Raw genomic sequence first — 57,671 nt, 5'->3', positions numbered from 1 at the left:
ACTCAGATTTATGTTCATAATTTACGTACTGAAAATCTTTAGATTCATAAACAAAATCATTTTTTCTTTTAATTCCTAAAATTCTTACAAGTGTATATAACAAATAAGGAGCAGTATTACCATTAAGGGAAAGCATTTTATCAAAACTAAATTGATAATTAGTAATCCTATTTTGACTTAAATCTGCATACTTAACAGCTCCTAATCCAATAATTCTTGAAGTATTTGCTATAAACTCTTCGGTCTCATAACGATCTTCATCTTCTAATCTTTTCAATAAATCTTCTTTTGCTCTTCTAACTGCTTCATTTAATAAATCTTTTAGGCGTATTGTTTCACCTTCTCTTGTCTTTAGTTTTTTGCCATCAATTCCTTGAACTAACCCAAAAGGGACATGGTCTACTTGACAATTTTCTGGGATCCATTTTGCTTTTTTTGCAACTTGAAAAACTCCAGCAAAATGATTTGCTTGCCCATGATCAGTTACATAAATAATTCTTGAAGCATCATCGCCATTAGGAGGTTTATTGAATCTGTATCTTATAGCAGCAAGATCTGTGGTGGCATAATTAAAACCTCCATCTTTTTTTTGAATAATTAGCGGTAAAGGTTTGCCTTCTTTATTAGTCATCCCATCTAAAAATACACATTTTGCTCCTTGATCTTCTACTAATATTTTTTTTAAATTCAAATCATCAATAACTGATTTTAAGAAGGGATTATAAAAAGATTCACCTCTTTCTTCTATTTTTATTTTTAAATTTTTATAGATTTCATCAAATTCTTTCCTTGATTGATCACATAATAATTTCCAAGCTTTAATCGATTTAATATCTCCACTTTGTAACTTAACTACTTCCTCTCTAGATCTTTTTTGGAATTCAGATTCGTTATCAAATCTTTTTTTTGATTCTTTATAAAATTCAACTAAATCACTTATCTTGATCTTTCCTATTTCTTCTAGATCATTTGAATATAAATCTTTGAGCTGAGTAATAAGCATGCCAAATTGTGTTCCCCAATCACCAACATGATTGAGTCTTAATACTTCATAACCTCTTAACTCGAAAATTCTAGATATTGAGTCACCTATTATTGTTGATCTTAAATGCCCTACATGCATTTCTTTAGCAATATTAGGGCTAGAAAAATCTACAATAACTTTATTGGACAAACCACTATCTAAATCTTTTCTAATTAGAGGTATGCCAGCCCTATTGCATTGAATATTTGACTTAATTTCATTTATTAGAACCTCATCTTTTAATTTTATATTTATAAATCCAGGTCCAGCTATTTCTAGACTCTTACATAATTTTGCTATGCTTTTATTTTTATTTAAAAGGTTAATAAAATCATTAGAAATATCTCTTGGGTTCTTTTTATATATTTTAGATAAACTTAAACAAACATTACATTGATAATCACCAAATTCCTCTTTTGATGATTGTGTAATTAAATTTTTTCTAAGAATTTCGAATTCTCCTTTTTTATCATTTTTTTCAAGACTATCTAAAAGAGATTGTTCAAATTGTTTTGTTAATTCTTTAAAAATGATTAGCATTAATTATTCAATTATTTATCTATATGATTAATTAATATAACGCATACTCAAATCAATCCAATTACTTTTGGTGATTGAAGAACTTGTTGAAATCAAATCAATACCTTTTATTAGATATTTACTAATTTCTTGAGGGTTTATTCCAGAAACTTCTATTATCAAATTTTTATTGACTTCTTTTTTTAAGCTATTAATTGATAAATCTCTTAATTCTTGAACGCTTTTTTTGATTGTTTCAGGACTAAGTTCATCTAATAAGACACTATCCGCTCCTGCTAATACTGCTTCTTTTGCCTGTTCGATATTCTCAGCTTCAATTATGATATGAGTTGTAAAAGGCGAATTTAGGCGAATTTTTTGTACTGCATTCTTAAGATTATCTGTCCATGCAATATGATTTTCTTTGATCATAGCAGCATCGTATAATCCCATTCTATGATTCACCCCACCTCCGCATTTGAATGCATATTTTTCAAATATTCTTAAGCCAGGAGTCGTTTTCCTAGTATCTGCTAATTTTATATTTGTGCCTTCTAATTTATCTGTAAGATTCTTTGTATATGTTGATATTCCAGATAAATGCATTGCTATATTTAAGCTGATCCTTTCACTAGCGAGTAAACTTTTTGAAGGTCCATATATTTCTAAGAGTTTTTGATCTTTAACAAATTTATCTCCATCAGAGATATTAAATTTTGGACTGATTTTTAAATCAATTTTTCTAAAAATTTCTTTTATAATTTCAACCCCACAGAATATACCCTCCTCTTTTGCAATCCAATATGCATTACCATTCTCTTCTGTAATAGAGGGACTTGTAAGATCTCCCCTACCTATATCTTCATCGATCCAATTATCAATGATTTTACTTATTATTGGAGTATTTAAATCCACTAAACTAAGAAATAATTAATTAATAAAAATTAAACTGAAGTTAGAGAATCAACTATATATCACTATGTAATTTAACTCAAATTTATTTACCAATACAAAACTTAGAAAAAATATTATCTAGAAGTTCCTCTGTTAATTCTTGACCAGTTATTTTAGATAAGTTTTGAATTCCATCTCTCAGTTCAATTGATAACAAATCAAATGGCAATTTATTTTCAATTATTTCATCAGTATCATTTAAATTAGATAAGCAAGCAGACAAATTTGTTAGATGTCTTTCGTTTAAAAATATATTGATATTTTCTACTTGTTTTAATCCGCATTTTTTTATAATTGTGTCTATTAATAATCTTTCACCATCATTATTCTTAATACTCATAAGAATTGTGTTTTTTAACTCATTTGAATTAATATTTTTGCAATCAATTAAATCTTTTTTATTGCCCAAAATAGTAATTAATTTTTCTTTGGGAATTTCTTGTATTATTTTTTTGTCTTCTTCATTAAATCCTTCTTCAAGACTATAAATATAAATTATAAAATCTGACTCTTTTATTTTCCCAAAACTTTTTTTAATTCCAATACTTTCAATTTGTTCATGAGTTTCTCTTATGCCAGCAGTATCAATTATTTTCATTGGAATATCATTAATAGTTAAATTAACTTCAATAACATCTCTAGTTGTTCCAGGAATATTAGTTACGATTGCTTTCTCTTTTTTTGCAAGCAAATTTAATAAAGAGCTTTTACCAACATTTGTTTTACCTATAAGCGCAATGGATATTCCATTGTGAATATATGAATTTCTTTTTGCATTTTCTATTAGTAATTCTATTTTTTCTTTTACTTTTTTAATGTTTTTTAGATATTTGGTGTAATCAAAATCTGTGAAGTCTTCTTCAAAATCAACTCTCGCTTCTATTTCGCAAAGTTGATTTATAAGGTCATTTTTAATATCATCAATTTTTTTCTTTATTTCTCCTTGAACCCCGCTAAAGGCTAACTCTGCTGATCTGGTATTGCTTGCATTAATTAATTGATTAATCGACTCGGCTTGAGTAAGGTCTATTTTTCCATTAAGAAAAGCTCTTTGACTAAATTCTCCTGGGTTTGCAAGTCTAACTCTAGAATTACTAGATAATAATATCTTTAAAACTTTATTTACTATGATAATTCCGCCATGGCAATGAAGTTCAACTACATCCTCTCCTGTGAAGCTATTTGGTGATTTCATCACTAAAATTAAAACCTCATCTATAAATTTATTTTGTTTATTTTCCTGAATAAAACCACGAAAAACCCTATGTGATTCCCATGCATATTTAGATTTAGTTTGAACAATCTTTTTGCAAGAATTTATTGCGTCTTTCCCTGATACTCTTATTATCGCAACTCCTCCCTTCCCAATACTTATAGCTGAAGCAATTGCGGCTATCGTATCTTCTGTAGTAACTATCGAATCCATCTCTCGCTTTGTTATGGATAATTAAGTAAGATTATCAAGAATTTAATTTTGAAATTTTCTTTCTGAATGAGATTTAAAAGAGATATTACCTATAAGAAAATTCTATCATTATTTAGGAATCAGAATGGAAGTCCTTTCTTTAATGCTAAAGGTTTAGCTATAGGGGTATTTAGTGGCTGCTTTCCTTTTTTTGGGTTTCAGACTTTAATAGGGGTATTTTTTGCGAAAATAGCTAAGGGAAATATTGTTCTAGCTGCAATTGGTACCTGGATCAGCAACCCTTTTACTTATATTCCACTTTATTATTTTAACTATAAAGTTGGTTCGATTTTTTTAAATAATCCTTCTAATAAAATTCTTGAAAAAAGTTTAGTTATTGATGACTTATGGAAACAAGGTAGAATTTTTTCCCTAAAATTACTCTTAGGTTCATCTTGTGTAGGTATTTTATTAGCTTTGATTTGCGGCAGTATTGTTTTCTTTATCTACAAGATAAAAAGTAAAAGATAGATTGATCTGATTTTAAAATTAACTTTGTCCAACTCTGGCAATATCTAAAACATCTGCCATTGATTTAATTTGTTCAATTGTTTTGTGAAGTTGATTATAACTTTCAAGACCTACACAAAGATTTATAATAGCTGGTTTACCATAAGCAGTTTTAACATTGGCATCGCTAACGTTTATACCTTTATCAGATAACCGCATAAGAATATCTTTAAGAACTCCAACTCTATCAATTACTTCTATTCGTAGCTGAATTGGAAACTTATTATCGCCAGTTTTATTATCTTGATTCCAACCGACAGGTAATCTTCTCTCTATTGGAATTGGTATTACATTTTCACAATCTTCCCTATGTATAGTTATCCCATGGTTGCCGAGCGACACAGTTCCGATAATATCCTCGCCTGGGAGTGGGGAACAGCATTTACCTATTCTGTAATCAAGACCTTCTATCCCGGAAATTGGTGATTTAGCTGCTGTATTAGATTGATTAGTGGATAAATTATTATTACTTTTAAGAGATTTTGCTATTTCAGAGTCAGAATCATTTTTTACATCTTCTGTCTGTAATTTTATTTCTTCTCTTAGTCTGTTTAATACTTGATGCAAAGTTAAACCACCAAAACCAAGAGATGCAAGAAGGTCTTCAGTAGTTTTTAAATTGCATCGATTTGCAACTTTTTTCATGGCTTCACTAGAAAGTAATGCTTCAAAACCGTTTCTACCTACTTCTTTTTCAAGTAAATCTCTACCTCTTTTAATCGTTTCATCACGATGGCTTTTCTTATACCATTGGCGAATTCTATTTTTAGCAGTTGGCGTAACTACAAAGTTCAGCCAATCCAAGCTTGGAGTAGCATTATTACTTGTCAAAATTTCTATGAAGTCACCATTTTGAAGTGCTGTAGATAATGGAGAAAGCTTTTCATTAATTCTTATTCCATTACAGTGATTTCCAACTTCAGAATGAATTCTGTAGGCGAAATCTATCGCGGTAGATCCTTTCCTTAAACCAACAACATCTCCTTTTGGAGTGATTACAAATACTTCTTCATCAAATAAATCTTCTTTAATTGAAGCTAAATAATCATTATGATCCCTTTCATTACCTTCTTGTTGCCATTCTACTAATTGTCTTAGCCAATTAAATCTCTCGGCATTACTTTTAGCAGGAGAACCACCCTCTTTGTATTGCCAATGAGCGGCAATACCATATTCAGCAATTTGATGCATCGAAGTAGTTCTAATTTGAACTTCAATAGGTCGATGTCTTCCAATCACAGAAGTGTGTAAGGACTGATATCCATTGGGTTTTGGTAATCCTATATAGTCTTTAAATCTACCTGGAATTGGTTTGAAAGTATCATGAACAACTGCTAAAGCTCTATAACAACTATCTGAATTGTCCACGATAATTCTTAGGGCAGCAACATCATAAATCTCGTGAAAATGCTTTTGTTGTCTTTCCATTTTGCTCCAGATGCCATAAAGATGTTTTGGCCTTCCTGTTATTTCAAAATTTTTCAAACCTGCTGAAATCAAGTTTTCCTTCATAAGATTCAAAGTTACTTTTAATCTTTTTTCTCTATCACTTCTTTTAACGGCGATTTGATCTTTAAGATCTAGATATTCTTTAGGCTCTAGGAATTTAAAAGCTAAATCTTCTAATTCCCATTTAAATCTGTTTATTCCTAGTCGATTAGCTAATGGTGCATAAATCTCTCTTGTTTCTCTCGCTATTCTTAGTTTTTTCTCATCATTTAGCCATTCAATTGTTCTCATGTTATGAAGTCGATCTGCAAGTTTTACTAAGACAACTCTGATATCGCTGGCCATAGCCAAAAACATTTTCCTAAGATTTTCAGCTTGTGCTTCAGTCCTGTTGTTAAAGTGAATGCCGCCTAATTTTGTTACACCCTCTACAAGTATTTTTACTTCTAATCCAAAATTTGTTTCTATTTCGGATAAATCAATGCCAGTATCTTCAACTACATCATGTAAAAGGCCTGCAGCAATAACAGATGAACTAGCACCTATTTCTTTAAGGAGATTTGCAACAGCAACCGGGTGGATAATGTATGGCTCGCCGCTCGCGCGGAATTGTCCATCATGAGCTTTATAAGCAAGTTTAAAAGCCTTTACTATAAGGTTTTGATTCTCATCATTTTCTTTATTTGATTTTTCAAAATTATGAATATCTTTAAGAAGCCAATCGGGAATGTTTATTTGATAATTCAAAGATTCACTTTCATATTTTTTATTTTCAGGCAAAATAGTTTTGGAAACTTCAATTTCGTTTTTTTCTTTTGAATTTGCAGCTGCCTCGGACATTTTATATTGCTTTAGATGTATTTTATTTAGGTCTAGAAAAATTTGCTATAAATCATGGAAAAAAATAAAGAAAAAATTATTGTAGTTAAAAATCTTACTGTTAAATATGGTCTAAAACAGCAACCTATTATCAAAAATTTTAATTTGGAAATAGATAGTGGAGATCATTTGGCCATAATAGGACCTTCTGGATGTGGAAAGACCACTTTTGCAAAAACATTAGTAAATATATTGCCTGCAAAGGCCACTTCTAAAGGGTATCTATCGATTTCTAATGTAGATCCTAGGAAAATAAACAACAAAGATGCACAATTATTTAGAAGAAAGAATTTTGGATTTATTTATCAAGACTCTATAAAAAAACTTAATCCGCTAATGAGAGTTGGGGATCATTTATATGAATTATTTAAAACACATGATCAAACTAAATCATCTTTAGCTATTAAAAAATTAGTAAGAGAAGTTTTTCAAAAAGTCGGAATTGAAGAAAGTAGACTTGATTCTTTCCCACATCAATTTAGCGGTGGAATGAGACAGAGAGTTTCTATAGCAATGGCACTTGCTTTGAAACCTAAATTATTAATAGCTGATGAACCTACAACAAGCTTAGATACCAAAACAAGTTTTGAAATTATGCAAGAAATAATTCATCTATGTAATGAATTTGATACAACTTTAATTTTAATTAGTCATGATATTAATCTTGCAGCAAAGTGGTGTAAAAAAGTTGCAATAATTGAAAAGGGATCGATTGTTGAAAAAGGGAATATATTAGATATTTTTCAATCACCAAAATCAGATATCGGGAAAAAGTTAGTAAATGCTTCAAAAATAGTATTAGAACCAAATACTAAAAATAATGCTCGAGATCAGGTCGTTCTAGAGGTAAATAACCTAAGACATTGGTATAAATTAAATTCTTCAATTTTCATTAATAAATGGAATAAGGCTTTAAATGAAGTTAGTTTCAAGTTATATGAGAATGAGACTCTTGGAATAGTTGGTTCTTCAGGGAGTGGTAAAAGTACATTATGTAGGGCTTTAATTGGACTTCTTAAAGTAAGAGGTGGTGAAATCAAAATTTATGATAAAAATCATGCATCGAAAAAAAATAAATCTTTTAAAAAGAACAATAAAGTGCAAATTATTTTTCAAGATCCTTTTTCAAGTTTGAATCCGAAAATGACAATTAAAAATATTTTGGAAGATATATTTTTTATTCAAAAAATTTCAGATAAAAGAAAAATCGAAAAAGAAATAAAATTAATGTTAAGAAATTTAAATCTTCCCTTAAATAATGATTTTTTTAATTCTTATCCTAGCCAATTATCTGGTGGTCAATTGCAAAGAATTTCATTAGCCAGAGCGCTATTGTTGAAACCAAAAATTTTGATTTGTGATGAGAGCGTTAATATGTTGGATGCTTCAGTAAAAATAGAGATTCTTGAATTACTTAGAGTCTTGCAAGAAAAAATGAATTTAACGATTATCTTTATTACTCATGATTTGGGCATTGCTAAAAGATTTTGTGATAGGTTGCTAGTTATGAATCACGGAAAGATAGTTGATGAAGGAGAAAGTTCTACAATATTCACTAAAACTCAAAACACGTATACAAAATCGCTTCTAAATTCCTCTTTAAATCTTATTTAACTTTAAGAACACTTAGTAATTTTTGAAAATCTAATGGTAATTCTGATTCAAATATCATTTCTTTACCATTTATTGGATGTATAAGTCCAAGCTTGATGGCGTGTAAAGCTTGGCCATCTAATTTACATGGTAGTTTTTTACATCTTCCATATAATGGATCACCCACAATTGGATGATTAATGTGAGCGCAATGAACTCTTATTTGATGCGTTCGCCCCGTATCTAGTTTGAAACTCATTAATGAGTAATTGCCAAATCTTTCTTCTAATTTCCAATAGGTACAGGCATACCTTCCTGAAGTTTCTTCAACTACTTTATATTTCAATCTATTTAATTTATCTCTGCCAATGTTTCCCACTATTTGGCCTTCTTCAGAATTAGGTGCTCCATGAATTACTGCAATATATTCGCGTGATGCTATTTTTTCTTTAATTTGTTTCTGGAGATTTACTAATGCCTCTTGGCTTTTTGCAACCACCATACATCCGGAGGTATCTTTATCTAATCTGTGAACAATCCCAGGTCTTAGTTTCCCATTAATTCCAGGTAGATCTTTACAGTGAAAAAGTAATCCATTCACTAAAGTTCCAGATTTGTGTCCAGGGGCTGGATGAACAATTAGTCCTGATTGTTTATTAATTACTATGATGTGCTCGTCTTCAAAAAGGATATTTAAATCCATTTTTTCAGGTTTCAAATAAATAAGAGGTTCTGGAGGAGGCATCCATATTTGAACATTGTCGCCATTTTTTAATGGGGTCTTTGCTTTCGCGGTCTTATAGTTTACAAGTACTAAACCTGAATTTATAAAATGTTGAATTCTTGCTCTACTTTGTTCTGGCCTTTTACTTACCAACCATCTGTCTAGCCTCATAGGAAGAGGTAGCTCATAAATAATTTCTATAAGCTCACCTTCTCCAATGCCGAAAGAATTTTGATTATTTAATTCCATAGTGGGACTTCTAAAGCAATTTTACCCAGCATTTGATTTCTATAATCTTCCAATAACTTATGAGACATTCTCCTTTTATCGCCTGAGGTATGTTTTGAAGCTGCTTCGTCGATCCAAGCAGAAGGACTCTTAAAGCCTTTGGTAATATCAACTCCATATCTATTAGATATTTGTTTAACTGAGATATTCGCATTCTTATCTTTGTTGAGAGTGGATATAATTTTGATAAATCCAATTGCGACACTCTCTATTTCATAAGCAGCTTCACCAATATCGTCACACAGTGCAAGATTAAGTGCTGATTTTTGATCTTCTAAATTTGGAGGTATAACACCAGGAGCATCTAGCAGATCTATACCACTTTCTAATTTTATCCATCTTAAATTACGAGTCACGCCTGCTTTCCTAGCGCTATCTACAACTCTTTTTTTTGCAATTCTATTAATTAATGCTGACTTTCCTACGTTTGGAAAACCAAGTGTAAGGGCTCTAATTGGCCTAATTCGCATTCCTCTAGAGAGTCTTCTATCGTCGATTGACGACCTAGAATCTTTGGCTGACTTACAAATTTCTTTAATCCCTATTCCTCTTTTAGCATCACACCAAAGAGGATATTGATCTTTAGCATTAAACCATTTATTCCAACTATTGATTGTATTAGGGGAGATCATGTCTGATCTGTTAATAACAAGAATATGTTTTTTATTATTTATCCATTTATTTAAGTGTGGATGTCCTGTTGACAAAGGAATTCGTGCATCTCTAACTTCTATAACTAAATCTACTTTATTGATAACTTCAGATAATTTCTTTTCTGCTTTTGCGATATGGCCTGGGTACCATTGGATTTTGGGTATGTCCACTTCAATAAATCAAATAAAATTTTGTATTCCTTTTAGTTTTTATAAGTTTCAAAAGTATTTACTTCTAAAGTTTAGTATAAATTTAATGACTAAAAAATTTTTATAATCGTTAATTCTTAAAATTTATTAAGGCATAGGTAACAGTAACTACTTTTTAACCCAATAAGCCCAAATTAACGTTAGGGTCTTGAGATTATAAATATAGCTTGTTTAATGTCAAAATTATCTCTTTCCAGTCTTGATAAGACACATTTAGAAGGAAAAAAAGTTCTTGTAAGAGTAGATTTTAATGTTCCATTAAATGAAGATGGTCAAATAACCGACGATACGCGTATTCGTGCAGCGATCCCAACTATTGAATATCTTATTAATCATTCTGCAAAAGTTATTTTAGCTGCTCATTTTGGTAGACCAAAGGGTCAGGTAAATGAAAAAATGAGATTAACTCCAGTAGCAGCAAGATTAAGTGAATTGTTGGGGCAAAATGTTGCTCTTACTAACAGTTGTATTGGTGATGAAGCAGTTGCACAATCAAATAGCTTATCTAATGGAGATGTTCTTTTACTTGAAAATGTTCGTTTTTTTGGTGAAGAGGAAAAGAACGACCTGGAGTTTGCTAAAAAATTAGCATCACATGCAGATATGTATGTAAATGATGCTTTCGGTGCTGCTCATAGAGCGCATGCTTCAACTCAGGGTGTTACAAATTATTTAAGTCCCTCAGTAGCTGGATTCCTTTTAGAAAAAGAATTGAAATACCTACAAGGAGCTGTAGATTCCCCAAATCGTCCATTGGCAGCAATAGTTGGAGGATCAAAGGTTAGTAGCAAAATAGGAGTACTTGATTCTTTACTAGATAAGTGTGACAAAATCATGATTGGTGGAGGTATGATTTTCACTTTTTATAAAGCTAGAGGTTTAGATGTCGGAAAGAGCCTTGTAGAAGAAGATAAACTCGAGCTTGCTAAAGATTTAGAAGCAAAAGCAAAAGCAAAAGGAGTAGAATTATTATTACCCACTGATGTTGTTTTGGCTGATGAATTTTCTCCTGAAGCCAATAGTAAAATATCTCAAATTGATGCAATTAGTGGGAATTGGATGGGTCTAGATATTGGTCCAGATTCCATTAAAGTTTTTCAGAATGCTCTTGCAGAATGTAAGACAATTATTTGGAATGGTCCAATGGGAGTTTTTGAATTTGATAAATTTGCAGACGGTACAAATGCAATAGCTACGACTCTTGCGGACTTAAGTGCTTTTTCTGAAGTTTGTACAATAATTGGTGGTGGAGATTCAGTTGCAGCAGTTGAAAAAGCAGGATTAGCTGAGAAAATGTCTCATATATCTACTGGAGGTGGGGCTAGTTTGGAACTTTTAGAAGGTAAAACTTTACCAGGTGTGGCTGCGTTAAACGACGCTTAGGCTATATCTCATCAACAATATCAATGCTCTTTGTGAAAGTAATCATTCCCTCAGGATGAGCTATGATTCCTGACCAAATTTGTATCCCTGGTTTTGAAGGGGCTCTTGTTATTTTAAAAATCCCTCCAGACGCCAATGGCTCCAATAATATTTCTTGTTCAAACAATGAATTAACTTGATGAGGTTTTATAGCTCCAGCAATAATCACTTCTTCAAGAGGCTTATTTAGAATTATATCGATATCGTATTTTGAACCAGTAAGAACTCTATCAGGAATTTTAAAACTAATATCTATTTTTTTATTATCGTTTCTTATTGTGGTGAATAAATTTTTGATAATCCCTTCATCTATTTTCCCATTTACGATTGAAAATAAATAATCAAATTTGGATTCGAGTATATATATTTCTCCATTAACTATTTTTTCCCCAAAAACTTTTATTCGCAAAATATCTTCATCTGGAATATTAGATTTTAATCTTTTGATCTTCCATTTGCTGTTAGGGAAATCATTAATAATCTTTGAAAATTGTTTTGGTATATTTTGGCTTTCTTCATTTCTAAAATTTTTTCTAATGAATTCTAAATCTCTTGCATTTAGGGAGTTTTCTAGATTTCTTATAAAATCAACTTTCAAAGTTTGCGTTATTGCTGAATAGGGAATAATAAGATAAACAAATAAGTAGAGAAGAAATCCTATATTTTTGAATAAGTTTAAATTAAACATATTAATCATTGGTTATTTTATTCTACTATTTTAGGTTTTTATGTCTAGAAAAAATAATTTATTAGTTGCAGCAAGTGGTACAGGGGGGCATATTTTCCCAGCCTTAGCAGTTTCTAAAGAGGTGGAAGATGAATGGAATATTCATTGGTTGGGTGTTAGTCAAAGGCTTGATGCAAATTTTATTCCCGAAAAATATAATTTGAGGACTTTGAATATAAAGACACCAAGAAAAAATATTTTTTTGTTTTATCAATATATAAAAATTTTAATGTCAACTTTCCAAATAATTAGGATCTTAAAAGAAAAAAAAATTAACTTGGTTTTTACGACTGGAGGTTATATATCTGCCCCTACTATTGTTGCTTCAAAACTTCTAAGGATACCTATCATTATTCATGAATCAAATGTAATTCCAGGAATGGTCACGAAATATTTTGGTTTTTTATGTAACTATGTTCTTTTAGGATTTAAAGAAACAAATTCTTATTTAAAAAATTGTAAAACTATTTTCACTGGAACACCTTTAAGAGAGCAATTCTATAAATTTAATTTTTTGCCAGAATGGGTTCCAAAAGGAAATGGACCTCTTTTGATTGTTATGGGAGGTAGTCAAGGAGCAAAAGCTATAAATCAAATTCTTTATGAATCTCTAGAGTTTTTAATAAAAAAACAATTTCGGATAGTTCATATTGTTGGCGAATCTAATCTAAAACCTTTTCATGTAAAAAACTCCAAAAATTATATTCAAAAGAAATTTACTAATGAAATAGCAGCTTTAATTCAAAACTGTGATCTTGTAATATCGAGATCTGGTGCAGGAACAATCAATGAATTAATGGAGGCTGAAAAACCTTCAATTTTAATTCCATATCCAGATTCTAAAAATAATCATCAGGAGAAAAATGCAATGATTCTTGCTGAAAGTGGAGGCTCAGTTTTAATCAATCAGAATAAAATTTCTAAAGAAGTTTTTGAAGAAACTCTAGAAAGAATTTTTAAAATAAAATCAAAAAAGGGAAAAAATCATTATGAAATATTAGATCTCATGAAGAAGAATATGGAAAATAATAATAAAATTAAATCTAAAAATGAGATTAAAAAATTTATTAATTATTTTTTAAAGGAATTCTGAATTTCTTTACATAAAAGAGTGTTATTTTTCCTATTCTGCAAACTTATTCTTGCCCACTTTTCGTCAAGAAATCTAAATGAAGTGCATTCTCTAAGCAATATTCCCTTATTTTCTAAGTATTTTATATTTGGCGACAAGGATGTTTTACTTTCTATTAAAAAAAAGTTGGTTGAAGAGTTATGAACTTTAAGGTTCTCTATTTTTGATAATTTTTCAAATACTCTCTTTTTTTCAATATTTATCCAGCTGTGAATCTGTTTTGTCCACTGTTCATAGAATTTCTTATTACTTAGTAGATCAATTCCGGCTTTAATAGAAAATGAATTTAAAGGCCAAGGATCTCTATTTATTTCCCATTGTTTAAGTTTTTTCGATGAGCCAATAACGTAACCTAATCTAAGACCAGGAATATTGAAGATTTTGGTCAAGCTTCTCAAGACTAATAAATTATCAAATCTTTGGGTTAATGGTATTAAAGATTCTTTGTCTCCATTAGGTGTTATCGATAAGAAAGCTTCATCGCAGATAACTAATTTATATTTTTTCACAACTTCCTCCAATGAATTCTTTTCCCATAATTGGCCGGTAGGGTTATGTGGATTTGTTATCCAAATAACATCACCTTTTGGATGAAGCGGAAATGATTGAGGAAAAATATCATTCCAGTTTTTTGGTAATTCGCAATGTATAAAATTGCTATTCCAACAATTTAAAGATCTTTCATAATCAACAAATGATGGAGAAGGAATACAACTTATTCCGAATTTGGATGCTTCATAACCTGCCCAGGTTATTAATTCAGAAGCTCCATTTCCAGGCAATATATTGTCTGGATTTATCCCATGAAATTTGCCGATTATTTCTTTCAGATCACTCAAGTTTCTTTCTGGGTAATATCTAAAGCCAAGATTCTTAATTTCCGCATTTATTGAATCTATTAGTATTTGAGGGGGATCAAAGGGTACTAATGATGCACTTGCATCAATGATTTCGGAGGGTAATAAATTTAATTTTTTCGCAATTGCATATACATTTCCACCGTGCTTCAAGTTTGATCCTTGCATGGCTAACGTTGAGTAATCATGAGGTTCATTATTCATTCTCTAATTTTATTCAACCCATTTTAAATCTGATCCAATTGCATCTTTTATACTAGATAATTGATGGTTATTGAGTTGCTTTATAATTCCCTCAAGTATATCTGGTACTAATTGTGGACCCTTATATATCCATCCTGTATAAAGTTGAATTAATGATGCTCCAGAACAAATTCTTTCCCAAGCTGACTCAGGACTATCTATTCCACCAACGCCAATTAAAATAATCTTTTTATCAATATTATGTATATGTTTTATTATTTGATTTGCTTTTTTTTGGAGAGGCCTTCCACTTAATCCTCCATTCTCTTGAGAGAGTAATAATCCAGTTTGCCTGATCTTTCTATTTTCAAGACCTAATCTATCAATGCTGGTGTTTGTAGCAATTATTCCATCGATGTTTTCCTCGATTATTAATTGGCAAATATCTTCAATATCTTTAAGGCCTAAATCTGGCGCAATTTTTACAAATAATGGTGGACAATTAGGTAAGTTTTTAATTTCTCTAAGAAGTTCTTTTAGAAGAATTGGATCTTGTAATTTTCTTAGTCCTTCAGTATTTGGAGAACTAACGTTTATTGCTGCGTAATCACAATATGGAATTAATAATTTTAGAGAAGTTAAATAATCATCTTTTGCTTGAGATAAACCTGTAATTTTTGACTTCCCGAAATTTATCCCTAAACAAATATTCTCCCTGTTTTTTTTAAACTCAATACCTTGTTCGACAAAGTTTTTAACTAGATTTTCAGCACCATTATTATTGAAACCCATTCTATTTAATGCTGCTTCTTCTTCTGCCAATCTAAATAACCTTGGTTTGGGATTTCCATTCTGAGCAAATTTAGTTACTGTACCAAGCTCAGCAAATCCAAAACCAAAATCTTTCCATATATTTGCGGCATTTCCATTTTTGTCAAAACCCGCAGCTAAACCAATTGGATTACAAAAATTTATTCCACATATGTTCTGAGTTAACCTTTTATCAACTACAGAAAATTCTTCATTTAGATTTTTTAAGATAGAAGATACTATAGGCCAATTATATTTTCTTGAACTGAATGATAGGAGACTAAGAGATAAATTTGTTAAGTATTCTGCATCAATTCCAGAGTCTTTTTTTAATACAGGGGTAATCAAGTTTTTATAAAGATTTTTAAATCCCCCCTTCTGTTCATTCATAAAAAATTAGGCTTCTTTTTTTTCTATTATCCAATATTTTTTATCTTTAGGAATCAATCTCCAATTACGCCATTCAAAAAGTGAATATTGTTTTATCTTTAAGTGGTTTTCTTCACCTAATAAGGTGTCTAGTTCAGGTGAACTTAACAGGTACTTTTTTTCTGCAAATTTTTGAATTAATTCATTGCGGGAAAATAATTCCTGAATTTCTGCAGGTGCATTTTTTTCAAAAAAATCAACTGAGGATTCTACTTTTTTTAAGTTACTTTCTATAGATATACCTTTGCTGTAATTAGTTGCAATTTTATCAACCCTATCATTTTGTTTATCCCCGCTATGACCTTTAACATATTCCATTATTAGGCCATTAATTCTTAATTGATCAATTTTTTGCCATAAATCAAGATTTTGAACTGATTTTCCTGAGCTTGTTTTCCATCCATTTCTCTTCCAATTAATAATCCATTTTGTATAACCCTCTATGACATATTTACTATCAGTTCTTAGTTTAAAGTTCTCTTTTAATTTGTAGGTTTTTAATTTCTCAAGAGTTTTTATAGCCGCAGTGAGTTCCATTCTATTATTAGTAGTATTTTGCTCGGAACCACCTATTTCTAATTCGCTGTTATCGTCAAAAATTATTAAACCGCCCCAACCACCTGGGCCTGGATTACCACTGCAGGCTCCATCTGTTGCGGCTTCAATCGCAATACTATCACTATTCATAATTTTTGAAGCCGATATTAAGGTTATCGGCTTGAAAAAATGTACTCTTACTTAAGTGTAACTTTACCGCCAGCTTCTTCAATCTCTTTCTTTAAAGATTCAGCATCTGCTTTGGCAATTCCTTCTTTTACTGTTTTTGGTGCAGATTCAACAAGTGCTTTTGCATCGCCAAGACCTAGACCAGTTGCATTTCTTACAACCTTAAGTACTTTGATTTTTGCAGCTGCATCAAAGCTTTCGAGAACTACATCAAATTCAGTTTTTTCTTCAGCAGCGCCACCATCTGCGTCACCGCCAGCTGCTCCTGGAGCTGCCATTACTACACCTGCAGAAGCTGCAGCAGATACACCAAAAGCCTCTTCAATTTGCTTTACAAGCTCAGATGCTTCTAAAAGTGATAGAGATTTTAATGATTCAAGAATTTCTTCAGTTTTTGCGGACATTTTCTTAAAAGTTAATTAGGGTTTGAATTTAAGATTCTGATTTTTCAGAATGTTGTTTAAGTGATCTAGCAAGTCCAGAAGGCACTTCATTGATAGAGATCGCAATTTTTGTTGCTACGCCATTTAGAGCGCCAGCAATTTTTGCCATCAATACTTCTTTAGATGGAAGACTTGCAATTTCTTTTATTTCAGAATCGCTAAGAAGTCTGCCTTCAAATAAAGCTCCTTTGGTCTCGGATTTTTTGGTGTCTTTTTGAAAAGATTGGATTGCTTTTACAGCACCACCAACATCTTCTTTAATTAACACAAAAGCATTTGTTCCGGTCAGTAAAGATTCAAGATCGTTCCAATTACTATCTCCATCAATAGCTTTGCGCATTAATGAATTTTTAGTAACTTTGCAGATGCCGTTAGTTGTTTGCAATCTAGATCGCAAATCTGACATCTCTTTGATAGTTAAACCTTTATAGTCAAGAACTACAGCCATTTCCGAGTCGTTTAATAGAGATTTAATCTCAGTAACGATTTGTTGCTTATTCTCTAGTGTTCGGCCCATTGATGTTTTTTGGATCGTAATTTAGGGAGAGCAGGAAATGCGGCAAAGTTCTTTTAAAGAGGCCGCTTTTATTAGATCCAAAAAGAAATAATTTAAGACGAGTCCTCGGTAGGAATTAAAAATTTAGAATAACTAAATCAACCTACTTTCTTTGGCCGTATTATTGCAATTTAAATTATACTACAAAGCGTTAACCTTCAGGTTGGTAATCTTGTACAGCATTTATGTCTACTTGAACTGAAGGCCCCATTGTTGAAGTTACATAAAAAGTTTTCCAATACTTTCCTTTAGCTCCACTTGGTTTATTTTTATCAATTGATTCTTGTAAGGTTTTTAAGTTGTCAAATAGAGCCTCTTTTGTGAAACTTGCTTTTCCAAAGCGGACATGAACGATTCCAGCCTTATCTGCTCTAAATTCGAGCTTACCAGCTTTGAATTCTTTTATTGCATTAGCAATGTCATTAGTTACTGTCCCAGCTTTAGGATTAGGCATTAAACCTCTAGGTCCTAAAACTCTTCCTAATTTTGCAACCTTTGGCATCATATCTGGAGTTGCAATAAGTAGATCAAACTCCATATTTCCTTTGTTGATGCTTTCTACAAGATCTTCTTCGCCAAATAAATCTGCACCAGCAGCCTTAGCTTTCGATACATTCTCACCGCTTGTAATTACTGCAATTTTGATGCTTTGGCCAGTACCATGTGGTAATGCAACAGTGGTCCTTAATTGTTGATCAGTATATTTTGGATCAATACCTAAACGTATATGTGCTTCAATAGTTTCATCAAATTTTGCATTAGCATTTTCCTTGATAATACTAAGAGCTTCAAGTGGTGCGTAAATGCGATCTTCTATCTTTGTTGATAGAGCCGCCATTCTTTTGGATAGTTTTTTCATAATAATATTGGGTGCAAACGGTTATTAACTAACCTCCCCTAAATAGTGAGAAATTTTGTATTGAACTCAATCAGTGATAGAGACGCCCATATTACGAGCAGTACCCTCAATTACTTTCATTGCTGATTCAACACTAGAACAGTTTAGATCAGGAAGCTTAGTTTTGGCTATTTCTTCTAATTGAGCTTTACTTATATTCCCAACAGAGCCTTTTGCGGATTCACCTGATCCTTTCTCTATACCAGCTGCTTTTGTTATTAAGACGGAAGCAGGAGGTGTTTTTGTGATAAAAGTAAAGCTTCTATCTTCAAAAACAGAAATCTCGACTGGAATTACAAAACCTGCTTTATCTTGTGTCCTTGCGTTGTATTCTTTGCAAAATGCCATGATATTGACACCATGTTGTCCTAAAGCTGGCCCTACAGGAGGAGCAGGATTTGCTTTGCCTGCTTGTAGAGCAAGCTTGATAACTGCAACAATTTTTTTTGCCATTAGATTAGAGAATTTAAGCTGAAGTAGAAAATCATAATTTTACTCGATAAACAAGAACAATTAGAAATTAATTTTGTTTATTGATTTGGGAGAATTCTAATTCTACAGGAGTCTCGCGCCCAAATATTGAAAGTAATGCTTTTAATTTATTTCTTTCTCCGGAAACTTCTATAACTTCTCCCTGGAAATCCTTGAATGGACCGCTAGTTACAATGATTCTATCTTTTTCTTCAATATCTAACTTGATTACAGCTTTTTTCTCTGATGCGCGCTTAAAGATTCTATTAACTTCTTGTCTTGATAATGGTCGAGGTTTGATATGACCTCGCGATCTTCCGCTGCCTCTACCGTCTTCAGCACCGACAAAGTTAATTACATTTGGAGTACTTTTAACAGCCATCATTGTATCTTCATCCAAAATCATTCTTACGAGGACATAACCTGGGAAAACTTTTTCTTCAGTAGTTTGTCTGCTTCCATCTTTTTTTAATTTAATTCCTGGAGTTTGGGGAATTTCAATTTCAATGATTCTATTATTAACACCTAAAGTTACTGATCTCTGCTCAAGAGTCGCTTTTACTTTTTTTTCACAGCTTGATGCTACTTGAACTGCATACCATCTTGCGATGCTTGTATTTGCTTTTGAAGAAGCAAGGTTTGTAGTTAATTCATTACTCATTTTTCTGGAAGCTTAATTAAGATCTTTATTAATGGATATTCGGGAGATAATTCAACCAAAAATTTGCGAGGCTGCCCATCCATAGAATCTGCTAACAGAAGCAATGGCTGCAGCAGAAAAAGATACCATAATTATAACTGCTACTGATTCGCTAAAAAGTTGTTGTTTGTTAGGCCACACGACAAGTTTAAGCTCATCGTAGGTAGATCTAAAAAAATTATTCTTTTTTTTAGGCTCTTCAACTTCAGGAGAATCCTTTTTAAGAGGTTCTTTATTAGTAGTAGGACTTGTCACAAAATTTTTTTGAAATTAAGCTTTATGCTTTAGTTTTTATTTTAGCTTATTGATTTACTCCTCAGCTAGGTTTGAAAACGATCTCATCTTTTTTAGCAGGGTTAAGTTTAATTGTTATATTTTTTTTATTTTTGAAGTTATCCTCTAAAAGTTTTGCAGCCAAGGGATTTTCTATTTGTCTTCTAAGTTCCCTGCTAAGTGGCCTAGCACCATATTCAGGTTCGTAAGAATCGTTTGCAATTTTGTTGATAACTTTTTTGTCTATAGCGATATTTATTTTCTGCTCAAGTAGCAGGTTCTTTAAATCTTCTGTTTGTAGAATGATTATTTTTTGAAGTTCATCAATAGATAATGGATCAAACTTTACCACTTCGTCAATTCTATTTAAAAATTCAGGTCTAAAAATTGAAGACAATGCATTACTAATTGAATCATCTAGAGTTTGTTGATCTTTTTCTAACTTTCCCTCACTTTTAGAAATCTTTTGTGAATACTCCAGTATAGATTTACCAGCTAGGTTACTTGTCATAATGATTACCGTATTTTTGAAATCTACGGTCCTTCCTTGAGAGTCCGTTAATCTTCCTTCATCTAAGACTTGCAAAAGGATATTAAATACTTCTGCATGTGCTTTTTCTATCTCATCAAGAAGTATTACTGAATAGGGTTTACGTCTTACAGCTTCAGTTAATTGACCTCCCTCTTCATAACCAACATAACCTGGGGGAGCTCCTAAAAGTCTTGCTACGGCATTTTTCTCCATATATTCACTCATGTCTAATCTTAAAAGTGCGTCTTCTTCATCAAATAAAGCTGTTGCAAGAGATTTTGCTAATTCTGTTTTGCCAACACCTGTAGGACCCATAAATAAAAAAGATCCAATAGGTCTTTTAGGACTTTTCATGCCAACGCGAGCTCTTCTAATTGCAGCAGAAACAGCTTCTATAGCTTTTTCTTGTCCAATAACTTTTTCACTTAGTTCTGTTTCTAGATTGACTAATTTCTTACGTTCATTTGAAACTACTTTAGAAATTGGAATACCTGTGATTTTTGATATAACATCTGCAATATCATCAGGTTCAACTTGATATTTAAAAGGGAAATTTCTATTTTTCTTTATTTTATTAAAGTTCTCTTCAACTTTTTGTATGTCATTCTCTATTTCACTTAACTCTTCTTCAAGCTTTTCTAAATAATCTAGATCATTTTCAATTTCGCGATTTGATTTATCTTTAATTTGTTTGGTTAGCTTATCTTCTTCTTTCATTAAAATAGATAATTCCTCCATTTCTTCACGTAAATTGTTCCAATTTTCCAAAAGAACGTTCAATTTTGCCTCTGATTGTTGTCTATTATTCAATAGTTTTTCTTGAGCTTCGATATTTTCTCCTTGCAAATTATTCAATTTTTCATCAATAGTATTAAGTTTGTTTTCTTGTTGGAGAATGATTTGAGGCATATTATTAGACTCGATTTTCAACTGTGCAGCTGCTTCATCAATTAAATCTATTGCACTATCAGGGAGACATTTATCGCTGATGTATCTATCGGCCAATTTTGCAGAATAGTTTACAGCCTCTTCAGAAATTTTTATGCCATGATGTGATTCATATTTCTTTTTGATCCCTTGTAATATTTTTGCGCTTAATTCTACTGAAGGTTCATTAACAGCTATCTTTTGAAAGCAATTATTTAATGCCTGATCTTTTTCAATAGTTTCACGAAATTTCTCAGGTGTTGTTGTACCGATACATCTAAGTTCTCCTTCAGCTAGTAAAGGTTTTAAGATATTACTGATGTCGGTAGAAGATCTGTCAGAACTTAATATTGAGTGAATTTCATCAATAAATAGAATCATTCCTTGGTTTGGATTATTTAGTTCCTGCATTATTAAGCTTAGTCTTTCCTCTAGTTGACCTCTAAATTTGGTCCCAGAAACTAATGCACCTAAGTCAAGTGAAATAATTTTTAAGTCCTTTAAAGTATCAGGAACTTTTTTGTCTACAATTAATTGAGCAAGTAATTTTGCAATTGAGGTTTTACCAACTCCAGGATTGCCAATAAGTATAGGGTTATTTTTGTTTCTTCTGCAGAGTACCCTCATTAAATTATTGATCTCATTTTCTCTTCCTAAAACGGGATCCAGTAAGCCTTTTTTAGCTGATTCTGTTAAATCTTTTCCATAAATTGAAAGAGCATTTTCATCTTTTCCAACTTGTTTTTTGGTTTCAATTTGAAGTTCACTTTTCGGTAATGGAACAATAGCTTTTTTAAATTTTTCTTCTTTTACAAAAGTCTCGTTAGTCTCGTTGTTTGATTCAAAATTAGATTGATTATTTATTTCAATTACATTCCCATAATTAAAAGAATCTTTTGATTGATTAATATTTGGGTAAAACTTTAATTCTTCCTCTAATTTTTCCATTGAAAGGTTTCCTTCTTCAAAAACATAATTTCCAATTCTTAAATCTCTTCCAAGAGCAATTAGTAAATGAGGGATTTCTATTAATCTCGATCCCCATTGAGTTTTAATCTGATTCGCGTTATCTAATAAAATTTCTAAATCTTCTCCGATAGTAAAAATATCTGACTCATTTGTTGGTGTCTCTTCTAAAAAATCTTCTGTTATATCTAAAACTGTATCTTGGTCGATTGATAATTTTTCAATGAAAGCAAAGAATTCACTTGATGAGAACAATGTATGAATTATGTGTTCAATATTAAATTCGCTATGATCCCATTTTTTTGCGGTTTCTTCCCCTAATAAAAGAAGATTCCAACTAATATCGCTAAATAGTTCAGGACTGGATGTAAGTGTTTCTCTCATAAACTATAAAAACTATAGTTGATTATTAATTAATATTCTAAATAGGATCTGCATTAATAATCATCCAATAATTTTCAAATTGTAAGATGAATTTGAAAATTATTTAGATGAGAGGATTTGCGGGGACTTTAGAATGAAAAAAACGTTAAATAATATCTAAGCTCTTATAAAATTAAAATTATAGTTGGTTAACAAATATATTTCAGATATTAGCCAAATAGTTCAGCTATTAATAGGATTTAAATAGTAATAATTAAATTGTGAAAGAAACTATTGATTTTCTTATTGATACTGTTGAAGCAAGGCAAGTCCTTGATTCAAGAGGTAATCCAACTGTAGAGGCAGAAGTATTTTTGGAATGTGGTGCAAGTGGTAGAGCAATTGTTCCCAGCGGAGCTAGCACTGGTGCTCATGAGGCACATGAATTAAGAGATGGTGGTTCGAAATATATGGGGAAAGGCGTTTTGAATGCTGTTAATAAAATTCATGAAACAATATCGCCGGCTTTATGTGGTTTGTCATCTTTAGATCAAACTGCAGTAGATAAATTAATGATTGAAATTGATGGAACTCCTAATAAGTCTAACCTTGGAGCAAATTCAATCCTTGCAGTAAGTCTTGCAACTGCTAGAGCATCAGCAAATGCTTTAGACATTCCCCTATATAGATATCTTGGAGATCCATTATCCAATCTTCTTCCAGTCCCATTGATGAATGTAATAAATGGTGGTGCTCATGCACCAAATAGTCTTGATTTTCAGGAATTTATGCTTGTTCCACATGGAGTTAATAATTTCAGTGAATCATTAAGAATGGGTACTGAAATTTTTCACTCATTAAAATCATTACTTGATCAAAAAGGTCTATCTACTGCTGTAGGCGATGAGGGTGGATTTGCACCTAATTTGTCATCAAGCGAAGAAGCAGGGGACTTATTATTAGAAGCAATTCAAAAAGCCGGATTTAAGCCTGGTGAGCAGGTATCTTTAGCTTTAGATGCTGCTAGTACTGAATTTTATAGTGATGGTATTTATAAATATGAAGGTAAAAGTTTAAATAGTTCTGAAATGATTTCATATCTTTCAAGATTAGTTTCTAATTATCCAATAGTTTCAATAGAGGACGGTTTAGCTGAGGATGATTGGGAGGGTTGGTCAGAATTAAACAAAGAATTAGGAAATAAAGTTCAGCTTGTAGGTGATGATTTATTCGTTACTAATACAGAAAGATTAAGGAAAGGGATTATGGAAAAATCTGCCAATTCAATCCTAATAAAGGTAAATCAAATTGGAACATTAACTGAAACTTTGGAAGCTATTGAGTTAGCTAAAATGTCTGGTTTCACAAGTGTTATTAGTCATAGAAGTGGTGAGACTGAAGATACAACAATTGCTGATTTATCTGTCGCCACAAGATCGGGTCAGATCAAGACCGGCTCTTTGAGTAGAAGTGAAAGGATTGCAAAATACAATAGGCTTTTAAAAATTGAGGAGGAATTGGGAAATCAAGCAAGATTCGCTGGAGCTTTAGGTTTAGGTCCCAAAAATATATAGTTTTTTTAGCGCTTAAGTTTTTCTAAACGTGAGCCTTTTCTCATACTTAATTGGCATTTTATCCAATCAATACTTATTGGTAGTGCAAAAAAAAGTGGCAACAATGCAAAATTATTTTGTTTATTGGTTACAAGTAAAGCAGATGCAATTGATAAGCTTCCTATAAGAATTGAATGGCCTAAAGTTTTTTGAGCCGTAAACATTTTTTTGAATTGCCTATCAGACTCTCCCATTCTTATTTGCAATTGTAAATCGCCCTGCTCTAATCTTTCTAAACTTTCATCTATTCTTTTGGGAATTCCAACAGCTTTCGATCCTAGTTCACCTACTTGCCTTCCAAATTGGTTAATTAAATCGTTGGGAGTTTGATTATTTGAAGTCATAAGTTCTATTAAATAAGGCTTGGTAACTGATACAAGGTTAAACCCTGGATCAAGCATTCTACCAACTCCTTCAAAAGTTGATAAAGCTCTCATCACAAAGATTAAATCTACTGGCAGTTGAAATGGTGTTTCATAAACAAGTTCGTATAAATCTCCAGATAATTTTTCAATAATATTTGGACTAAATGGTGGAGTTAAGGCTTCTTTAAGCATCAATCTGACTAATCTTCTGACTGGTCCTACATCAATATCTTTTGAAATTAGCCCAGCTTGTTGTAATTGACTAACAAGTGATGAGGCGTCTCTTAAAGCAGCAGCCTTAACCATCCCCCCTAATCTTGTTTGAAGATTATTTGAGATATTGCCCATCATTCCAAAATCATAAAAAATCAATTTACCTTCATTTGAAACTGCTAGATTCCCTGGATGAGGGTCTGCATGAAAAAAACCGTAATTTACTAATTGTTTTAAATAGCTGATGGCACCTATTTCTGCAATTTTAGGTAAATCAATTTCTTGTGATTGTAATTTTTCTAAATCGCTTATTTTTGTTCCTTCTAGATAACTTAAACAAAGGACTTTTTCACTGCTCATATCCCAAATTACTTCAGGAACTTCAACATTTTCATCATCAAGAAATTGCTGTCTAAATCTTGCTGCATATTGTGCTTCACAATTAAAATCAAGCTCCTTCATGAGAACTTTCCTACACTCTTTAGCAATCTCAACCCAGTTTCTACCTCGACTCCAATTCTTATTTTTCTGCAATAATCCTGCTATTTGCTGCATTATGCCCAAATCGATAATAAACAATTCTTTTAAATTGGGTCTTTGAACTTTAAAAACTACTTTCTTACCATCTTTTAAAGTCGCTCTATGAACCTGAGCTAGTGATGCTGATCCAACCGGATCACATATTATTTGATCTATTTCATTAAACTTAGATCCTAGTTCTTCTCTTATAGTTTCTTCAACTTGCGCAAATGAAAAATTAGGAACTTGATCCTGCAATTTAGACAATTCCTGTATCCAGGTATTAGGAATTAAATCAGGTCTCGCTGATAATAATTGTCCAATTTTAATAAATGCTGAACCAAGCTTTATTAATTGATTAGTAAACCACCTAGCTCTTTTAATTTGGACCCTACTTTTTTCATTGTTCTTAGTTTGGAAAATTGTAAATCTAATATTATCTATCCATAAATTTATTAAAAGCGAAATCAGAGTTATCCAAATAAGAAAGGCCCTCTTCAATTTTTTTAAACGATAATGAAGAATGTGATAACTCATTTAATTTGATTATTTATATTTTTATTAAAGAGATCAATTTGCTTATTGATACCTTCAATTTCATTTAAAGCTTTTTTTATTTTGGAATCTTGATAAGTATTTGTAGACTCATTTTCTTGAATATTTTCGGCTTTTTCCATTCTTGAGGCTTCTTCGATTATGGATTCTTTCAAACTATCAAATTCTTTTTTGAGAATTTCTGGAGCATCCTGAGCAATATTTGTTGCTTCTTCAATTTTTTCAACCAATATCTCGTTTAATTTTTCGGTTACTTTCTTAATGGCAGCTTTTAAAAGGTAATCAGAGTTGGTCATGAAAAATATAATGTTTCAACGGCAATTGATTTTTCGATATGACCTAATAATAGATCAATACAGAACATTTCACGTAACTGATCATTTTGATAATTAATTTTTTATGTTTTTCCTATGTAAGTTTGTTTCTATATTAAGCTTTTTTCTCTTTTTTCTTTTAACTTATATCTATATAAAGGTTCAGGTATTTACTTTAAAAATATCTTCTAACCAAGAACTCATCTAATTAACTACTAAAAAAGGAGTTTTTTAAAATTGGAAATCATTGAGTCAGATGTAGTTATTATCGGAGGAGGCCCGGCCGGATGTACTTGCGCACTTTATACATCTCGTTCAAACTTAAAGACAGTAATTTTAGATAAAAATCCATCTGTTGGCGCCTTAGCAATAACTCATCAAATAGCTAATTATCCAGGTGTTCCGGTTGATATAAGTGGAGAGAAATTACTTACTCTAATGAGAGAACAGGCTGTGCAATACGGCACAGATTATAGAAGAGCGCAAGTGTTTGGAATAGACGCTAGTGGAGAATGGAAAATGGTTTATACGCCCGAAGGCACTTTCAAAGCTAAAGCACTTGTACTTGCAAGTGGAGCCATGGGTAGGCCTGCATCATTTAAGGGCGAAGCGGATTTTCTTGGCAAAGGAGTAAGTTATTGTGCTACATGTGATGGGGCTTTTTATAAAAATAGAGAAGTTGCCGTTGTTGGAGTGAACAAGGAGGCAATTGAAGAGGCAACTGTTCTAACTAAATTTGCATCAACTGTGCATTGGATTACATCAAGTGATCCTAAATCAGATAATGAAGAAGCTATGGAATTGATGGATAATTCAAATATAAAACATTGGAGTAGAACAAGATTATTGGAAATATTGGGCGATGATATGGGTGTGAATGGGGTTGTTGTAAAAAATAAGCAAGAAGAAAATCCTATCAATTTAAATTTAGATGGAGTGTTTGTCTACATGAGTGGTTCAAAGCCGATTACTGATTTTTTAGGGGATCAAATTGCTTTAAAAGAAGACGGAGGAGTTATTGTGGATGACTTTATGTCTACAAACTCTGATGGAGTATGGGCTATTGGAGATATAAGAAATACACCATTTAAGCAAGCCGTAGTTGCGGCTTCTGATGGATGTATTGCTGCAATGTCAATTGATAGATACTTAAATAGTCGAAAAAATATAAGAGTAGATTGGATTCATTCTTAAAAATAAATATTGCTTCTTTAATTTAAAGGGGTGTTGCTTCAGAAATATAAGCAACTCCTCCGTAGTAGCTTAAATCGTCCCTGATGTTATCTCTCATTTTATCTATTAATTCTTGCTCACAAAAAACAATTACATGAGCATTTGCTCCTAATCCTGTAAATTCCATATCTTCAGTAACAACTCTTTCAGGCCCTCTGCCTGTGGCGTGTTTCATAACTGTATATCCAGGAACATTAGCTTTTTCTAATGTTTTAATGATTGCATCTAGTTCTCTTTCACTAAATATCAAGTCTAATCTTTTCATTTTTATAGAGGGGACAATGGGATAATGGTATTTACTAAACTCATATATATGGGAATGCCAAGAACTATATTGAATGGGAAAGTTAGACCTAGTGTAGTTGAAATATAATAACTAGATTTAGCTTCTGGAACTGTCATCCTCATCGCTGCAGGAACTGCTAAATAAGAGGCGCTTGCACATAAAACCACAAATAAAAGTGCGTTGCCAGGTCCTAAAGATAAAAATCTTGCAACGAAAACACCAATAAATGCATTAAATAAAGGCATAAAAATAGCAAAGCCAATCAAGAACGAACCCGCATTCTTCAGTCTCGGCAATCTTTGAGCAGCGACTATTCCCATATCTAACAAGAAGAAGCATTCTGCTCCATAGAATAATTGTCCAGTAAAAGGCTCCATTTTTGCAATCCCTGAGGGATTACTGGAAGCAGTAAGAAATCCTACAATTAAGCTTGAGAGCAATAAATAAACTGATCCATTCAAAAGTGATTCGTGTAATATTGCGCTTAGATGCATTTTTCTTGATTTTGGTCTATTTTTGGGAGCTGCAAATTTCACAAGTAATAATCCAACAATTATTGCAGGAGATTCCATTAAAGCTAAGGCGCCAACCATAAACCCATCAAAAGCTATTTTTTGACTTTCCAAAAAACTTTCTGCGGAAATAAATGTAACAGCACTAATTGAACCGTATGCTGCTGCTATTGCGGCTGAATTAAAGACATCAAACTTAAATCTTAAAATTAAAAATCCAATCAGCGGGATTACAAGTGACATCAGTATTGCAGCACTTAAAGTAGGCAATACTTGATCTGTAAAACCACTTTTCTGTATCTCTATACCTCCTTTAAACCCAATAGCTAGTAGCAGATATAAGGAGAAGAGTTTAGGTAATGGAGCTGGTATTTCTAAATCAGATTTAAAGAGTACTGATATTGCTCCAATCAAAAAGAAAAGAACTGGCGGGGCTAATACATTTTGCAGAATTGGATTTATTTCCATAAATTATTAGGCTATTTCATTTAGAGCAGTTTCTAAAGCTTCTTTTCTTGTTTCAATAATGCCTTCAACTCCAAACTTAGCTAATCTATCTTTTACTTTTTCATTAGCACCAGCAACAAATGCTTTTCTGGAATTATTTTTTGCTTCTTGCATCATATCCTCTATTGCCAGAGTCGCAGTAACTCCAAGTCGTGGTACATCAGTGATATCTAATATCAAAACTTTGTAGTTTCTTACAAGCATCATTCTCTCAGATATGCCTTTAGCTGCTCCAAAACTAAGTGGTCCTTTAAGTCTAAATAGCATTACCTCGCCTGAACATCTATCTAGAAGTGCTTTTTCATCAGCAGGCAAAGCATTTTTTCCTTGATCATCTTCTGATAAAGGATTATCCTCATCCATACCTTCTAGTTGAGTTTCGGTTATTGAATCAATAGTGAGCATATTTGCTATGAATACACCGACTAAAACTGCCCAAATTAAATCCCAAAAAACAGTCATTAAAAGTACGCCGTACATTACTACTGATGTTTTTAAAGATAATTTGTGAGCCCTCCTCAAGAATCCCCAATCAATAATATCTAGGCCTACTTTTATAAGAATTCCTGCTAGCAATGCAGTTGGTATTTGCTCAGCTAAAGGTCCTGCACCAACTAAAACTATCAACAATACAACCGAGTGAACCATACCAGAAATGGGAGTTGATCCTCCAGATTTAACATTTATAACTGTTCTCATGGTTGCTCCTGCTCCAGGTAAACCTGAAAACAGACCTGCAACAGCATTTCCTATTCCTTGACCAATAAGTTCTCTATCAGAATTATGTTTTGTTTGAGAGATATTGTCTGCTACTAGAGATGTCAGTAAGGAGTCAATTGCGCCAAGTACTGCTAGGACTAATCCTGCTTTGAAAATAATTGGGAAATATTGATTAAAACTTGGGAAATTTAAAGATGGAACTCCCCTTGGAATTTCTCCAATTCTATCAATAGCTCCATCTCCAAAAATTAATATTGATATTGGGGTAACTATCAATAGGGCCAAGAGAGGAGAAGGAACCCACTGACTTATTTTTCTAGGAGTAAGAAATACTATACCTAGTGTCATTATTGCTACTCCAATAGCAGCACCATTGGGCTGGAAATTTGAAAATACAGTAGTTAAAGATTCGACTACTCCACCTCGAGTGCTAATTCCAAGTAATGGTCCAATCTGAAGCGCAATGATTATTACTCCAATACCAGACATAAATCCTGAAACAACAGAATATGGAACTAAAGTAATGTATTTACCTAGTTTTAGAATCCCGAATAATATTTGCAGTAAGCCGCCAATGACTACCGCTGCCATAACTAAAGGTAAAATTTGTCCTGCAGAAAGATCTCTTGGAACCCCTACTGCTGCTAAGCCTGCTACTACACCTGCAACAGTTACACTCATGGGACCGGTAGGTCCACTAACTTGAGCAGGTGTTCCGCCGAATAATGCTGCTAAAAAACCAACTACTACTGCTCCATATAGTCCATAAATTGCTCCGCCAGGTCCTAACGCAGCATTACCAAAAGCAAGAGCGAGAGGTAAAGCCACTACTGCGGCTGTGATGCCTCCAAGAATATCGCCTCTTACATTTTTCAGATGAAATCCATTAATTATTTTCAAAGATGCTCTCCTTAAAATAAATACTTAACTAGAAGATATTATCTCTTAATGACGTAAATTTGTGAAAAATGAAGATTGTGCAAAATATTTTTGTAACTTTTTTTGCTCTTATTAAATAAATTTTAGTTAATTTTCCTGAACAAAAGTAGTCTCTGATTGATTTATGTGCGAGGCAAGCGATTAATGTATTAGATAAATATTTTTCAATTTAATAATATTCAAATGAATTCGATTATTCGTCCAAGAAGATTAAGAAGAACTGAGGCAATTAGAGAAATGGTTAGAGAAAACCATCTAAAGGCATCGGACTTTATATATCCATTATTTATTCATGAAAAAGATTTTAAAGAGGAAATTTCAGCAATGCCCGGAACTTATAGATGGGATATTAATGGCTTAATAAAGGAGGTTACTAGGGCATGGGAATTGGGAATAAGGTGTGTGGTTCTTTTCCCAAAAATTAACGATAGCTTAAAGACTGAAGATGGAGCAGAATGTTTTAATGAAGACGGTTTAATACCTAAAGCTATTCGAATATTAAAAAAAGAGATTCCAGAAATGGCAATAATGACAGATGTTGCCTTGGACCCATACTCTTGTGATGGTCATGATGGATTAGTTGATGAAACTGGAAAAATATTGAATGATGAAACGATTGAAATTTTAAAAAAACAAGCTTTAACTCAAGCTAGAGCTGGAGCAGATTTTATTGGCCCTAGTGACATGATGGATGGGAGAGTTGGAGCAATTAGGACTGCTCTTGATAGTGAAGGATTTAGTGATGTAGGTATTATTAGTTATACAGCTAAATATTCATCTGCTTATTATGGTCCGTTTAGAACTGCTTTAGATTCGGCTCCTAGAGAAAATAGTAAGAAAATAATTCCAGACAATAAGTCTACATATCAAATGGACCCTGCCAATTCAAAAGAGGCTTTAATTGAATCTGCATTGGATCAGTATGAAGGAGCTGATATTTTGATGGTAAAACCAGGAATTTCATACTTGGATATTGTTTATAGATTAAGCACTTTTTCAAATAAACCCATAGCTGCATACAACGTTAGTGGGGAGTATTCCATGGTAAAGTCTGCTGCTATGAAGAACTGGATTAACGAAAAAGATATTGTTTTAGAGACATTGCTTAGTTTTAAAAGAGCAGGAGCAAAATTAATACTCACTTATCATGCTTGTGATGCATCTCAATGGTTGCAGGATACTTAAAAACTCATTATTAACAAAAATTTGGTTTATTCTTAGATAAGTAATAAATTAATTGCTTTGTTTTGAAGTTTTCACAAGGAGTAAATAGGATTGGTCACATTGCACTTAGAGTAGAGAATCTCGAAAGGGCGAAATCTTTTTATATTAAGCTGGGTATGAATTTGGTTTGGGATGATAAAGATTGGTCTTATTTAGAGGCAGGTAAAGGGAAAGATGGACTTGCGTTGTTAGGCCCTAGCTACAAAGCTGCGGGACCTCACTTTGCTTTTCATTTTGAAAATAAAAAAGAAGTGGAAAATATTCAAAATGATTTAAAAAATTCTGGTGTAAAAGTTGGTCCTTTACATGAGCATAGAGATGGAACAGCATCTTTTTATATGAAGGATACTGAAGGAAACTGGCTTGAGATGCTTTATGTTCCTCCTGAAGGGATTCAATCGAATGTTTGATTCTTTTTTTTTGTATGCAAGAGAAAAGTTATTCTAAAAAATCATATTCAGATAACACCTTAGAAGAAGAATCTATAAACCTTTTAGAGTGGGATTCATTAAAAACGCATTTATCTTCATTCGCCTCAACGGAAATGGGTAAACGAGCAATTTTAAGTTTTGGTATTCCTTCAGAATACGAAGCCTCTAAAAGACTGTTGAATGAAACTGTTGAAATAAATGAGCTAGAAAATAATTTAGATAAATCAATTAGTTTTTCTGGTGTTTTTGATATTAGTAGAAATATTGAAATTTGTTCCAAGGGAGGTGTAATTTCATCTTCTGAATTGTTAGAAATAGCGAAAACAATTGCTGCAGCAAGAAATTTAAAAAAAATCTTATTAGATTTTGAACAAAGGCCTTATATTTCATCATTTACAAAAAATTTAATTGACCATCAGAATATCGAAACGATTTTTAAAAAAGGCATTGAATCTAATGGAAGGATTTCAGACAATGCTAGTAATGAACTATCTATTCTTAGAAAAGAATTATTATCTAAGAAACTTGAAAGAAAAATATTAGTTGAGAAATTTATTCAAAAGAATTTAGCTTATTTGCAAGATACTACTATTGGAGATCGATATGGAAGGCCTGTTTTAGCAGTGAAAGTTAATTATGTAGATAAATTTAAAGGCATAATTCATGACTCTTCATCTTCAGGAAATACAGTATATTTTGAGCCTGAAAGTGTAGTAACTAAAGGTAATAAGATTGCTTCTTTAGAGGCTAGGATCACAGCAGAAGAATTTAAATTACTTAAGAAATGGTCCCAAGTTGTTAGTGATAATTCAGAAAATCTTATTGAAATGGCATCCATTTTATTGAGATTAGAAAATGCTCTAACTCGTTCAAGATATTCGAAATGGATTGGAGGCAAAACTCCTACGTTTGAGAAAAATCCTATTATTTCTTTAATTGGTTTTTCTCATCCGTTATTGATTTGGGAACATAAGAAAAAAGGAGCCCCTCCACCAGTAGCTGTCGATTTTTATATAAATAGAAATATTAAGGTTGTAGCTATTACAGGTCCAAATACTGGAGGTAAAACAGCAGCTTTAAAAGGTTTGGGCTTGTCTTTACTTATGGCTAGAGCAGGATTATTGATACCTTCAACTAATAATCCTATTATCCCTTTTTGTCCAAATATATATGTGGATATAGGAGATAATCAATCATTAGAAGAAAATTTATCTACCTTCAGTGGGCATATATCCCGCATAAAAGAGATATTAGATTCACTTGATAATAAGAAAGGATTATCAGTTGTTTTGTTAGATGAGATTGGATCTGGCACAGATCCTCTTGAAGGAAGTGCTCTTGCGATGGCTTTATTAAAAGAATTTGCAAATAAATCTGATATCACTTTTGCAACTACACATTATGGAGATATTAAGGCTTTAAAATATAACGACTCAAGATTTGAAAACGTATCAGTTGCCTTTGATGAGGATTCTTTGAAGCCAAAATATATACTCAACTGGGGTATTCCTGGGAGAAGTAATGCTTTGTCAATTTCAAAGAGAATTGGTCTCGATGAAAGCATACTCAATGAAGCTGCAAATTATCTAAAGCCAAAAGAAGTTGACAATATTAACAGTATTATTAAAGGACTTGAGGAAGAGAGGATTAAACAACAAAATTCTGCAGAAGCTGCTGCAGAATTGATTGCAAGGACTGAAATATTACATGATGAACTGAAGAGAAATTATGAATATCAAAAAATAAATGCTGAAAAAATCCAGGAAATTGAAAGGTCTAAATTATCAAAACATATTGTATCCGCTAAAAAAGAGGTAATAGATTTGATTAAAAAATTAAGAGATAAAAATGTTAATGGAGAGGATACGAGAATTATTGGAAAAAGATTAAAGGAAATTGAGACGGAACATTTAACCCAAAAAAAATTTGAAAAGTCAATATCATGGAATCCTCAGGTAGGCGATTTTGTAAAAATTAAAAGTCTAAATAGTACGGGACAAATTGTAGATTTAGATAAAAAAGGTGGTTTTTACGAAGTTAAATGTGGTTCATTCAGAAGCACATTATCTGTAAATGACTTTGAAGGTATTAATGGAGAAAAGCCTAATTTCAAAAGGTCAAAAATTGAGATCAAGTCTACAAGAGAAGATTTTTCTTTTTCTAAAATTAGAACGAGTAAAAATACAATTGACGTAAGAGGGTTAAGAGTTCATGAAGCCGAAATAATTATTGAGGAGAAAATTAGAAAATTTCATGGACCGCTATGGATTGTTCATGGAATTGGCACAGGGAAATTAAAAAAAGGACTAAGAAATTGGTTATCAGGTTTAAATTATGTTGATAAGATTGAAGATGCAGCCAACAACGAGGGTGGACCTGGTTGCAGTATTGCGTGGATAAAATAAAATTTAAAATACCTAGAAAACAATTTAATAAGCGTATTAAGTGCAATTTATTGATCAAGCAAACATTATTCTTAAAGCTGGAAAAGGTGGAAATGGAATAGTTTCATTTAGAAGAGAAAAATTCGTTCCTGCTGGAGGACCTTCGGGGGGAAATGGTGGCAGAGGGGGTTCAGTTATTTTGATGGCTGATAATAATCTTCAAACATTATTAGATTTCAAATTCAAACGTGAAATAATTGCTGAAGATGGATGCAAAGGAGGTCCTAATAAGAGATCAGGTGCTTCAGGTGAGGATACAATCCTTAAAGTACCCTGCGGTACAGAAATAAGGGATATTAAAACCGGCATTATTTTAGGAGACTTAACTAAAGATAAACAGAGTTTAACTATTGCCATTGGAGGAAGAGGTGGACATGGTAATGCTTACTATTTAAGTAATCAAAATAGAGCCCCAGAATCATTCACTGAAGGAAAAGATGGTGAGATATGGGAGGTTCAATTAGAACTAAAACTTCTTGCAGAGGTTGGGATTATAGGCCTTCCAAATGCTGGGAAAAGTACTTTGATTTCCGTTGTATCATCTGCCCGTCCAAAAATCGCAAATTATCCTTTCACAACTCTAATACCTAACTTAGGTGTAGTAAGAAAAATTGATGGGAATGGTTGCCTTTTTGCGGATATTCCTGGATTAATATCAGGTGCAGCTGATGGAGTAGGTTTAGGGCATGATTTTTTAAGGCACATCCAAAGAACGAAGATACTTGTTCACTTAATTGATGCAATTGCAGAAAATCCTTTACATGATTTTGAGATAATTGAGCAGGAATTAAAAAAATATGGAAAAGGTCTTTTAGATAAAGAGAGGATAATAGTATTGAATAAAATGGAGCTGGTAGATGATGATTATTTGAAAATAATTTCAAAAAAGTTAGAAGATTTATCTAAAAAGAAAGTTTTAGTTATTTCTTCATCTTTAAAAAAAGGTTTATCTTCACTGCTTTCTGAAGTATGGAAAAGGATCTAACTTAAATTTAAAATTTTTTTGTAAAAAAAACACTTGATTTAATAATGAAAATTAGTCATAAATAAGATACTTCTTTAAACACAATATGAATTTCTATACTTGCTTTGATCAACAAGGAAAAATAATAGCTAGATGTCAAACCATTCAAGATATTGAGGTTTTGAAGAAAATGGGAAGACCAATTGTAGAAGTCAAGGAAATGAAAAATGAGGAGTCGGTTGTTTGTTCGCTTACAGGAAGTCCATCCGACTTTAATAGAGATTACTAATAGAATTAATAAATAAAAAAAAGGGCTTTTAGAGCCCTTTTTTATTGTGCATTATCTATCAAAAGAAAACTTAATCATCATAAACAAGACATTCTGGTTCATCCGGGTTGGCATCGCAGAATAGTTCCAAAGCATTAGGGTCATGTTTATCATCTGGATGATGATCCTTATATTCTTCGAGTTCTTTTAGCTCTTCAGTTAAATGTCTGACCTTTGGAAGATTGCCCTCTGCTTTTGCAGATTCGATTTCCGATTGATCTTTTTGGATGTGTTCGTCAATGGATTTCATTTTAAGCTTTTCGTACTTTAGTAGACATACATAACATAGTTAATTTCTAATGAAATTGCATTATCTATGAACTAAATAAGTGTTCATTACAACATCATTTTTTTTTGGAAATTGATTTTTATATTTTTTCGGACTCTAATCTCATTATTTCCTCTAGCGATGGTAAAACTGGGATTAGTTGATTTGGGTTTAAAGGGAATAAAGCTTTGTAGTAATCTTTTTTCCATTCATTGTCGAAGCATGTCCTATTTACGTTAGATAATTTAAAGAATTTTAATCTCCATTCAATAATCTTTTCAAAACTTGATAGTTCTTGTTCAGTACATTTGAAAAGTTTGCTATATATCAATTCCCATCTTATAAGCGTTGGAAAAAGGTAAATATCTGCGTAGGTTAACTCTTCTCCAAATATCCAGTCCCCTTTATTTTTCTGTAGTAAATTTTCAATTTCATTTATAGCTGCGAAAAGATTTTGACTTGCTTTTTCGTAAGCTGACTGGTTTCTGGCGAAACCACATTTATATACGCCATCATTAATGCTGTTATTAATTAAATCTAAAAATTTTTGATTACCATCTTTAATACTTAATGCCTGATATTTCGATTCACTTTTTATTGAATTGAGTAGTCTTATAATCTGTGAACTTTCATTAGACAGAATATTTACTTCATCTTTTACAAAGCTAATTAAAAGAGGTAATGTCGCTCTAAAAATAATCTTTTTATTAGCTTTTTTGTAAAGGTCTGAAAGTCTTATACATCCCTTAATCTTTGTATTGAAAATCCATTCGCCATGCTCAACATCTGCTTTTAAAAAAATAACTTTAACTTTTTTAGATAAATGTTTTATTTCGTGGACGAGTAAAGTTCTTTGACACCATGGACAAGAATTCCCTACCAATAAATAAATTTGTCCATTCTCATTATTAATATCGTATTCACTATCAATTGTTATACCTTTAGGCCTTTTATAATTACCATGTAAATCTGATGGCGCGAAGCCATTCATTAATTGGGTCCAAAACCAAAACCAGAATTTTCTGGAGGCCTTTATAAGGTATTTATTTTGCATAAAATTTTATTTTTAAAGAAAAAATGACTGTTCAAAGAATACTTATCGTTTCAGGCACTCATGGGAATGAAATTAATCCTGTTTGGGCTGTTAAGCAATTTAATAGAAAGGAAAATAGTTTAAATAATGGTATTGAGTATGAGTACATCATAGGTAATCCTGCTGCCTATGAAAAAGGTTGCAGATATATAGATGTAGATTTAAATAGATCTTTTAAAGAAAGTGAGAATTTTGATCAACACAAGAATAGCTTTTATGAAACTAATAGAGCCAATTTTTTAGTAGATGAATTTGGAATTGACGGATCTAAACCCTGTCAAATTGCAATCGATTTGCATACTACTACTGCAAATATGGGAACTAGCATTGTTTTGTATGGGAGGAGATTCAAAGATTTTTGTTTAGCTGCATTACTGCAGAACAAATTTGGATTGCCTATTTATTTGCACGAAAAAGATAAAGCCCAAACAGGCTTTCTTGTAGAAGCTTGGCCATGTGGTTTAGTTATTGAAATAGGAGCTGTCGCACAAAATTTTTATGATCAAAATATTATAAATAGATTCTCTCTAATAATTAGCTCCCTAAGGGAAGAGATAGATAAACTAAAAAATAAACTTATAGAACTTCCAAAGGAATTAGTGGTTCATGTTCATCAAGGGAGTATAGATTATCCAAGAGATGAAAAGGGAGATATTGATGGCATAATTCATCCTGAGAGAATAAACCAAGATTGGAAAATGATTAAAAAAGGAGATCCATTATTTCTGGATAGCCAAGGAATAATCCACAAATATGAACGGGACCAATTGATTTGGCCTGTTTTTATTGGAGAAGTTGCTTATAAGGAAAAAAAAATTGCCATGAGCTACACAAAAAAAGAAGTGATTTGTTCCAAAAAACAATGGGTTCAAGAGTTTGAAAGTTTTTAAATTAAGAAACCGGAACAATAAATCGTTGAAAACTAATAAGGATTTTTTATTTTATAGATAAGTTTATTTAATATTTAATACTTTTATTTTTTTTTCTAATTTTTAAACCTTAAAAACCTAAATTCTTTCACTCCAATAAATAACAGCTCCAAAAGCCTCTAATTGCAGTCTTCTATGCTTAGCCTCTCTTAAGGAAACTACCTCTCTAGATCTTTTTCCGTTAAGAAGCCATTCGATTATTACCAAGTTGAATCCTCAATAACAAAGAAAATCTTAAGACATGGAAGTTCTTTTCTCCTGTTTTCCAAAAAATAAGTTTACTTAAAGAAAAAATATTTACACATTTTTAGCGATTTTGGTCTAAAATCTTCGAAGCGGAATTTATTTTCCGTTTTTATTTACACGTCTCACTTTAGAGACATACTTTACGAACTCATGACAACTATTCAGCAGCAGCGTTCTTCGCTGTTAAAAGGTTGGCCACAGTTTTGTGAGTGGGTAACATCAACTAACAACAGAATTTATGTTGGTTGGTTCGGCGTCTTAATGATTCCATGCCTTCTTACAGCAGCGGCTTGCTTCATCGTTGCATTCATCGCAGCACCACCAGTAGACATCGACGGAATTAGAGAGCCAGTTGCTGGTTCATTCCTATATGGAAACAACATCATCTCAGGTGCAGTTGTTCCTTCATCTAACGCTATTGGTCTACACTTCTACCCAATTTGGGAAGCAGCTACTGTAGATGAGTGGTTATACAACGGTGGTCCTTACCAGCTTGTAATTTTCCACTTCCTAATTGGTATCTCAGCATACATGGGAAGACAGTGGGAGCTTTCATACCGTTTAGGTATGCGTCCTTGGATCTGTGTTGCATACTCTGCACCAGTTTCAGCAGCTTTCGCAGTATTTCTTGTATACCCATTCGGTCAAGGTTCATTCTCTGACGGAATGCCTCTAGGTATCTCTGGAACATTCAACTTCATGTTTGTTTTCCAGGCAGAGCACAACATTCTTATGCACCCATTCCACATGGCTGGTGTTGCTGGTATGTTCGGAGGATCTTTATTCTCAGCTATGCACGGTTCACTTGTTACTTCATCTCTAATCAGAGAAACAACTGAGACAGAGTCTCAGAACTATGGTTACAAGTTCGGACAAGAAGAAGAAACATATAACATCGTTGCAGCTCATGGCTACTTCGGTCGTTTGATCTTCCAATATGCAAGTTTCAACAACAGCAGAAGTCTTCACTTCTTCCTAGCTGTATTCCCAGTTGTTTGTGTATGGTTAACTTCAATGGGTATCTGCACAATGGCATTCAACCTTAACGGTTTCAACTTCAACCAGTCAGTTGTTGATGCAAACGGTAAGATTGTTCCTACATGGGGTGACGTTCTTAACAGAGCAAACCTAGGTATGGAAGTAATGCACGAGCGTAACGCTCACAACTTCCCACTTGATCTAGCAGCAGCTGAGTCTACAACAGTAGCTCTTTCAGCTCCAGCTATCGGTTAAGCTTAAAGTTCTTAAATTTACAAGCCCCCTTTTTGGGGGCTTTTTTTTGTTTAATTTTCAATTGGTTTCATATAATGTTTATATATAGATAAAACATTTGATATTTCTATGAGTAGTAGTTTTGGAAAAATTTTTCGTGTTAGTACTTTTGGAGAATCACATGGTGGTGCAGTAGGAGTTATCCTTGATGGATGTCCACCTAAGTTAAAAATAGATATAAATCTGATACAAAATGAATTAGATAGGCGCAGACCTGGCCAAAGTGACATTACAACACCCAGAAATGAAGAAGATAAAATTGAAATATTAAGTGGGATAAAGGAAGGGTTAACACTTGGAACTCCAATAGCAATGTTGGTAAGAAATAAGGATCAAAGACCAGGAGATTATAATAATTTGGAGCAGGTATTTAGACCTTCTCATGCAGATGGTACATATCATCTGAAATATGGAATTCAGGCAAGTTCTGGCGGTGGAAGAGCCTCTGCTAGAGAAACAATTGGGAGAGTAGCTGCTGGTGCTGTAGCAAAACAATTATTAAAAACCTTCTGTAACACTGAAATACTATCTTGGGTAAAGCGTATACATGATATTGATTCTGATATAAATAAAGAGAAGATTTCTCTCAAAAAAATAGATTCTAATATTGTTAGATGTCCTGATGAAAAGGTATCAACAGAAATGATCGAGAGAATTAAGGAATTAAAGCGTCAAGGAGACTCTTGCGGCGGTGTTATTGAATGTCTAGTAAGAAATGTTCCCTCTGGTCTTGGAATGCCTGTTTTTGATAAATTAGAAGCTGATTTAGCAAAGGCTTTGATGTCTTTGCCTGCCACGAAAGGCTTTGAAATAGGTTCAGGTTTCTCTGGAACTTATTTAAAAGGAAGCGAACATAATGATGCCTTCATCAAGTCTGATGATATTAGTAAGTTAAGAACAACATCAAACAATTCAGGAGGTATACAGGGCGGAATAAGTAATGGTGAAAATATCGAGATGAAGATAGCTTTTAAACCTACAGCAACCATTGGGAAAGAACAGAAAACAGTAAATGCTGAAGGTAAAGAAGTACTTATGAAAGCAAAAGGGAGACACGATCCATGCGTTCTACCAAGAGCAGTTCCCATGGTTGATGCTATGGTAGCTTTAGTACTTGCTGATCATTTGCTTCTAAATCATGCTCAATGTGACTTAATAAATAAGTAGTAGTTTTGTTGAATAAATTATATTTATCCTTAACTTAATTATTTTTGAGCCATTCATATATTTTTGGATCAAATTTTTTATTTTTGATAGCTTTATCTCCAATTACAACTGCTTTATACCCTAAAGATTTATAAGTTTTTAAATCATTGATTGATAGTCCTCCAGCAGCAATGAAATCAATATTTTTATAGTTGAGTATATTTATCGAACTATCTTTACTTTTTATTGGGTAAATTTTGATAATGTTGCAATTTAAATCTATCGCTTCCTTAAGATCTTTTAAATTATTAATTCCAGGAATTAATAAATAATTTTTTGACTGCGCATAATTGAAAAGATCTTTATCCCAAAATTTCATCATCGAAAAATTTAATCCAATTTTTAAAGAATCTTCTATTGATTGCTTATTAACTATGGAGGCAGAGCCTAAATTAATTCTTGGATATTTAATTTTGATATCGGATACAAAATCGAACCAATTTTCGTTGTTAGACCAACTTATTTCAATATTCTTTAATCCTAATTTTACTAAGTTTTCTAATTCTTCAAAAAATGAATTTCTTATAGAGGTATTTGAGTAAATATTATCTTCAGGTTTTATAAGTAAAAAAAAAGACTCAATTTTCAGGTACTCCGAAAAAGAATCTTCTTTGTTATGCATTAAAAATTTAAAATTCCGCGTTAAATATAGTTTGCGACTTTTACTTCTGAGCGGTTGAGCAAGTCTTGGATATCTTCAGTATCTATAGTTTCTCTTTCAATTAGCATTTGAGCCATTTCGTCAAGAACAGTTCTATTGTCTGTTAAAACTTTTGTAGCTCTCTTATAGGCAACATCAACAAGTTCTGAAACCTCTACATCAATTGTTGCGGCTGTGTCTTCAGAGAAGTCTCTTGTAGAACTCATATCTCTTCCGAGAAACATTCCACCTTGAGATTGACCTAGAGCGACTGGACCTATTTTGTCACTCATACCAAATTTAGTGATCATTTGTCTTGCTACATTGGCAACTTGTTGTAAATCATTTGAAGCTCCGGTTGTTACCTCTTCTTCGCCATAGACTATTTCTTCAGCAACTCTTCCACCAAGAGCTACAGCCATTTGATTTTGAAGGTAAGAACGAGAGTAAAGACCAGATTCCATTCTTTCTTCACTTGGAGTAAAGAAGGTTAAACCTCCAGCTTGACCTCTAGGAATTATTGAAACTTTTGCTACTGGATCATAATCAGGCATTAATGCTCCAACGAGTGCATGACCAGCTTCGTGATAAGCAACTAATTCTTTTTTCTTATCACTGATGACTCTATCTTTCTTTTCTGGACCAGCCATAACTCTTTCAATGGCATCACCGACTTCATCATTACTTACTTTATCTAAATCTTTTCTAGCTGCTAGTATTGCTGCTTCATTTAAAAGATTAGCTAAATCTGCACCAGTAAATCCTGGTGTTCTTCTAGCAACTTTATCTAAATCAACGTCTTTTGAAAGAGTTTTATCTTTCGCATGAACATTTAATATCTGCAATCTTCCAGCATAATCTGGTCTATCTACTGTTACCTGTCTATCGAATCTTCCAGGACGCATTAAAGCTGAATCTAAGACATCTGGTCTGTTGGTGGCAGCAACTATTATTATTCCTGAATTACCTTCAAAACCATCCATTTCGGTTAAGAGTTGATTTAATGTTTGTTCTCTTTCATCATTTCCTCCGCCCATACCAGCTCCTCTTTGTCTTCCAACTGCATCTATTTCGTCAATAAACACAATACAAGGAGCATTCTTTTTAGCTTGTTCAAAAAGATCTCTAACTCTGCTAGCTCCAACTCCTACAAACATCTCTACAAATTCTGAACCAGATATTGAGAAAAAAGGTACACCTGCTTCTCCAGCTACTGCTTTTGCTAACAATGTTTTTCCTGTACCAGGAGGGCCAACAAGAAGAACTCCTTTTGGAATTTTTGCTCCGACTGCAGTAAATCTATCTGGGCTCTTAAGAAAATCTACAACTTCTGTGAGTTCTAATTTTGCACCTTCAACACCAGCAACATCTGAAAAGGTTACTTGTGTAGATGGTTCCATTTGCAGTCTAGCTTTGCTTTTGCCAAAACTCATGGCAGGGTTACCACCTCCAGCATTACCACTTTGGGATCTTCTGAAAAGAAAAAATAGGCCTCCAATCAAAAGTACTGGGAAAATTAAGCTACTTACAGCCTGTTGCCATGGATTGGCTAATTTTGTAGGAGTTACAGCTATATCTACATTATTCTCAGTCAGTATTTTTAATAAATCTTTGTCAGGGGCTAAATTGACCTCAGACCTGCTCCCATCATTTTCAACAACTTGAGCTGTGGCATTATCTGGAGATATTAGGACTCTACTGATTTCTTTATCTTGAACTGCCTCTATAAAATCACTATATCTCAAGGTCTTTGTAGAACTTTCAGTACTAGGTTTATCAAAAACTGAAGTACCAATGAAAATTACAGTAATAACAGCTAGGACATAAAGTCCTACGTTTCTCCAACGTTTGTTCACGATAAAAAATCTTTAATAAATCTATAATACTAATAATAAAACAATATTAAGAGCGTCTTAGAACATCTACTACACTTTTGAATGCAAACCATTCAGGAATTGGTTCGCCATTCCTCAATTTCTTTCTAAATTCAGTACCACTAAGTTTCATAATTTCATAATTAAATTCTTTAGCTTCTTCAGCTGTTATATATCCTTTTTCCTTCGTATAAACTAAATTTTTTGAAGGAACAGTTTGCATCATCAATTCATCTGCACACTTATTCGCAAAATTCTGGGCGTCATATGGACCATAAAAATCTTCACCAGTTGATGATGACTTACAACCAGCCATATCTCTACCAATAATAAAATGGGTGCAGCCATAATTTCTTCTGATTATCATATGTTGAAGAGCTTCTCTTGGCCCTGCCATATGCATTGAATAAGGTAAAAAAGCCCATTTTATTCTTTCATCAGATATTTCCTCTTCTAATTCTTTATAGGTCAAATATCTAACTTTTCCAGGGATATCATCTTGTTGAGTTGGCCCACAAGTTGGATGAACTAAAACAACTGAGTTAGAGGAGACATTATCTGAAAGTAAGGCATTAGTAAATAATTCATAATGTGCTCTATGAATTGGATTTCTGCATTGAAATGCAACTACATCATGATTTGATGGCAGTGTAGATCTAACTTCTTCTGGGGTTTTGCAGGGGAATTCTCTAATTGGTAGTTCGAAACCATAAACTCTTCCTCCTATATAAAATCTCCCTCTCTCGTTAAAAATCATCTTAACAGCAGGATGATCTAAAGAATTAGTACCATAACAAAGTTCAGCTTCTAAGGATTTGTCAGGCTCCCATTTAGAGCTAACTTCTAAAACTGCTATTTTTTGTTTTTTATAAGTAAGCAATATTGTCTCTCCAGCTTTTACTTTTTCATTATTTGAATCAAATACAATAGGCAAGCCAAAAAGCAACCCGTTTGTATTTCTATTATTTTTAATTACCGAATTGTAGTTATTTTCATCCATAAAACCTTCCAATGGAGAAAAAGCTCCAACCATCAAAAGTTCTACATCGCATGCATTTCTCTCGCTACATTCAAACTCATAAGTAGCTTTAGAGATAAGATCATTTTTAAGGTTTTTATCTTTGATAATTAAATTTTTTAGTTCCCCTCCATAAGGCGGTATTAGTCCATTAGTATCTGTTTTAGTTTTTTGTTGTAATTCCATTTTTTAAATTGATAAAGAAAAATTTTGAAAAAAAAAGAGGGGTTTAACCCCCTTTTTCTCTTGAGTAGGATTTATGCCTTTCTTCCGTAAAGCTCCCCAATTATTTTTACATCAAGTGGATCCTTTGAACCCATATCTGTATCTGAAGGTTGGATAGCTTCAAAAGTACCAGCAAATTCGTCTGTGTCAGAATCTACATTGTTGATTGAAAGAGTAATAACGCCAGTACCGTTTACATCAACTTTAATATTTTCTTTTGCAAGTTCTTCGTCATCTCCTCCTAATGCAACTAAACCTTGAGCATATTCAACACCAGTATTTTTAGCTCTTGCCTTAGGATCTAGAAAGTCACCAGTTCTGTAGTTAGGTGTAAATGTTGAACCACTAACCTCAGTGCCTGGCTCAATAGATGAAGGTAAATCAGCTGTAAGATCTTTTGCTGAGAATGCAAATGGCACCTCTAAACCACCAGGAGTTAATACAGTAATAAGTTGAAAATCAATACCACCTTTTTCAGTGAAAGTTCCTGAATCTATATCTCCATAAACTTCTGTCACTGTGGTGTTATTTCTAGGACTAATAATTTTTGTAGAAACAAATTCTGCAGCTTTTCGTTTTGTCCCTGGCACTTTTACATAAACTTCTGTTGGATGCATGCATATTCCTTTAAGGCTATCTCCATTCCCTAGAGATATTGATCCGACAAGAGATGAGTCTAATGTAGGGCAATCATTAGCTTTTCCTGTGTTAACAACATCTGTGAATTGTGCATTTCCTCTTTCAGAAAAAGCAAATGTTTTAACAGGTACGAAAGCAAAAGTTATACAAATTGAAATAACAAAAGCTAAGAAAGAACGAATTCTCATAATTAAAGTTGCAGTAAAGTTCTGTGACGATAGATTAAAGGTCATCTAATAAGTTCAGTACGGATATTACAAGGGAAAGGACCATAAAAGATAGGACTATTAAATCCTCGAAACAACCCGTAGCTTTTTAGATTTTAAAAAACTGGAATTATTTTAAGCTATCACATTATTTTTAATGATTAAGATTACAAAAAAATACAAATTAAAAAATTTTTTTTTATTTTTTTAATGAAATAATTTGGGTTATTAATTTATTTGCTAAATCAATTTTTGATGTTTTGTTAATGTAGTGTTCCATATTATTAGTATCGAATAACCAACCTTCATTTTGTGCCAAAAAGCCAAATCCTTGGCCTTCAAGATCAATTGGATTTGCGAATAGATAATCACAACCCTTTTGGATAATCTTTTCTTTAATTGTCATTCGTGCTTCTTCGATAGATCCTGTAAAAGCACAAAAGCCTACAAAAACTTGGTTATCTTTTTTTGATTTACTAATTGTTTTTAAAATATCTGGGACTAGCTCAAAGTTTTGATTCAAATGAGCATTAATTTGATTTTTTGGAATTTTAGCTGAAGTATCAGAGGTTATCTTGAAATCAGATACTGCTGCATTCATGAAAAAATAATCGCAATTTGATATTTCATTATTAAGTGCCCTAATTAAATCAACACTAGTTTCAATTTCATATCTTTTTATTCCATCAGTAAGATTCTTATCGATTTTCAGAGGACCATGAACATATTTTACTTGTGCTCCCCTGAACCTCGCTACTTGAGAGAGAAGTAGGCCCATAGCTCCAGAACTTTTGTTAGTAATATGTCTTGCCGCGTCAATTTTCTCTGAGGTACACCCTCCAGTTATTAAAATTTCTTTATTAAGTAAATCTTTGCGATATTCATTTTGTTTGTGTGAAGCTATAAATTCAAGAGCTAATTGGATTAGATCATTTGGAGGTATCTTACCGATGCCAATAGCATCACATGCTAAGAGGCCTTCACTTGGTTGCAAAGACAAAACATTTTCGTAATTCTGTAAATTCTCATAATTTTTTTGGACAGCTTTATTTAGCCACATTTGTGTATTCATTGCTGGTGCAACAATAATTGGCTTTATATTTGCTATTAAGATGCTTGGGATCAATCCCTCTGCATTTCCAGTTACCCATTTTGCTAATGTTGTCGCTGTTAAAGGGGCGATGATTAAAATATCAGCCCAATTACTTAGTTCTATGTGAAGAGGTGTTGATTGACCATCAGACCATTGATCATTTTCTAAAATGCACGGGTTTCTACTTAAAATAGAAAGAGAAAGCGGCTTTATTAATTTTTCTGCATTTTTTGATAAAACGCATCTTATTTCATAATTTTCTTTCGCTAATTGGCTAACTAATAATGGAATTCTTACAGCTGCAATACTTCCAGTTATTAATAAAAGAACCTTTATTTTGGAGTCCTTACTTTTAGTTTTCATCGAAAGGTTCCTGATCGAGGAGATGGGTATAATTAGTTGTTAATTCAGGTCTATTGATTGCAAGAGCCCTCAGTAAGTGCCAGTCTTTTAAACCATCAAATGGAGTATTATAATTATCTTCCTCTAGCCTTTTAGCGAGCTCAAAGGTCATTTCTTCATCAAAAGAATTTACTAGTTCCTCACTTATTTTATTTTCAGAAATGAATTTCATATTGAGTAAAGTCAATATACTCTAATAATAAAGCCTCAAGTAATTATTTAAAATTGATATAAGAATTAAGTACATATTTTCAAGGATATGATAATTTTCAATTTTCATAATCTTTTCAAATTGTTGTTAGGTCATTTATCTTCATTCTCAGTCATAAATATGCAAACTCTCCTTTTCAAAAATATTCTTTCTTAAAATAAATGCAAAAATTTATATCATGTCGCAAACCAAAAGAGAGCAAGTCATTAGTCACATACGCTATTTAAGGCAAGAGCTCAGAGAAATGCATTTAGGAATAAAAGAAGATGACCTTTTCCCTGAACCAGGCGAATTAAGAGGATTAATGGCTCAGTTGGAAGCATTACTTGAATTAATAGAAGGAAATACTAAAATTCAATCAAACTCTGAAGCGGCTTAGTTTAATGCAAAATGGTTGTTAAACCTCAAAAGACAAAATTTCAGCTAAAAATTGTGGAAAATATTCAGACATTAAGTATTTGGGCTAATAATCCATGGCGAAGATATTCAATATCATTGATTACACTTTTAATTGGCTACTTTTTTGGAAGTTCTCTTGGTATGGTAAGTGCCGTTGTGGAACTCATGGATCCTGTAGCCGCTTTTTTATCAGTAGTTTTTATTGAGTTTTTAATAGTTTTGAGAAGAAATTTTAGATTTGAAAGGAAAAAGAAATTTTTAGTACTTTTATTAGATTCTTTAAGATTGGGATTATTTTATGGTTTCTTTACTGAAAGTCTTAAGTTGCTATAAATTTACTTGTTGTGTTTCTGTAATAGATAAAGCAAAGCCATTCTTATAGGGATACCATTTGCAACTTGATTATTAATTAAGCAATTAGGATATCGATCTACCACTTTGCTACTTATTTCAATATCTCTGTTAATGGGACCAGGATGTAGAATTGGAATTTCTTTATTATTTAAAGATAATTTCTCTGGGGTTAAGCCATAATCCAAACTATATGAATCAATGCTACTTAGTAAATTTTCCATCATTCTCTCTTTCTGGAGTCTTAAAACAATAATCGCATCTGCAATTTTTATTGATTCTTCCAATGATCTAGAAATTGTTATGGAACCTCTTGATTTAACAGGATCTTCTATTTGATTTGGCGCGGGGGTTTTTAAAAAATTGATAAATTCATCAGGTATTAATGTCTTAGGACCACATAAGATTATATCGGCGCCGAATGCACTCAAAGCCCAAAGATTTGACCTGGCAACCCTTGAATGATTAACGTCTCCAATTATTAAAATTTTTTTGGAATTTAAAACCTCTGGATTCAGTGTTTTTTGGGAAAAGAATTTTATCAATGTATAGATGTCAAGCAATCCTTGGCTGGGGTGACTATGTAATCCATCTCCCGCATTAAGAACCGAAGTCTTGGAATTTATTGCATCAAGTTTTTTTGCGATCTCAAAGGTTATGTAACTTGATGAATGTCTGATAACTAATGTATCCGCCCCCATAGCAGAATAAGTTATGGCTGTATCAATTATTGTTTCGCCTTTTGTTAAAGAGCTGGAGGATGGCGCAAACGTTTGGACATCAGCAGAAAGTCTTTTTGCTGCAAGCTCAAAACTATTTTTTGTTCTTGTACTAGCTTCAAAAAATAAAGACGTTACCAAAGTCCCTTGTAAGGCCGGTATCTTTTTTGTTCCTGCATTCTTTAGTGCATCAAATCTATTAGCTAATTCAAATACTGACTCATAATCTTTAATTGAAAAATTAGCTAGTGTGTGGATATGTTTATGAGGCCAAATTTGCATTACGCTTAAAAAGATAAATGATTATTGAAATTTAGGTGTTCTGTCACCTTTTAATCTTTTACTTACACTCCTACTATTTTTGAGATACCAACGCCATTTTATATTTTTTGCCTTTGATATGCCAATTCTCGTAGTTTGAATAAGATCTTTTTCTTCTAGAGTGGAGTCTCGTGGAGAAATCCATAAAGATTTGTTATTAAGAACTTCAAGTGAGTTAAATGAAATGTCTACACTGAATGTTTTAGTTACTAGGCCAGGTCCAGAAGCTAATCTTTCATTCTTATTAGAGATAAAAACTGATCTTATCAAAACACCACTCGCAAAATTTTCTTTATCAGTAACTATGTTTAAACAATGATGAATGCCATAAGATTTGTAAATATAAAATGTGCCAGGTTTGCCAAATAATGATTTGTTTGATTCAGTCATTTTGCGGTAGCCATGACAGGCCTCTTCTTCCTGTGAATAAGCTTCAGTTTCAACAATAACCCCTTTAACTTGATCTATCTCATTATTTTTTTTTATGAGGTAACAGCCTATTAAATCAGGAGCAACAAGTTTAGAGTGCCGATAAAAAAAATTTTTTGGAAAGAATTCTTCTTCTATTTTTCAATATCTATCTAATAACATATTTAGCTGAGAAAAATAATTAAGGCTATTAATTGATATTGATTTTCAAAAAGATGTGATTATTTTTTTAAATTATTTGAAATTCAAAGGATATGTAAATAAGTTGTTCTTAATAAACTATTATTTAATAAGAAAGATATTAAATGTATGACAAAAATAACTAAAGAGGAAGTAAAAAAAGTTGCTCATTTAGCGAGATTAGAACTTAACGAGAATGAAATTAATAATCATGCAGAACAATTAGAAAAGATATTGGATTATATAAGACAACTTGAAAAAATTGATACAGATGATGTCCCCTGTACAACGAGAGCTATAGAGGTTGTAAATGTATTTAGAAAAGACGAAAAGAAAAATTCTGATTGCAATGAAGAACTTTTAGAATTGGGTCCATCGAGAGAAGATAAATATTTTAAAGTACCAAAAATTATTAATGAATGAGTAAGTTAGTTGCTTCCAATAAATGTTTTGTTGACTATCTTTAATAAAAATTTTTTTATTTTAAAGCCTGGATATAAATTTATGATTTTTCTTATTTTCCCCCTCTTTTTGCTATGACTCCTTACACCTATTAATAAATCATAAATAAAGTTAAAAATGTCTTCTTTACTTTCAAATATCCCAACCCTTTGAGGGGAGCCTTTTTTATCCAATAAAGGCTTAGTTTTTTCATAAGCTATTTTGTATTCAAACCAAGGAATCGAAGGCCAAAGATGATGAATGAGATGGTAATTTTGTCCCATTATTAATAAATTCATAAATTTGCTTGGATAAACTCGAGAATTTATCCATTTATTTCTTGATCGAAATGGTCTATGGGGTAAATAATCAAAAAATATTCCTAAAGTGACTCCTACCATTAATGCTGGGCCGAACCATAAATTATAAATTAAATTCATAAAGTCAAATTTCAAACCTGCCAAGATAATTGTTATGAATATGGATCTTTCAATTCCCCATTGTAGTAATTCATATCTTCGCCAAAGTTTTCTTTGAAAGAAAAACACCTCATGATAAAAAAATCTTGGAGCAATTAGCCAAATTGGACCAAAAGTACTGACAATATGATCTGGATCATTTTTGGGGTGATTTACGTGAATATGATGTTGTAAATGAACTCTCGTAAAAACTGGGAAGCTAAACCCTAATAGAATAGCTGAGCCATGGCCCATTGCTTGATTTATCCAAGGAACTGGATGAGCAGCTTTATGACAGGCATCATGAATAACAGTACCTTCAATATGTAAAGCTAAAAAAGCAGTGGCTACAAGTAAAGGTAAAGGCCAAACACCTCTATACCATTGCCATATGCTAAGAAAAGCGAGAAAATAACCGCCAAAAAATAAACCTAATGTTGGATTCCAAAAACTTGGCGGATCTACGTAATTTTTAATCTCTTTTTGCCAATTAAATGTTTTTGAAGAATTAGTATTTTTCGTTGTATTTTTACTGGTTAAGTTTGAAATCGTTTCTTTTATTCTTTAAATAATATAACTAATATTTTAAGATGATTGCATGCTCAAACATAAAAAATTTCTTTTAGGAGATTTTTAATTTAATTTTAATGTGTCAAATTAATCATCTTAAGAAAAAAAATTTTTAAAATAAACCTCTTTCAATTATTATTTTATTTGAGCGGTCGTGGCGGAATTGGTAGACGCGCGAGTTTTAGGTACTCGTATCTTCGGGTGTGGGAGTTCAAGTCTCCCCGACCGCACTTAAGGAAATTCTGATAGATAGTTTGTTTATTGATATCAACTCTTATAATTTAATTAAGTAGTTAATTTAATGAATAGTTTGATATTTTATTTGGGAACTTTTTATATTTTAGTTGGGACCATTTTTCTAACTGTACCGATAATTTATCTTGAGCTCGGTAAACCAAAAGACTTAATAAAAGCTTTTTTAAATTTATTAATAGGTTTGATATTAATAATTAAAAATAAAACATTAGATGAATCATTTTTTGTAATTTTCCTTTTTTTAACAGTACTAGTTATTTTTTATCTAGTAGAGCTTTTTTTATCTAGATGGTACCAATTGACAGATAACGAAAAGAAAAAATTAATTACCTTTTTGGAGTTTAAAAATAACTTTTTGAAAATATTAGAATCTATAAATCTGGTATTCGGTGATTTCACGAAACCTTCAAATTTTTTTAATTTTGGTAGCAATAATAAAAATACAACCCAAAAAAAGTGGGTAAGAAATGATAAAAATGATAATATAAAAGTCTGAAATCAAATAAATTGGTTATTTGAAACATCCCAAAAAAACTACAGGTCAATTAAGAAAGAATATAATGAATTAGATTTATTTAAATAATTCTTTTGATCACCAATATTTCTTATATCGTCGTATGAAATCTCAAAATAGCAAAGAACAAAAATCAGACTTTTCTTATAAAGAAACTTTAAATTTATTAAAAACTGACTTCTCAATGCGTGCTAACTCAGTTGTAAGAGAACCTGAGATTCAGAATTTTTGGGCTAACAATGATATTGATTTCCAATTAGGTTCAAGCAATTCAGGCGAAATATTTACATTACATGATGGCCCTCCTTATGCAAATGGAGCGCTTCATATGGGTCATGCCCTTAATAAAGTTTTAAAAGACATAATCAATAAGTACAAAACCTTAAGAGGATTTAGGGTTCATTTCGTACCTGGTTGGGACTGTCATGGATTACCTATTGAATTAAAAGTTCTTCAGAATTTAAAATCTGATGAAAGAAAGAATCTTGACACTCTAAATTTAAGAAAAAAAGCAACAGATTATGCCCATATCCAAATTAATAATCAAAAGGAGGGTTTCAAAAGGTGGGGCATATGGGGAGATTGGAATAACCCTTACTTAACTCTTAAGAAAAGTTATGAATCTGCTCAGATTGGAGTATTTGGGAAAATGTTTTTAAATGGCTATATATATCGAGGTCTTAAACCTGTGCATTGGAGTCCAAGTTCAAGGACTGCACTTGCAGAAGCAGAATTAGAATACCCTGATGAACATTATTCAAAAAGTATTTATGTTTCATTAAAAATCACTAAAATACCTGAGGAAATTCTATTAAATTTCATCCAAGAAAATCTTAATATCAAAAAAGATTTTTTTCAAAATAATTCTTTCATAACTATTTGGACCACTACTCCTTGGACCATACCTGCAAATGAAGCAGTTGCAGTAAATCCAAAAATAAAGTACGTTTTTGCTATCGATGAAGAGAAACGAATTTACCTTTTTGCAAAGGATTTAGCTTCTGAAATAAGTAAGAAATTTAATAAAGATTTCAAGGTGCTTTTAGAGGTTAAAGGCTCTAAATTGGAAAATATTGAATATCAACATCCCTCTAAGAATAAAAATTGCAGAATTGTAATTGGAGGAGATTATATTACTACAGAATCAGGAACTGGAATTGTTCATACTGCTCCTGGTCATGGGATAGATGATTTTAATGTGGGTCAAAAATATGATTTACCAATAACATGTGTCGTTGATGAAAAAGGTAACTTAAATGAATATTCTGGTCAATTCAAAGGATCAAATGTCCTGAAAGATGCAAATGATTTAATTATTGAACATTTAAAAGGAAATAATTTGCTTCTATTACAAGAAAATTATAAGCATAGATATCCGTATGATTGGAGAACCAAAAAACCAACTATTTTTAGGGCAACAGAACAATGGTTTGCATCTGTAAATGGCTTTAGATCATCTGCATTAAAGGCAATCGAAGATGTTGAATGGATGCCAGAGACTGGAAAGAAAAGAATTTATTCTATGGTTGTTGGTAGAGGAGATTGGTGTATTTCTAGACAAAGGTCATGGGGAGTCCCTATTCCAGTTTTTTATAAAAAAAATGGTAATGACATTCTCCTTAACAAAGAGATAATTAATCATATTCAAGAACTTTTTAGTGAACATGGAGCAGATATTTGGTGGGATTGGGATGTTAAGAATCTTTTGCCAGAAAATTATGCAAAAGAATCGGATCTATGGAAAAAAGGAACAGATACAATGGATGTTTGGTTCGATTCAGGATCTAGCTGGGCCGCAGTATGTGAACTAAGAAGTGAATTAAAGTATCCAGCAGATCTTTATTTAGAGGGCTCAGATCAACATCGAGGATGGTTTCAGTCTTCTTTGCTAACATCTGTTGCAGTCAATAATAAACCTCCATATAAGAAAGTTTTAACTCATGGTTTTGCACTTGATGAAAACGGAAGAAAAATGAGCAAATCTTTAGGAAATGTTGTTGATCCAAATATAATTATTAATGGAGGTAATAATAAAAAAACTGATCCTGCTTATGGTGCTGATGTTTTAAGGCTATGGGTAAGCTCTGTAGATTATTCAGTAGATGTTCCAATTGGTTCAAATATACTCAAGCAACTTTCAGACGTTTATAGAAAAGTTCGTAATACTGCAAGATATCTTCTAGGTAATATTCATGATTATGATCCTAAAATTGATAGTTTTGAAATTGATCAATTGCCTCTCTTAGATCAATGGATGTTAGGCAGATTAGTTGAGGTTACAGATCAAATATCAAATGCTTATGAAAATTATGAATTTTCAAAATTTTTCCAAATTTTGCAAAGTTTTTGCGTTGTAGATCTATCAAATTTTTATTTGGATATTGCGAAGGATAGGTTATATGTAAGTTCTAAATCACAATTTAGGAGAAGATCTTGTCAGTTCGTCATGTCAAAAGTTGTTGAAAATTTAGCCGTACTTATTTCTCCAGTGCTTTGTCATATGGCTGAAGATATTTGGCAAAATATTCCATATTCAACTAAAGAAAAATCAGTCTTTCAAAGAGGATGGCCAATATTTTCGCAGTCATGGAAAAATCAAATACTTAATGAGCACATTGCAAATTTAAGAAATTTGAGAGTTGAAATTAACAAGGCTATAGAAGGATGTAGGAACAAACAAATAATTGGAGCAGCTTTGGAAACTGAAGTTAATTATTTACCTGAAGATAAAGCTTTAAAAGATTCACTTACTTGGCTAAAAGAATTTGGCAATCAAGATGTAGATTTATTTAGGGATTGGCTTATAGTATCAAACTTCCAAGTGGTATCCGATTTGGTGGAGAATTCTCTGATTATTGATAACAATGCACTTGGTAAAATTCAAATAAATAAAGCTCAAGGTCAAAAATGTGATAGATGTTGGCATTATCAAAAAGAAACTTTTAATGGAATCCAAAATACAAAATTATGCAAAAGATGTTCAAATATTATTAATTTTGAATTTATTTAAATCCAGTTTTTTTGATTCAAAAAGAAAACTGAGTTTTGATTTTCTCTTATAAAATTTTCTTCGGTTTCTGTTAACGGTGCTTTATAAAGTTTAAAGTTTGTAATTATATAACTAAGTTCTATTACTTTTTTTTCTGAATCTATTTCAATTGGATGAGTTGTTGAGCTACTGTAACCTCTGAAAATAAGTATTTCTAATTGTTCTTTTTGATTTTCTTTTAGAATGAATCCCTCTAGTTTAAGTATCCTATCAGGTATCTCGGAACTTATTTTTTCAAGACTATTTATTAAATCAATTTTTGCCATTTTCTGAGAAGCAGGAGTTTCTTCCATTTTTAGGTAATTTGATTATTGACCATTGAATAAGGCCTAAAATATAGATTAATAATGAAAATAATCCTAAGAATTTTGATATCGGCTGGGTAAAGTTAGCTCCAAAGAAAAAATTAAATAAATTTTTTATAGTAATATATAAATTTGAAGAAGGCTGAAGCCATATTGCACACGCATCCGAATTAATAAAAGAAAAGCAGTTGAAGTTTTGTAAACTCTGAATAAAGAAATTGAGAGATATAAAAGTTATCGTCCATCTCCATATTTTTGTCGTTGTGGTAAGGGAGTAAGAAAAATCATATTCTCTTAATTCATCATTAATATCGTTCCAAAACCAAACTGAAACTGTCATTAATAATGTTGAAATATTTGTTATCACAAGAGCATAATTATACTTTCCTATTAAAAGTAGAAGGCTTATAAAAAATAAAAGGGATACTTTCCAATAAATTGATAGAAGTTTAATAACTGCTTTATTTCTTTTTTTAATTGACCAGAAGGATAGAGTAACAGGAATACCAATAAGGAAAATTATTGAAAGTTGAAAGGATAGCCAAATAGAAAGTTGATTAAAAACGTTCAAAACTTTTTCTTTTTAAACACATAATAATTAAACATCAAACTGTTACTTTTGAACTTACTATTGTCATAGTTATGAATATTATGCATCCTTATATTATTGCCTAGGAATATATTGATAATTGTATGAGACAGCATGTTAATCCCCTTAGTAGTAATTTCAATCAAATTGAGAGAATACCTTCTTTGAGCGAAATGTTTGGTGATTCTAAATCGAATCTTCATTTGGATATAGGTTGTGCTGCTGGTGAGTTTCTATTTGATTTAGCTTTAGTTAATACCAGTTGGAATTATTTAGGAATTGAAATCCGTGAGAAATTAGTCAAAAATGCTAAATTAAAAGTTATTGAAAGAGAAATCAAAAATCTATATTTTATATTTGGTAATGCTAATAATATTTTGAATGATGTCCAAAATAAATTTATTATCAAAAATCTAAAAAGTATTTCTTTTAATTTCCCTGATCCTTGGTTTAAAAAGAGGCATTATAAAAGGCGTGTAATTCAGCCAGGATTTATTAATATGCTCTCAAATTCATTGCAAAAAGGAACCCTAATTTTTATAAAAACAGATGTAAAGGATTTATTCGATTATATGGATTGCACTATATCAAGTAATTTTCATTTTAAAACAATAGATAAAAAAGATTTTAATTATTCCGAAAGTTTTAATCCAATTAAAGTTAAAACTGATAGGGAAAAGTATGTGATTGTTAACCAACTTGATATTTATGAAAAAATTTATATAAAAATTTAATTCATCGTTGATTTGTTATTTTATCAATTTCTAAAAAGAGTTTGTTTGTTATTTCGCTTGATAAAGAATGAACTTTCTTATGATTTTTGGCCTCAACTAGAACTCTCATAACGGGTTCTGTGCCGCTAGGCCTTATATAAACTCTACAATTATCCGAATATATTGCCTGAAAATTTTTTATAGATTCATCAATTAAGATTTTGTCTTTTGAATTTAATTTATTAATATTAAAATTTAGATTGATATTGGTTAGTTTTTGAGGATAAGGTTCGAAACTACTTTTAAGCCAATCATTTAAATTAATATTTTTCTTTTTACAAAATTTAGAAATTTGAAGTGCAGTCAATATCCCATCTCCAGAAAAGTTATTAATTTTTGAAAGTATATGACCTGACTGCTCACCTCCTAAAACAGCTCTTTTTTTCTTAATTGCTTCATGAACATATTTATCTCCTACATCAGTTCTATATAAAATTCCTCCAATTTTCTTCCAGGCCTTTTCAAAACCTAAGTTTGCCATTTGCGTTGATATTAGTAAATTATTTGTGAGAATTTTTTGTTCCATAAGTTCTCTACCCCAAAGAAAAAGAATGTGATCTCCATCTAAAACATTGCCTTTTGAATCTATTCCAATTACTCTATCGGCATCCCCATCGAAGCTAAAACCCATATCTGCAGGACTCTCTCTTAATGCTTTTTTTAATGGTTCGAGGTTAGTAGAACCACAATTCATATTAATTTTCAAACCATTTTTAGAGTTATTGATAACTCTTACATCAGCACCAAGAGACTGAAAAATTTTTTTTGCGCAGGTTGTCGCTGATCCATAGCATGTGTCTAATATTATTTTCAACCCGCTTAGATTTTCTCCACCCATTGTTTGGATTAGGCTTTTAATATAAATATCCATAAGATCTTTATTTGTTTTTAGAGGGATCACTTTTTTAGGAACTGATATATTTTGATTCGACTCTTCAATTAATTTTTGAATTTTATTTTCTAGATACTTTGTAATTTTTTGCCCATTATGATCAAAAATTTTTATGCCATTATATTCTGGTGGATTATGACTTGCAGATATCATGATCCCACTACTAAGATTCTCTTGTTTGATTAAAAAAGGTATTGCCGGGGTAGGGCAGATTCCAAGATTTATAATTTTTTTGCCACTTTCTTTTATACCTT

General features: G+C 32.0%; 57 protein-coding genes and 1 tRNA gene (1 of these 58 running past the window's edge). 21 read left to right on the top strand and 37 right to left on the bottom strand.

Features of this window, described 5'->3' with window-relative positions; translation table 11 throughout:
• The 3 genes from argS to mnmE form a co-directional block, all read right to left on the bottom strand.
• On the bottom strand, positions 1 to 1,564 hold the 5' portion of the coding sequence (argS, locus tag MK115_RS00290; protein WP_287608125.1) for an arginine--tRNA ligase. It extends 251 nt beyond the left edge of the window; only the first 1,564 of its 1,815 coding nucleotides appear in the window; the start codon lies at positions 1,562 to 1,564; the stop codon falls past the left edge of the window.
• A gap of 27 nt (positions 1,565 to 1,591) precedes the next feature.
• Complete coding sequence (nadC, locus tag MK115_RS00285; protein ID WP_287608123.1) at positions 1,592 to 2,458, bottom strand: carboxylating nicotinate-nucleotide diphosphorylase; 867 nt, start codon at positions 2,456 to 2,458, stop codon at positions 1,592 to 1,594.
• 82 nt (positions 2,459 to 2,540) lie between these two features.
• Positions 2,541 to 3,923 carry a tRNA uridine-5-carboxymethylaminomethyl(34) synthesis GTPase MnmE gene (mnmE, locus tag MK115_RS00280; RefSeq protein ID WP_287608121.1) on the bottom strand — a complete coding sequence of 461 codons (1,383 nt, stop codon included), beginning with the start codon at positions 3,921 to 3,923 and terminating at the stop codon, positions 2,541 to 2,543.
• A 66-nt stretch (positions 3,924 to 3,989) separates the two neighbouring features.
• Here mnmE and MK115_RS00275 point away from each other — a divergent pair, with 66 nt between their 5' ends.
• A complete protein-coding gene (locus MK115_RS00275) occupies positions 3,990 to 4,433 on the top strand; it encodes a DUF2062 domain-containing protein (protein ID WP_287608120.1) in 444 nt (147 codons plus the stop codon).
• A gap of 18 nt (positions 4,434 to 4,451) precedes the next feature.
• Here MK115_RS00275 and MK115_RS00270 read toward each other — a convergent pair whose 3' ends face one another.
• On the bottom strand, positions 4,452 to 6,761 hold the full coding sequence (locus MK115_RS00270; RefSeq protein ID WP_025952286.1) for a RelA/SpoT family protein: 2,310 nt from the start codon (positions 6,759 to 6,761) through the stop codon (positions 4,452 to 4,454).
• 54 nt (positions 6,762 to 6,815) lie between these two features.
• Here MK115_RS00270 and MK115_RS00265 point away from each other — a divergent pair, with 54 nt between their 5' ends.
• Complete coding sequence (locus tag MK115_RS00265) at positions 6,816 to 8,414, top strand: ABC transporter ATP-binding protein (RefSeq protein ID WP_287608117.1); 1,599 nt, start codon at positions 6,816 to 6,818, stop codon at positions 8,412 to 8,414.
• On the opposite strand, the gene MK115_RS00260 is transcribed toward MK115_RS00265, so the two are convergent.
• Together MK115_RS00260 and ylqF are read right to left on the bottom strand one after the other, a co-directional pair.
• A complete protein-coding gene (locus MK115_RS00260; RefSeq protein ID WP_287608116.1) occupies positions 8,407 to 9,366 on the bottom strand; it encodes an RluA family pseudouridine synthase in 960 nt (319 codons plus the stop codon). The genes MK115_RS00265 and MK115_RS00260 overlap by 8 nt on opposite strands.
• A complete protein-coding gene (gene ylqF / locus MK115_RS00255; RefSeq protein WP_287608115.1) occupies positions 9,357 to 10,229 on the bottom strand; it encodes a ribosome biogenesis GTPase YlqF in 873 nt (290 codons plus the stop codon). Before ylqF ends, MK115_RS00260 begins: the two co-directional genes overlap by 10 nt.
• A 213-nt stretch (positions 10,230 to 10,442) precedes the next feature.
• On the opposite strand from ylqF, the gene MK115_RS00250 reads away from it, so the two are divergent.
• Positions 10,443 to 11,651 carry a phosphoglycerate kinase gene (locus MK115_RS00250; RefSeq protein WP_287608114.1) on the top strand — a complete coding sequence of 403 codons (1,209 nt, stop codon included), beginning with the start codon at positions 10,443 to 10,445 and terminating at the stop codon, positions 11,649 to 11,651.
• A gap of 1 nt (position 11,652) precedes the next feature.
• Here the strand turns inward: MK115_RS00250 and MK115_RS00245 are convergent, their stop codons facing one another.
• Positions 11,653 to 12,378, bottom strand: a complete 726-nt coding sequence (locus MK115_RS00245) for a DUF8623 domain-containing protein (RefSeq protein WP_287608113.1) — start codon at positions 12,376 to 12,378, stop codon at positions 11,653 to 11,655.
• 40 nt (positions 12,379 to 12,418) lie between these two features.
• Between MK115_RS00245 and MK115_RS00240 the strand changes: the two genes are divergently transcribed.
• A complete protein-coding gene (locus tag MK115_RS00240) occupies positions 12,419 to 13,510 on the top strand; it encodes a UDP-N-acetylglucosamine--N-acetylmuramyl-(pentapeptide) pyrophosphoryl-undecaprenol N-acetylglucosamine transferase (RefSeq protein WP_287608111.1) in 1,092 nt (363 codons plus the stop codon).
• On the opposite strand, the gene MK115_RS00235 is transcribed toward MK115_RS00240, so the two are convergent.
• From MK115_RS00235 to MK115_RS00190, 10 genes are all read right to left on the bottom strand, one after another.
• Entirely contained in the window at positions 13,489 to 14,574 is a 1,086-nt protein-coding gene (locus MK115_RS00235) for a pyridoxal phosphate-dependent aminotransferase (protein ID WP_502923581.1), read from the bottom strand. The two genes, MK115_RS00240 and MK115_RS00235, sit on opposite strands and share 22 nt — an antisense overlap.
• Positions 14,575 to 14,619: 45 nt before the next feature.
• On the bottom strand, positions 14,620 to 15,789 hold the full coding sequence (locus MK115_RS00230) for a quinone-dependent dihydroorotate dehydrogenase (RefSeq protein WP_287608109.1): 1,170 nt from the start codon (positions 15,787 to 15,789) through the stop codon (positions 14,620 to 14,622).
• 6 nt (positions 15,790 to 15,795) lie between these two features.
• Positions 15,796 to 16,515 carry a ribonuclease H family protein gene (locus tag MK115_RS00225; protein ID WP_287608107.1) on the bottom strand — a complete coding sequence of 240 codons (720 nt, stop codon included), beginning with the start codon at positions 16,513 to 16,515 and terminating at the stop codon, positions 15,796 to 15,798.
• A 47-nt stretch (positions 16,516 to 16,562) separates the two neighbouring features.
• The gene (gene rplL, locus MK115_RS00220) at positions 16,563 to 16,958 is read right to left on the bottom strand and encodes a 50S ribosomal protein L7/L12 (protein ID WP_011817694.1); all 396 of its coding nucleotides are present in this window, start codon (positions 16,956 to 16,958) and stop codon (positions 16,563 to 16,565) included.
• Positions 16,959 to 16,986: 28 nt separating this feature from the next.
• Complete coding sequence (gene rplJ / locus MK115_RS00215) at positions 16,987 to 17,514, bottom strand: 50S ribosomal protein L10 (protein WP_011862246.1); 528 nt, start codon at positions 17,512 to 17,514, stop codon at positions 16,987 to 16,989.
• Positions 17,515 to 17,704: 190 nt separating this feature from the next.
• Positions 17,705 to 18,412 (bottom strand): 50S ribosomal protein L1, encoded by a 708-nt coding sequence (gene rplA / locus MK115_RS00210; RefSeq protein ID WP_011862247.1) that lies wholly within the window; start codon positions 18,410 to 18,412, stop codon positions 17,705 to 17,707.
• A gap of 66 nt (positions 18,413 to 18,478) precedes the next feature.
• A complete protein-coding gene (gene rplK, locus MK115_RS00205) occupies positions 18,479 to 18,904 on the bottom strand; it encodes a 50S ribosomal protein L11 (RefSeq protein ID WP_002805232.1) in 426 nt (141 codons plus the stop codon).
• Positions 18,905 to 18,971: 67 nt separating this feature from the next.
• Positions 18,972 to 19,583, bottom strand: a complete 612-nt coding sequence (gene nusG, locus MK115_RS00200; protein WP_011817697.1) for a transcription termination/antitermination protein NusG — start codon at positions 19,581 to 19,583, stop codon at positions 18,972 to 18,974.
• Between the two features lie 51 nt (positions 19,584 to 19,634).
• Positions 19,635 to 19,877 carry a preprotein translocase subunit SecE gene (secE, locus tag MK115_RS00195; protein ID WP_011817698.1) on the bottom strand — a complete coding sequence of 81 codons (243 nt, stop codon included), beginning with the start codon at positions 19,875 to 19,877 and terminating at the stop codon, positions 19,635 to 19,637.
• 61 nt (positions 19,878 to 19,938) lie between these two features.
• A complete protein-coding gene (locus MK115_RS00190; RefSeq protein ID WP_287608088.1) occupies positions 19,939 to 22,704 on the bottom strand; it encodes an ATP-dependent Clp protease ATP-binding subunit in 2,766 nt (921 codons plus the stop codon).
• A 260-nt stretch (positions 22,705 to 22,964) separates the two neighbouring features.
• Here MK115_RS00190 and eno point away from each other — a divergent pair, with 260 nt between their 5' ends.
• Positions 22,965 to 24,257 (top strand): phosphopyruvate hydratase, encoded by a 1,293-nt coding sequence (eno, locus tag MK115_RS00185; RefSeq protein WP_287608086.1) that lies wholly within the window; start codon positions 22,965 to 22,967, stop codon positions 24,255 to 24,257.
• Positions 24,258 to 24,262: 5 nt separating this feature from the next.
• On the opposite strand, the gene MK115_RS00180 is transcribed toward eno, so the two are convergent.
• Together MK115_RS00180 and MK115_RS00175 are read right to left on the bottom strand one after the other, a co-directional pair.
• On the bottom strand, positions 24,263 to 25,930 hold the full coding sequence (locus MK115_RS00180) for an ABC1 kinase family protein (protein ID WP_287608085.1): 1,668 nt from the start codon (positions 25,928 to 25,930) through the stop codon (positions 24,263 to 24,265).
• On the bottom strand, positions 25,927 to 26,244 hold the full coding sequence (locus tag MK115_RS00175) for a hypothetical protein (RefSeq protein ID WP_287608083.1): 318 nt from the start codon (positions 26,242 to 26,244) through the stop codon (positions 25,927 to 25,929). Before MK115_RS00175 ends, MK115_RS00180 begins: the two co-directional genes overlap by 4 nt.
• A 255-nt stretch (positions 26,245 to 26,499) precedes the next feature.
• Here MK115_RS00175 and MK115_RS00170 point away from each other — a divergent pair, with 255 nt between their 5' ends.
• Positions 26,500 to 27,456: an NAD(P)/FAD-dependent oxidoreductase gene (locus tag MK115_RS00170; RefSeq protein ID WP_025913212.1), complete on the top strand. Its 957-nt coding sequence runs from the start codon at positions 26,500 to 26,502 to the stop codon at positions 27,454 to 27,456.
• Positions 27,457 to 27,478: 22 nt separating this feature from the next.
• Here MK115_RS00170 and MK115_RS00165 read toward each other — a convergent pair whose 3' ends face one another.
• From MK115_RS00165 to MK115_RS00155, 3 genes are read right to left on the bottom strand one after another with little or no spacing between them, the layout of a single operon-like run.
• Positions 27,479 to 27,760: a P-II family nitrogen regulator gene (locus MK115_RS00165; RefSeq protein WP_002805886.1), complete on the bottom strand. Its 282-nt coding sequence runs from the start codon at positions 27,758 to 27,760 to the stop codon at positions 27,479 to 27,481.
• A 2-nt stretch (positions 27,761 to 27,762) separates the two neighbouring features.
• Positions 27,763 to 28,761, bottom strand: a complete 999-nt coding sequence (locus MK115_RS00160) for a sodium-dependent bicarbonate transport family permease (protein WP_025922813.1) — start codon at positions 28,759 to 28,761, stop codon at positions 27,763 to 27,765.
• A 6-nt stretch (positions 28,762 to 28,767) separates the two neighbouring features.
• Positions 28,768 to 30,420: a SulP family inorganic anion transporter gene (locus tag MK115_RS00155; RefSeq protein ID WP_287608076.1), complete on the bottom strand. Its 1,653-nt coding sequence runs from the start codon at positions 30,418 to 30,420 to the stop codon at positions 28,768 to 28,770.
• A 222-nt stretch (positions 30,421 to 30,642) separates the two neighbouring features.
• On the opposite strand from MK115_RS00155, the gene hemB reads away from it, so the two are divergent.
• The 5 genes from hemB (at position 30,643) to MK115_RS00130 (ending at position 35,811) form a co-directional block, all read left to right on the top strand.
• A complete protein-coding gene (gene hemB / locus MK115_RS00150; protein WP_287608074.1) occupies positions 30,643 to 31,644 on the top strand; it encodes a porphobilinogen synthase in 1,002 nt (333 codons plus the stop codon).
• A gap of 62 nt (positions 31,645 to 31,706) precedes the next feature.
• On the top strand, positions 31,707 to 32,093 hold the full coding sequence (locus MK115_RS00145) for a VOC family protein (RefSeq protein ID WP_032523985.1): 387 nt from the start codon (positions 31,707 to 31,709) through the stop codon (positions 32,091 to 32,093).
• 14 nt (positions 32,094 to 32,107) lie between these two features.
• Positions 32,108 to 34,519 carry an endonuclease MutS2 gene (locus MK115_RS00140; protein WP_287608072.1) on the top strand — a complete coding sequence of 804 codons (2,412 nt, stop codon included), beginning with the start codon at positions 32,108 to 32,110 and terminating at the stop codon, positions 34,517 to 34,519.
• A gap of 40 nt (positions 34,520 to 34,559) precedes the next feature.
• Positions 34,560 to 35,543 carry a GTPase ObgE gene (gene obgE / locus MK115_RS00135; protein ID WP_287608071.1) on the top strand — a complete coding sequence of 328 codons (984 nt, stop codon included), beginning with the start codon at positions 34,560 to 34,562 and terminating at the stop codon, positions 35,541 to 35,543.
• Positions 35,544 to 35,628: 85 nt separating this feature from the next.
• Positions 35,629 to 35,811, top strand: coding sequence for a hypothetical protein (locus tag MK115_RS00130; protein ID WP_011817712.1), 183 nt, complete (start codon positions 35,629 to 35,631; stop codon positions 35,809 to 35,811).
• A gap of 70 nt (positions 35,812 to 35,881) precedes the next feature.
• Here the strand turns inward: MK115_RS00130 and MK115_RS00125 are convergent, their stop codons facing one another.
• Positions 35,882 to 36,100 carry a CP12 domain-containing protein gene (locus MK115_RS00125; RefSeq protein ID WP_019480078.1) on the bottom strand — a complete coding sequence of 73 codons (219 nt, stop codon included), beginning with the start codon at positions 36,098 to 36,100 and terminating at the stop codon, positions 35,882 to 35,884.
• Between the two features lie 118 nt (positions 36,101 to 36,218).
• Positions 36,219 to 37,172, bottom strand: coding sequence for a glutathione S-transferase family protein (locus MK115_RS00120; RefSeq protein ID WP_287608059.1), 954 nt, complete (start codon positions 37,170 to 37,172; stop codon positions 36,219 to 36,221).
• Between the two features lie 23 nt (positions 37,173 to 37,195).
• Here MK115_RS00120 and MK115_RS00115 point away from each other — a divergent pair, with 23 nt between their 5' ends.
• Positions 37,196 to 38,101, top strand: a complete 906-nt coding sequence (locus tag MK115_RS00115) for an aspartoacylase (RefSeq protein WP_287608058.1) — start codon at positions 37,196 to 37,198, stop codon at positions 38,099 to 38,101.
• Between the two features lie 117 nt (positions 38,102 to 38,218).
• Here MK115_RS00115 and MK115_RS00110 read toward each other — a convergent pair whose 3' ends face one another.
• Positions 38,219 to 38,347, bottom strand: a complete 129-nt coding sequence (locus MK115_RS00110) for a YWSERL motif small protein (protein ID WP_257008958.1) — start codon at positions 38,345 to 38,347, stop codon at positions 38,219 to 38,221.
• A gap of 189 nt (positions 38,348 to 38,536) precedes the next feature.
• Between MK115_RS00110 and psbA the strand changes: the two genes are divergently transcribed.
• Both psbA and aroC read left to right on the top strand, forming a co-directional pair.
• The gene (psbA, locus tag MK115_RS00105) at positions 38,537 to 39,619 is read left to right on the top strand and encodes a photosystem II q(b) protein (protein ID WP_002805533.1); all 1,083 of its coding nucleotides are present in this window, start codon (positions 38,537 to 38,539) and stop codon (positions 39,617 to 39,619) included.
• A 108-nt stretch (positions 39,620 to 39,727) separates the two neighbouring features.
• Positions 39,728 to 40,825, top strand: coding sequence for a chorismate synthase (gene aroC, locus MK115_RS00100; protein ID WP_162482604.1), 1,098 nt, complete (start codon positions 39,728 to 39,730; stop codon positions 40,823 to 40,825).
• 34 nt (positions 40,826 to 40,859) lie between these two features.
• Here the strand turns inward: aroC and MK115_RS00095 are convergent, their stop codons facing one another.
• The 6 genes from MK115_RS00095 to isiD form a co-directional block, all read right to left on the bottom strand.
• Positions 40,860 to 41,486, bottom strand: a complete 627-nt coding sequence (locus tag MK115_RS00095; RefSeq protein WP_075439234.1) for a bifunctional 4-hydroxy-2-oxoglutarate aldolase/2-dehydro-3-deoxy-phosphogluconate aldolase — start codon at positions 41,484 to 41,486, stop codon at positions 40,860 to 40,862.
• Between the two features lie 20 nt (positions 41,487 to 41,506).
• Positions 41,507 to 43,360, bottom strand: a complete 1,854-nt coding sequence (ftsH, locus tag MK115_RS00090) for an ATP-dependent zinc metalloprotease FtsH (RefSeq protein WP_025890345.1) — start codon at positions 43,358 to 43,360, stop codon at positions 41,507 to 41,509.
• 46 nt (positions 43,361 to 43,406) lie between these two features.
• The gene (gene sat / locus MK115_RS00085) at positions 43,407 to 44,582 is read right to left on the bottom strand and encodes a sulfate adenylyltransferase (RefSeq protein ID WP_287608054.1); all 1,176 of its coding nucleotides are present in this window, start codon (positions 44,580 to 44,582) and stop codon (positions 43,407 to 43,409) included.
• A 71-nt stretch (positions 44,583 to 44,653) separates the two neighbouring features.
• Positions 44,654 to 45,448 carry a photosystem II manganese-stabilizing polypeptide gene (locus MK115_RS00080; protein WP_025890347.1) on the bottom strand — a complete coding sequence of 265 codons (795 nt, stop codon included), beginning with the start codon at positions 45,446 to 45,448 and terminating at the stop codon, positions 44,654 to 44,656.
• Between the two features lie 217 nt (positions 45,449 to 45,665).
• Positions 45,666 to 46,922 carry a bifunctional phosphopantothenoylcysteine decarboxylase/phosphopantothenate--cysteine ligase CoaBC gene (gene coaBC / locus MK115_RS00075; RefSeq protein WP_287608053.1) on the bottom strand — a complete coding sequence of 419 codons (1,257 nt, stop codon included), beginning with the start codon at positions 46,920 to 46,922 and terminating at the stop codon, positions 45,666 to 45,668.
• Positions 46,912 to 47,133, bottom strand: a complete 222-nt coding sequence (gene isiD / locus MK115_RS00070; protein WP_025890349.1) for a protein IsiD — start codon at positions 47,131 to 47,133, stop codon at positions 46,912 to 46,914. Before isiD ends, coaBC begins: the two co-directional genes overlap by 11 nt.
• Before the next feature lie 217 nt (positions 47,134 to 47,350).
• Between isiD and MK115_RS00065 the strand changes: the two genes are divergently transcribed.
• Together MK115_RS00065 and MK115_RS00060 are read left to right on the top strand one after the other, a co-directional pair.
• Positions 47,351 to 47,551, top strand: coding sequence for a DUF8635 family protein (locus tag MK115_RS00065; protein ID WP_025890350.1), 201 nt, complete (start codon positions 47,351 to 47,353; stop codon positions 47,549 to 47,551).
• A gap of 11 nt (positions 47,552 to 47,562) precedes the next feature.
• Complete coding sequence (locus MK115_RS00060; RefSeq protein WP_025892528.1) at positions 47,563 to 47,904, top strand: DUF565 domain-containing protein; 342 nt, start codon at positions 47,563 to 47,565, stop codon at positions 47,902 to 47,904.
• A gap of 2 nt (positions 47,905 to 47,906) precedes the next feature.
• On the opposite strand, the gene MK115_RS00055 is transcribed toward MK115_RS00060, so the two are convergent.
• Positions 47,907 to 48,923 carry an aspartate carbamoyltransferase catalytic subunit gene (locus MK115_RS00055; RefSeq protein ID WP_287608050.1) on the bottom strand — a complete coding sequence of 339 codons (1,017 nt, stop codon included), beginning with the start codon at positions 48,921 to 48,923 and terminating at the stop codon, positions 47,907 to 47,909.
• Positions 48,924 to 48,944: 21 nt separating this feature from the next.
• Complete coding sequence (locus MK115_RS00050) at positions 48,945 to 49,529, bottom strand: DNA-3-methyladenine glycosylase (RefSeq protein WP_287608149.1); 585 nt, start codon at positions 49,527 to 49,529, stop codon at positions 48,945 to 48,947.
• A gap of 171 nt (positions 49,530 to 49,700) precedes the next feature.
• Here MK115_RS00050 and gatC point away from each other — a divergent pair, with 171 nt between their 5' ends.
• Positions 49,701 to 49,994, top strand: coding sequence for an Asp-tRNA(Asn)/Glu-tRNA(Gln) amidotransferase subunit GatC (gene gatC / locus MK115_RS00045; RefSeq protein WP_025965265.1), 294 nt, complete (start codon positions 49,701 to 49,703; stop codon positions 49,992 to 49,994).
• Between the two features lie 5 nt (positions 49,995 to 49,999).
• Here gatC and MK115_RS00040 read toward each other — a convergent pair whose 3' ends face one another.
• Positions 50,000 to 50,947: a fatty acid desaturase gene (locus MK115_RS00040; RefSeq protein WP_287608148.1), complete on the bottom strand. Its 948-nt coding sequence runs from the start codon at positions 50,945 to 50,947 to the stop codon at positions 50,000 to 50,002.
• Between the two features lie 241 nt (positions 50,948 to 51,188).
• Between MK115_RS00040 and MK115_RS00035 the strand changes: the two genes are divergently transcribed.
• The 3 genes from MK115_RS00035 to ileS all read left to right on the top strand — a co-directional run bounded on the left by MK115_RS00035 (position 51,189) and on the right by ileS (position 54,819).
• Positions 51,189 to 51,270 (top strand) — tRNA-Leu (locus MK115_RS00035).
• Between the two features lie 71 nt (positions 51,271 to 51,341).
• Positions 51,342 to 51,791 carry a hypothetical protein gene (locus MK115_RS00030; protein WP_287608048.1) on the top strand — a complete coding sequence of 150 codons (450 nt, stop codon included), beginning with the start codon at positions 51,342 to 51,344 and terminating at the stop codon, positions 51,789 to 51,791.
• Positions 51,792 to 51,912: 121 nt separating this feature from the next.
• Complete coding sequence (gene ileS / locus MK115_RS00025) at positions 51,913 to 54,819, top strand: isoleucine--tRNA ligase (protein WP_287608047.1); 2,907 nt, start codon at positions 51,913 to 51,915, stop codon at positions 54,817 to 54,819.
• On the opposite strand, the gene MK115_RS00020 is transcribed toward ileS, so the two are convergent.
• Complete coding sequence (locus tag MK115_RS00020) at positions 54,816 to 55,151, bottom strand: DUF7734 family protein (protein ID WP_287608046.1); 336 nt, start codon at positions 55,149 to 55,151, stop codon at positions 54,816 to 54,818. The genes ileS and MK115_RS00020 overlap by 4 nt on opposite strands.
• Positions 55,111 to 55,734: a DUF3177 family protein gene (locus tag MK115_RS00015; RefSeq protein WP_287608045.1), complete on the bottom strand. Its 624-nt coding sequence runs from the start codon at positions 55,732 to 55,734 to the stop codon at positions 55,111 to 55,113. The genes MK115_RS00020 and MK115_RS00015 overlap by 41 nt, the downstream gene beginning before the upstream one ends.
• A gap of 122 nt (positions 55,735 to 55,856) precedes the next feature.
• Here MK115_RS00015 and trmB point away from each other — a divergent pair, with 122 nt between their 5' ends.
• A complete protein-coding gene (gene trmB, locus MK115_RS00010) occupies positions 55,857 to 56,486 on the top strand; it encodes a tRNA (guanosine(46)-N7)-methyltransferase TrmB (protein WP_287608044.1) in 630 nt (209 codons plus the stop codon).
• Position 56,487: 1 nt separating this feature from the next.
• Here the strand turns inward: trmB and MK115_RS00005 are convergent.
• A partial coding sequence (locus MK115_RS00005) for a phosphohexomutase domain-containing protein (protein ID WP_287608043.1) occupies positions 56,488 to 57,671 on the bottom strand: 1,184 nt, incomplete at its 5' end.

The sequence above is a fragment of the Prochlorococcus sp. ALOHA_ZT_50 genome (genome assembly GCF_022447305.1).
Classification (GTDB): Bacteria; Cyanobacteriota; Cyanobacteriia; order PCC-6307; family Cyanobiaceae; genus Prochlorococcus_A.
Note: the sequence above shows the minus strand (reverse complement) of the source record. Positions and strands in the feature narration are given on the sequence as shown.

Excerpts from the sequence above, each read along its gene's own strand:
- mnmE (WP_287608121.1), bottom strand. The coding sequence starts at position 3,923 with ATGGATTCGATAGTTACTACAGAAGATACGATAGCCGCAATTGCTTCA.
- MK115_RS00275 (WP_287608120.1), top strand. The coding sequence starts at position 3,990 with ATGAGATTTAAAAGAGATATTACCTATAAGAAAATTCTATCATTATTT.
- MK115_RS00270 (WP_025952286.1), bottom strand. The coding sequence starts at position 6,761 with ATGTCCGAGGCAGCTGCAAATTCAAAAGAAAAAAACGAAATTGAAGTT.
- MK115_RS00265 (WP_287608117.1), top strand. The coding sequence starts at position 6,816 with ATGGAAAAAAATAAAGAAAAAATTATTGTAGTTAAAAATCTTACTGTT.
- MK115_RS00260 (WP_287608116.1), bottom strand. The coding sequence starts at position 9,366 with ATGGAATTAAATAATCAAAATTCTTTCGGCATTGGAGAAGGTGAGCTT.
- MK115_RS00250 (WP_287608114.1), top strand. The coding sequence starts at position 10,443 with ATGTCAAAATTATCTCTTTCCAGTCTTGATAAGACACATTTAGAAGGA.
- MK115_RS00245 (WP_287608113.1), bottom strand. The coding sequence starts at position 12,378 with ATGTTTAATTTAAACTTATTCAAAAATATAGGATTTCTTCTCTACTTA.
- MK115_RS00240 (WP_287608111.1), top strand. The coding sequence starts at position 12,419 with ATGTCTAGAAAAAATAATTTATTAGTTGCAGCAAGTGGTACAGGGGGG.
- MK115_RS00235 (WP_502923581.1), bottom strand. The coding sequence starts at position 14,574 with ATGCAAGGATCAAACTTGAAGCACGGTGGAAATGTATATGCAATTGCG.
- MK115_RS00230 (WP_287608109.1), bottom strand. The coding sequence starts at position 15,789 with ATGAATGAACAGAAGGGGGGATTTAAAAATCTTTATAAAAACTTGATT.
- MK115_RS00225 (WP_287608107.1), bottom strand. The coding sequence starts at position 16,515 with ATGAATAGTGATAGTATTGCGATTGAAGCCGCAACAGATGGAGCCTGC.
- rplL (WP_011817694.1), bottom strand. The coding sequence starts at position 16,958 with ATGTCCGCAAAAACTGAAGAAATTCTTGAATCATTAAAATCTCTATCA.
- rplJ (WP_011862246.1), bottom strand. The coding sequence starts at position 17,514 with ATGGGCCGAACACTAGAGAATAAGCAACAAATCGTTACTGAGATTAAA.
- rplA (WP_011862247.1), bottom strand. The coding sequence starts at position 18,412 with ATGAAAAAACTATCCAAAAGAATGGCGGCTCTATCAACAAAGATAGAA.
- rplK (WP_002805232.1), bottom strand. The coding sequence starts at position 18,904 with ATGGCAAAAAAAATTGTTGCAGTTATCAAGCTTGCTCTACAAGCAGGC.
- nusG (WP_011817697.1), bottom strand. The coding sequence starts at position 19,583 with ATGAGTAATGAATTAACTACAAACCTTGCTTCTTCAAAAGCAAATACA.
- MK115_RS00190 (WP_287608088.1), bottom strand. The coding sequence starts at position 22,704 with ATGAGAGAAACACTTACATCCAGTCCTGAACTATTTAGCGATATTAGT.
- MK115_RS00180 (WP_287608085.1), bottom strand. The coding sequence starts at position 25,930 with ATGAGTTATCACATTCTTCATTATCGTTTAAAAAAATTGAAGAGGGCC.
- MK115_RS00175 (WP_287608083.1), bottom strand. The coding sequence starts at position 26,244 with ATGACCAACTCTGATTACCTTTTAAAAGCTGCCATTAAGAAAGTAACC.
- MK115_RS00165 (WP_002805886.1), bottom strand. The coding sequence starts at position 27,760 with ATGAAAAGATTAGACTTGATATTTAGTGAAAGAGAACTAGATGCAATC.
- MK115_RS00160 (WP_025922813.1), bottom strand. The coding sequence starts at position 28,761 with ATGGAAATAAATCCAATTCTGCAAAATGTATTAGCCCCGCCAGTTCTT.
- hemB (WP_287608074.1), top strand. The coding sequence starts at position 30,643 with ATGAATTCGATTATTCGTCCAAGAAGATTAAGAAGAACTGAGGCAATT.
- MK115_RS00140 (WP_287608072.1), top strand. The coding sequence starts at position 32,108 with ATGCAAGAGAAAAGTTATTCTAAAAAATCATATTCAGATAACACCTTA.
- MK115_RS00130 (WP_011817712.1), top strand. The coding sequence starts at position 35,629 with ATGAATTTCTATACTTGCTTTGATCAACAAGGAAAAATAATAGCTAGA.
- MK115_RS00125 (WP_019480078.1), bottom strand. The coding sequence starts at position 36,100 with ATGAAATCCATTGACGAACACATCCAAAAAGATCAATCGGAAATCGAA.
- MK115_RS00120 (WP_287608059.1), bottom strand. The coding sequence starts at position 37,172 with ATGCAAAATAAATACCTTATAAAGGCCTCCAGAAAATTCTGGTTTTGG.
- MK115_RS00115 (WP_287608058.1), top strand. The coding sequence starts at position 37,196 with ATGACTGTTCAAAGAATACTTATCGTTTCAGGCACTCATGGGAATGAA.
- psbA (WP_002805533.1), top strand. The coding sequence starts at position 38,537 with ATGACAACTATTCAGCAGCAGCGTTCTTCGCTGTTAAAAGGTTGGCCA.
- aroC (WP_162482604.1), top strand. The coding sequence starts at position 39,728 with ATGAGTAGTAGTTTTGGAAAAATTTTTCGTGTTAGTACTTTTGGAGAA.
- MK115_RS00095 (WP_075439234.1), bottom strand. The coding sequence starts at position 41,486 with ATGCATAACAAAGAAGATTCTTTTTCGGAGTACCTGAAAATTGAGTCT.
- sat (WP_287608054.1), bottom strand. The coding sequence starts at position 44,582 with ATGGAATTACAACAAAAAACTAAAACAGATACTAATGGACTAATACCG.
- MK115_RS00080 (WP_025890347.1), bottom strand. The coding sequence starts at position 45,448 with ATGAGAATTCGTTCTTTCTTAGCTTTTGTTATTTCAATTTGTATAACT.
- coaBC (WP_287608053.1), bottom strand. The coding sequence starts at position 46,922 with ATGAAAACTAAAAGTAAGGACTCCAAAATAAAGGTTCTTTTATTAATA.
- isiD (WP_025890349.1), bottom strand. The coding sequence starts at position 47,133 with ATGAAATTCATTTCTGAAAATAAAATAAGTGAGGAACTAGTAAATTCT.
- MK115_RS00065 (WP_025890350.1), top strand. The coding sequence starts at position 47,351 with ATGTCGCAAACCAAAAGAGAGCAAGTCATTAGTCACATACGCTATTTA.
- MK115_RS00060 (WP_025892528.1), top strand. The coding sequence starts at position 47,563 with ATGGTTGTTAAACCTCAAAAGACAAAATTTCAGCTAAAAATTGTGGAA.
- MK115_RS00055 (WP_287608050.1), bottom strand. The coding sequence starts at position 48,923 with ATGCAAATTTGGCCTCATAAACATATCCACACACTAGCTAATTTTTCA.
- gatC (WP_025965265.1), top strand. The coding sequence starts at position 49,701 with ATGACAAAAATAACTAAAGAGGAAGTAAAAAAAGTTGCTCATTTAGCG.
- MK115_RS00030 (WP_287608048.1), top strand. The coding sequence starts at position 51,342 with ATGAATAGTTTGATATTTTATTTGGGAACTTTTTATATTTTAGTTGGG.
- ileS (WP_287608047.1), top strand. The coding sequence starts at position 51,913 with ATGAAATCTCAAAATAGCAAAGAACAAAAATCAGACTTTTCTTATAAA.
- MK115_RS00020 (WP_287608046.1), bottom strand. The coding sequence starts at position 55,151 with ATGGAAGAAACTCCTGCTTCTCAGAAAATGGCAAAAATTGATTTAATA.
- trmB (WP_287608044.1), top strand. The coding sequence starts at position 55,857 with ATGAGACAGCATGTTAATCCCCTTAGTAGTAATTTCAATCAAATTGAG.